The sequence below is a fragment of the Microbispora hainanensis genome, from assembly GCF_006874475.1.
Taxonomy (GTDB): Bacteria; Actinomycetota; Actinomycetes; order Streptosporangiales; family Streptosporangiaceae; genus Microbispora; species Microbispora hainanensis.
The window spans coordinates 1-51,298 of sequence record NZ_VIRM01000063.1 but is presented as its reverse complement, the minus strand read 5'-3'; the positions used below and the strand labels follow the sequence as shown (position 1 = coordinate 51,298).

At 71.4% G+C, this 51,298-nt stretch carries 45 protein-coding genes and 1 pseudogene; 31 read left to right on the top strand and 15 right to left on the bottom strand.

Translation table 11 applies throughout. The features are described from left to right. Both FLX08_RS34995 and FLX08_RS34990 read left to right on the top strand, forming a co-directional pair. On the top strand, positions 1 to 608 hold a 608-nt coding region (locus tag FLX08_RS34995), incomplete at its 5' end, for an AfsR/SARP family transcriptional regulator (RefSeq protein ID WP_142624548.1). A 740-nt stretch (positions 609 to 1,348) separates the two neighbouring features. Then, positions 1,349 to 3,610 carry a catalase gene (locus FLX08_RS34990; RefSeq protein ID WP_142624547.1) on the top strand — a complete coding sequence of 754 codons (2,262 nt, stop codon included), beginning with the start codon at positions 1,349 to 1,351 and terminating at the stop codon, positions 3,608 to 3,610. 11 nt (positions 3,611 to 3,621) lie between these two features. On the opposite strand, the gene FLX08_RS34985 is transcribed toward FLX08_RS34990, so the two are convergent. Beyond that, positions 3,622 to 4,272: a helix-turn-helix transcriptional regulator gene (locus FLX08_RS34985; RefSeq protein WP_142624546.1), complete on the bottom strand. Its 651-nt coding sequence runs from the start codon at positions 4,270 to 4,272 to the stop codon at positions 3,622 to 3,624. Between the two features lie 74 nt (positions 4,273 to 4,346). Here FLX08_RS34985 and FLX08_RS34980 point away from each other — a divergent pair, with 74 nt between their 5' ends. Both FLX08_RS34980 and FLX08_RS34975 read left to right on the top strand, forming a co-directional pair. Beyond that, a complete protein-coding gene (locus tag FLX08_RS34980; RefSeq protein WP_208761862.1) occupies positions 4,347 to 4,958 on the top strand; it encodes a dienelactone hydrolase family protein in 612 nt (203 codons plus the stop codon). 127 nt (positions 4,959 to 5,085) lie between these two features. Beyond that, complete coding sequence (locus tag FLX08_RS34975; RefSeq protein ID WP_142624545.1) at positions 5,086 to 6,390, top strand: ammonium transporter; 1,305 nt, start codon at positions 5,086 to 5,088, stop codon at positions 6,388 to 6,390. A gap of 109 nt (positions 6,391 to 6,499) precedes the next feature. Here the strand turns inward: FLX08_RS34975 and FLX08_RS34970 are convergent, their stop codons facing one another. The 3 genes from FLX08_RS34970 to FLX08_RS34960 all read right to left on the bottom strand — a co-directional run bounded on the left by FLX08_RS34970 (position 6,500) and on the right by FLX08_RS34960 (position 10,000). Then, the gene (locus tag FLX08_RS34970; RefSeq protein ID WP_142624554.1) at positions 6,500 to 7,681 is read right to left on the bottom strand and encodes a cytochrome P450; all 1,182 of its coding nucleotides are present in this window, start codon (positions 7,679 to 7,681) and stop codon (positions 6,500 to 6,502) included. A gap of 183 nt (positions 7,682 to 7,864) precedes the next feature. Further along, complete coding sequence (locus FLX08_RS34965; RefSeq protein WP_142624544.1) at positions 7,865 to 8,953, bottom strand: M20 family metallopeptidase; 1,089 nt, start codon at positions 8,951 to 8,953, stop codon at positions 7,865 to 7,867. Between the two features lie 30 nt (positions 8,954 to 8,983). Beyond that, positions 8,984 to 10,000, bottom strand: a complete 1,017-nt coding sequence (locus tag FLX08_RS34960; protein ID WP_142624543.1) for a LacI family DNA-binding transcriptional regulator — start codon at positions 9,998 to 10,000, stop codon at positions 8,984 to 8,986. 206 nt (positions 10,001 to 10,206) lie between these two features. Here FLX08_RS34960 and FLX08_RS34955 point away from each other — a divergent pair, with 206 nt between their 5' ends. The 10 genes from FLX08_RS34955 (at position 10,207) to FLX08_RS34910 (ending at position 18,686) form a co-directional block, all read left to right on the top strand. Further along, positions 10,207 to 11,187 (top strand): substrate-binding domain-containing protein, encoded by a 981-nt coding sequence (locus tag FLX08_RS34955; protein ID WP_142624542.1) that lies wholly within the window; start codon positions 10,207 to 10,209, stop codon positions 11,185 to 11,187. 17 nt (positions 11,188 to 11,204) lie between these two features. Then, on the top strand, positions 11,205 to 11,984 hold the full coding sequence (locus tag FLX08_RS34950; RefSeq protein ID WP_167530693.1) for an ATP-binding cassette domain-containing protein: 780 nt from the start codon (positions 11,205 to 11,207) through the stop codon (positions 11,982 to 11,984). Then, positions 11,981 to 13,006: an ABC transporter permease gene (locus FLX08_RS34945; protein WP_142624541.1), complete on the top strand. Its 1,026-nt coding sequence runs from the start codon at positions 11,981 to 11,983 to the stop codon at positions 13,004 to 13,006. Before FLX08_RS34950 ends, FLX08_RS34945 begins: the two co-directional genes overlap by 4 nt. Beyond that, entirely contained in the window at positions 13,003 to 14,070 is a 1,068-nt protein-coding gene (locus tag FLX08_RS34940) for a phosphotriesterase family protein (RefSeq protein ID WP_142624540.1), read from the top strand. Before FLX08_RS34945 ends, FLX08_RS34940 begins: the two co-directional genes overlap by 4 nt. A gap of 31 nt (positions 14,071 to 14,101) precedes the next feature. Next, positions 14,102 to 14,851, top strand: a complete 750-nt coding sequence (locus FLX08_RS34935) for a glutamine amidotransferase (protein ID WP_142624539.1) — start codon at positions 14,102 to 14,104, stop codon at positions 14,849 to 14,851. A gap of 1 nt (position 14,852) precedes the next feature. Further along, positions 14,853 to 15,794, top strand: a complete 942-nt coding sequence (locus FLX08_RS34930; protein ID WP_142624538.1) for a nucleoside hydrolase — start codon at positions 14,853 to 14,855, stop codon at positions 15,792 to 15,794. Between the two features lie 161 nt (positions 15,795 to 15,955). Next, a complete protein-coding gene (locus tag FLX08_RS34925) occupies positions 15,956 to 16,897 on the top strand; it encodes a ribokinase (protein ID WP_142624537.1) in 942 nt (313 codons plus the stop codon). An 18-nt stretch (positions 16,898 to 16,915) separates the two neighbouring features. Next, entirely contained in the window at positions 16,916 to 17,353 is a 438-nt protein-coding gene (locus tag FLX08_RS34920; protein ID WP_208761861.1) for a lamin tail domain-containing protein, read from the top strand. 276 nt (positions 17,354 to 17,629) lie between these two features. Next, positions 17,630 to 18,112 carry a hypothetical protein gene (locus FLX08_RS34915; protein ID WP_142624536.1) on the top strand — a complete coding sequence of 161 codons (483 nt, stop codon included), beginning with the start codon at positions 17,630 to 17,632 and terminating at the stop codon, positions 18,110 to 18,112. A 163-nt stretch (positions 18,113 to 18,275) separates the two neighbouring features. After that, positions 18,276 to 18,686 (top strand): hypothetical protein, encoded by a 411-nt coding sequence (locus tag FLX08_RS34910; protein ID WP_142624535.1) that lies wholly within the window; start codon positions 18,276 to 18,278, stop codon positions 18,684 to 18,686. Between the two features lie 69 nt (positions 18,687 to 18,755). Here FLX08_RS34910 and FLX08_RS40985 read toward each other — a convergent pair whose 3' ends face one another. Next, positions 18,756 to 18,899: a hypothetical protein gene (locus tag FLX08_RS40985; protein ID WP_167530692.1), complete on the bottom strand. Its 144-nt coding sequence runs from the start codon at positions 18,897 to 18,899 to the stop codon at positions 18,756 to 18,758. A 336-nt stretch (positions 18,900 to 19,235) separates the two neighbouring features. On the opposite strand from FLX08_RS40985, the gene FLX08_RS34905 reads away from it, so the two are divergent. From FLX08_RS34905 to FLX08_RS34895, 3 genes are all read left to right on the top strand, one after another. Next, positions 19,236 to 19,646, top strand: coding sequence for a YchJ family protein (locus tag FLX08_RS34905; RefSeq protein WP_142624534.1), 411 nt, complete (start codon positions 19,236 to 19,238; stop codon positions 19,644 to 19,646). Positions 19,647 to 19,920: 274 nt separating this feature from the next. Further along, positions 19,921 to 20,310: a hypothetical protein gene (locus FLX08_RS34900; protein WP_142624533.1), complete on the top strand. Its 390-nt coding sequence runs from the start codon at positions 19,921 to 19,923 to the stop codon at positions 20,308 to 20,310. Positions 20,311 to 21,334: 1,024 nt separating this feature from the next. Beyond that, a complete protein-coding gene (locus FLX08_RS34895; RefSeq protein ID WP_208761860.1) occupies positions 21,335 to 22,585 on the top strand; it encodes an ROK family transcriptional regulator in 1,251 nt (416 codons plus the stop codon). Positions 22,586 to 22,729: 144 nt separating this feature from the next. On the opposite strand, the gene FLX08_RS34890 is transcribed toward FLX08_RS34895, so the two are convergent. Continuing rightward, positions 22,730 to 23,548, bottom strand: coding sequence for an SAM-dependent methyltransferase (locus FLX08_RS34890; RefSeq protein ID WP_244313117.1), 819 nt, complete (start codon positions 23,546 to 23,548; stop codon positions 22,730 to 22,732). A gap of 163 nt (positions 23,549 to 23,711) precedes the next feature. Here FLX08_RS34890 and FLX08_RS40980 point away from each other — a divergent pair, with 163 nt between their 5' ends. Further along, positions 23,712 to 23,897 carry a hypothetical protein gene (locus FLX08_RS40980; protein WP_167530689.1) on the top strand — a complete coding sequence of 62 codons (186 nt, stop codon included), beginning with the start codon at positions 23,712 to 23,714 and terminating at the stop codon, positions 23,895 to 23,897. A 61-nt stretch (positions 23,898 to 23,958) separates the two neighbouring features. Here the strand turns inward: FLX08_RS40980 and FLX08_RS34885 are convergent, their stop codons facing one another. Then, positions 23,959 to 25,455, bottom strand: a complete 1,497-nt coding sequence (locus FLX08_RS34885) for a sugar ABC transporter ATP-binding protein (RefSeq protein ID WP_244313116.1) — start codon at positions 25,453 to 25,455, stop codon at positions 23,959 to 23,961. Positions 25,456 to 25,521: 66 nt separating this feature from the next. Further along, positions 25,522 to 26,322, bottom strand: a complete 801-nt coding sequence (locus tag FLX08_RS34880; protein ID WP_208761859.1) for a DeoR/GlpR family DNA-binding transcription regulator — start codon at positions 26,320 to 26,322, stop codon at positions 25,522 to 25,524. A 341-nt stretch (positions 26,323 to 26,663) separates the two neighbouring features. Here FLX08_RS34880 and FLX08_RS34875 point away from each other — a divergent pair, with 341 nt between their 5' ends. From FLX08_RS34875 to FLX08_RS34855, 5 genes are all read left to right on the top strand, one after another. After that, the gene (locus FLX08_RS34875; protein WP_208761858.1) at positions 26,664 to 29,213 is read left to right on the top strand and encodes a PA14 domain-containing protein; all 2,550 of its coding nucleotides are present in this window, start codon (positions 26,664 to 26,666) and stop codon (positions 29,211 to 29,213) included. Positions 29,214 to 29,394: 181 nt separating this feature from the next. Further along, positions 29,395 to 30,465 (top strand): ABC transporter substrate-binding protein, encoded by a 1,071-nt coding sequence (locus FLX08_RS34870; RefSeq protein WP_142624529.1) that lies wholly within the window; start codon positions 29,395 to 29,397, stop codon positions 30,463 to 30,465. Positions 30,466 to 30,580: 115 nt separating this feature from the next. Then, positions 30,581 to 32,110 carry a sugar ABC transporter ATP-binding protein gene (locus FLX08_RS34865; RefSeq protein ID WP_244313115.1) on the top strand — a complete coding sequence of 510 codons (1,530 nt, stop codon included), beginning with the start codon at positions 30,581 to 30,583 and terminating at the stop codon, positions 32,108 to 32,110. Beyond that, a complete protein-coding gene (locus FLX08_RS34860; protein WP_142624527.1) occupies positions 32,103 to 33,053 on the top strand; it encodes an ABC transporter permease in 951 nt (316 codons plus the stop codon). The genes FLX08_RS34865 and FLX08_RS34860 overlap by 8 nt, the downstream gene beginning before the upstream one ends. Beyond that, positions 33,050 to 34,015, top strand: a complete 966-nt coding sequence (locus FLX08_RS34855; RefSeq protein WP_142624526.1) for an ABC transporter permease — start codon at positions 33,050 to 33,052, stop codon at positions 34,013 to 34,015. The genes FLX08_RS34860 and FLX08_RS34855 overlap by 4 nt, the downstream gene beginning before the upstream one ends. Before the next feature lie 110 nt (positions 34,016 to 34,125). On the opposite strand, the gene FLX08_RS34850 is transcribed toward FLX08_RS34855, so the two are convergent. From FLX08_RS34850 to FLX08_RS34840, 3 genes are all read right to left on the bottom strand, one after another. Further along, positions 34,126 to 36,342 (bottom strand): glycoside hydrolase domain-containing protein, encoded by a 2,217-nt coding sequence (locus FLX08_RS34850; protein WP_244313114.1) that lies wholly within the window; start codon positions 36,340 to 36,342, stop codon positions 34,126 to 34,128. A gap of 220 nt (positions 36,343 to 36,562) precedes the next feature. Next, positions 36,563 to 38,809 (bottom strand): glycoside hydrolase family 3 C-terminal domain-containing protein, encoded by a 2,247-nt coding sequence (locus FLX08_RS34845; RefSeq protein ID WP_142624525.1) that lies wholly within the window; start codon positions 38,807 to 38,809, stop codon positions 36,563 to 36,565. Between the two features lie 158 nt (positions 38,810 to 38,967). Further along, positions 38,968 to 41,325 (bottom strand): beta-xylosidase/alpha-l-arabinosidase, encoded by a 2,358-nt coding sequence (locus tag FLX08_RS34840; RefSeq protein WP_142624524.1) that lies wholly within the window; start codon positions 41,323 to 41,325, stop codon positions 38,968 to 38,970. Between the two features lie 323 nt (positions 41,326 to 41,648). Between FLX08_RS34840 and FLX08_RS34835 the strand changes: the two genes are divergently transcribed. Then, on the top strand, positions 41,649 to 42,692 hold the full coding sequence (locus FLX08_RS34835; RefSeq protein WP_142624523.1) for a LacI family DNA-binding transcriptional regulator: 1,044 nt from the start codon (positions 41,649 to 41,651) through the stop codon (positions 42,690 to 42,692). Between the two features lie 375 nt (positions 42,693 to 43,067). Next, on the top strand, positions 43,068 to 44,327 hold the full coding sequence (locus tag FLX08_RS34830) for an MFS transporter (protein WP_142624522.1): 1,260 nt from the start codon (positions 43,068 to 43,070) through the stop codon (positions 44,325 to 44,327). A 36-nt stretch (positions 44,328 to 44,363) separates the two neighbouring features. Here FLX08_RS34830 and FLX08_RS41690 read toward each other — a convergent pair whose 3' ends face one another. Together FLX08_RS41690 and FLX08_RS34825 are read right to left on the bottom strand one after the other, a co-directional pair. Continuing rightward, positions 44,364 to 44,522 carry a hypothetical protein gene (locus FLX08_RS41690; protein WP_208761857.1) on the bottom strand — a complete coding sequence of 53 codons (159 nt, stop codon included), beginning with the start codon at positions 44,520 to 44,522 and terminating at the stop codon, positions 44,364 to 44,366. Next, the gene (locus FLX08_RS34825; protein ID WP_208761856.1) at positions 44,507 to 44,998 is read right to left on the bottom strand and encodes a class I SAM-dependent methyltransferase; all 492 of its coding nucleotides are present in this window, start codon (positions 44,996 to 44,998) and stop codon (positions 44,507 to 44,509) included. Before FLX08_RS34825 ends, FLX08_RS41690 begins: the two co-directional genes overlap by 16 nt. Before the next feature lie 114 nt (positions 44,999 to 45,112). Between FLX08_RS34825 and FLX08_RS40975 the strand changes: the two genes are divergently transcribed. From FLX08_RS40975 to FLX08_RS34800, 6 genes and pseudogenes are all read left to right on the top strand, one after another. After that, the gene (locus tag FLX08_RS40975; protein WP_167530690.1) at positions 45,113 to 45,265 is read left to right on the top strand and encodes a hypothetical protein; all 153 of its coding nucleotides are present in this window, start codon (positions 45,113 to 45,115) and stop codon (positions 45,263 to 45,265) included. 18 nt (positions 45,266 to 45,283) lie between these two features. After that, the gene (locus FLX08_RS34820; RefSeq protein ID WP_142624521.1) at positions 45,284 to 46,024 is read left to right on the top strand and encodes a peroxiredoxin; all 741 of its coding nucleotides are present in this window, start codon (positions 45,284 to 45,286) and stop codon (positions 46,022 to 46,024) included. Positions 46,025 to 46,142: 118 nt separating this feature from the next. Next, positions 46,143 to 47,489 carry a D-arabinono-1,4-lactone oxidase gene (locus tag FLX08_RS34815; protein ID WP_244313113.1) on the top strand — a complete coding sequence of 449 codons (1,347 nt, stop codon included), beginning with the start codon at positions 46,143 to 46,145 and terminating at the stop codon, positions 47,487 to 47,489. A 57-nt stretch (positions 47,490 to 47,546) separates the two neighbouring features. Then, a pseudogene (locus FLX08_RS42620) lies at positions 47,547 to 47,844 on the top strand (trehalase-like domain-containing protein); the annotation flags it as partial. 220 nt (positions 47,845 to 48,064) lie between these two features. After that, on the top strand, positions 48,065 to 48,535 hold the full coding sequence (locus tag FLX08_RS34805; RefSeq protein WP_142624518.1) for an SPW repeat protein: 471 nt from the start codon (positions 48,065 to 48,067) through the stop codon (positions 48,533 to 48,535). Positions 48,536 to 49,192: 657 nt separating this feature from the next. Beyond that, a complete protein-coding gene (locus FLX08_RS34800) occupies positions 49,193 to 49,942 on the top strand; it encodes a GNAT family N-acetyltransferase (RefSeq protein ID WP_142624517.1) in 750 nt (249 codons plus the stop codon). 76 nt (positions 49,943 to 50,018) lie between these two features. On the opposite strand, the gene FLX08_RS34795 is transcribed toward FLX08_RS34800, so the two are convergent. Beyond that, positions 50,019 to 50,324 (bottom strand): DUF6295 family protein, encoded by a 306-nt coding sequence (locus FLX08_RS34795; protein ID WP_142624516.1) that lies wholly within the window; start codon positions 50,322 to 50,324, stop codon positions 50,019 to 50,021. Between the two features lie 11 nt (positions 50,325 to 50,335). Next, on the bottom strand, positions 50,336 to 51,079 hold the full coding sequence (locus FLX08_RS34790) for a dienelactone hydrolase family protein (protein WP_142624515.1): 744 nt from the start codon (positions 51,077 to 51,079) through the stop codon (positions 50,336 to 50,338). Positions 51,080 to 51,298: the final 219 nt, after the last annotated feature.

Sequence of the window (51,298 nt, the reverse complement as noted above, 5' to 3'; positions counted from 1 at the left end):
AACTCATCGGCATGCGCTGCAGCGGCTCCGCGGAGGAGATCCTCCTCACCAAATGGCCGGGTTACCTGCTCCGGGTCCCCGAGGGCGCTCTCGATGTGGAGAACTTCGATCAACTCGTCGCGCGGGGGCGCACGGAGCTGAACGAGGGCCGGCCTGGCGATGCCGCCGAGACCTTGCGCCACGCGCTCGGTTTGTGGACCGACTCGCCCCTGGCCAACGTGCCGCAGGGCCGGATCCTCGCGTCGTACGCCGCGAGCCTGGAGGAACAGCGGATGCGCGCCCTGGAGCTGCGTATCCAGGCCGACAGCCAGCTGGGGCGTCACTCCGAGCTCATCGCCGAGCTGCGCGCGCTGGTCGCGGAGCATCCGTTCAATGAATGGCTCCACGGCCAGCTGATCAAGGCCCTGCACCAGGTCGGCAGGCGTAGCGAGGCGTTGCGCGCCTATCAGTCCGTCCGCTCGACCTTGCACAGGGAACTGGGATTGGAGCCTTCCGCGCAGTTACAGCGACTGCAGCACGAGGTGCTCGTCAATGGTCACCGCGAGACCGCGTCCGTCCCCCCTCGGCAACCCGCCGGGCGGGGAGGACGCGGGCGCACCATCAATTGAAGTTCAAAACGGGGATTGAACGGGGTGGATAAATCGGTCCATAAGCGCGGGAGCGCGGACCGCATTCTCAGGGGACGTCACTCATCATCACCGTAGTGGATTGCCGGTTTTGAACTCCGTGCTATCCACCGATTAGTCGTGGCCCTTTTCGCTCCGGCCGACGGTGAAACTTCTACCGCGCTCCGCAGGCGCGGGCACACCTGCGTCATTGGCGCTCGCTGCGGTTGAAGCGCCGTCGGCGGACGGGCCGTGCTGACGGAGGCTTGGAACCGCAGTGAGATTCTTGTAAACCGCAGTGTGGCGGGATGGATGCCGCCTCGTCTCCGCCGGGTGCATCTCGCGATCGGGCGCCGTGGCCGCCCGCCCGGTCGGCGCACCCCGGAGAGCGCGCGTCCGACGAATCCACAACGATCGCCGGCTCGCGTGCCGATGTGGGAACGCTCCAGTCCGGCCGCGGTGAGACGTCCTCACGGTCCTGCCGGGTGCACCAGACATACTGCCCTCTCCCTGGTCTTCCTGGTCGTGGAGCGCCGGGCGCTGAGCCGACTGCCGCGTCCGTGAGGCGGGACTGATGGTCTGGCGCGGTCCACCGCGGGGGCTCGCCGCGAACGCCCTGAAGTAACGCGGCACAGATCCCCAGAGCGGCGGCCGGTCTCTGGGCGGACCGGCGTGTTTGGCTCCCCTACCTGCGGGTAAGGCGGCGCGGACGTGCCCGGATCGCTCCATGGAGGACTTCGCCAATGGATGCCAGCAAGCCCGTCAAGGCCGTCAAGGACGTCGTGGAGAACGCGGCCGAGAAGGTGACCGATTTCCTGGAGCCGGACGTTCCCGGCGCGCCGGCCAGCGCCCCGGCGACCGTCGAGGAGCCGTCGACGCCGCGCGACCCGCTGCCGCCGAAGAAGGAGCAGGGCGCTCCCGCGACCGTCACGCCGACCGGAGCGGAGACCGGCGCGCCCGCCACGTCGAGGGGCCAGCAGGGCGCCTACCTCACCACGGCGCAGGGGGCGCGGCTGCGCGACACCGACCACTCGCTGAAGGCAGGCGAGCGCGGCCCGACCCTGCTGCAGGACCACCACCTGCGCGAGAAGATCACGCACTTCGACCACGAGCGCATCCCCGAGCGCGTCGTCCACGCCCGGGGCGCGGGCGCGCACGGCGTGTTCGAGGCGTACGGCACCGCCTCGGCGGTGACCAGGGCCGGCTTCCTCAAGAAGGGGAAGAAGACCGACGTCTTCGTGCGGTTCTCCACCGTCCTCGGCTCGCGCGGATCGGCCGACACGGTCCGCGACACCCGCGGCTTCGCGACGAAGTTCTACACGGACGAGGGCACCTTCGATCTCGTCGCGAACAACATCCCGGTGTTCTTCATCCAGGACGGCATCAAGTTCCCCGACGTCATCCACGCGGCCAAGCCGCACCCGGACAGGGAGATCCCCCAGGCGCAGAGCGCGCACGACACGTTCTGGGATTTCGTCTCCCTGCACACCGAGGCGCAGCACCACACCATGTGGAACATGTCCGACCGGGGAATTCCGCGCTCCTTCCGGATGATGGAGGGCTTCGGCGTCCACACCTTCCGGCTCGTCAACGAGGCGGGGGAGACGGTGCTGGTCAAGTTCCACTGGAAGCCCAAGCTCGGCGTGCACTCCCTGACCTGGGAAGAGGCGCAGATGCTCAGCGGTATGGACCCCGACTTCCACCGGCGCGACCTGTACGACGCGATCGAGGCCGGCGCCCATCCCGAGTGGGAGCTCGGCATCCAGGTGTTCCCCGACACGCCGGACCAGACCTTCGAGGGCATCGACCTGCTCGACCCGACCAAGATCGTGCCCGAGGAGCTCGCGCCGGTGCAGCCCGTCGGCCGGATGACGCTCGACCGGACGCCGACGAACTTCTTCGCCGAGGTCGAACAGGTCGCCTTCCACGTCGGCCACCTGCCGCCGGGGATCGACGTCACCGACGACCCACTGCTGCAGACGCGGCTGTTCTCCTATCTCGACACCCAGATCACGCGGCTGGGCGGCCCGAACTTCGCGCAGATCCCGATCAATCGTCCGCACTGCCCGGTCAACGACATGCTCCGGGACGGCTTCCACCAGCACGCCGTGCACACCGGGGTCGCGCCGTACCGGCCGAACTCCCTGGACGGCGGCAACCCGTTCGTCGCCGGGGACGCCGAGAACGCGTTCGTCGACATCCCGGTCGAGGTGGCCAGGGCGAGGAAGGTCCGGGCCAACCCCGTGTCCTTCGACGACCACTTCAGCCAGGCCCGCCTGTTCTGGCTGAGCATGTCGCCGGTGGAGAAGGAGCACATCATCCGCGCGTACACCTTCGAGCTGGGCAAGTGCTACGAGCAGGCGATCAAGGAGCGTCAGCTCCGATGCCTGGCGAACATCGACCCGGTCCTCTGCCGGGAGGTCGCCACCGGGCTGGGCCTGCCCGTGCCGGAGCCGGCCCTGCCGCTCGCCGACCCCGCGCCGAGCCCCGCGCTCTCGCAGGTGGGCAAGGAGTGGCCGGGTGACGGCCGCATGGTCGGCATCGTCGCGGACGACGGCGCCGACCTCGACGGCGTACGCGACCTGCGCAGGGACGTGTTCGCCGCCGGCATGGTGCCGCTGCTGATCGCCCCGCACGGCGGGATGCTGGGCGACATGCCCGTGCAGCGGACCTTCGCCACCGCCCGGTCGGTCGAGTTCGACGCCCTGCTGGTGGCGGCCGCCCCGGCGCCGGCCCCCGACGCCCTGCCGGCGCGCGACGCCAAGGCGGGCGCCGGCGACTCCCTCGCGGTCGATCCGCGGGTGACGCTCATGATCGAGGAGTGCTGGCGGCACGCCAAGGTCATCGGCGCCTGGGGCGAGGGCGCGAACCTGCTCGCCCGGTCGGGAGTCTCCGGCACACCGGGCGTGGTGTCCGGTGACTCGGCCACGGAGGTCTTCACCGCCGTGCGGCGGCTGATGGCCGCCCACCGGGTCTGGGAACGGTTCCCCGCCTCGGTGGCCTGACGCCGCGTGCGCTAACCAGTGGTGATCAGTTCGGCGATCCGCGCCTGGTCGGCGTCGGAGGCGAGGAACGCGACGAGCTTCTGCTCGACGTCGTCGGCGGTGAGGAGGACGACGTGCCGCAGTTCGAGCTCGCCGAGCACCGGATGCCGCAGCCGCTTGGTGCCCGAGCTCAGCGGCGGGATGTCGTGCCGCGGCCACCACGCGCGCACCTCCGGGCTGGCGGCCGTGAGCCGGGCGGCGAGCTCCTCGAACCCGGGGTCGCCCTGGTGGCGGGCGGCGGCGGAACGGAAGCGCGCGAGCGGCGCGGACGCCTCCTGCTCCCACTCGGCGAAGACGGTGCGCGCGGCCGGGTCGGTGAACATCCACCAGAGCATGTTGCGGGCCTCGGGCAGGTGCGCCCGCTCGGCGGCGCCGAGGCGCAGCGCGCCGGCCAGCGCGTCGAGGACCTGACGCGAGGGGCGCACGTCGCGGCCCTGCTCCAGGAAGGCGAGGTAGGTCGGGGAGATCGCCGCGAGCGTGGCGACCTCCTCCCGCCGGAGGCCGGGTGTGCGGCGCCGGGCGCCCGGGGGAAGCCCCACGTCGGCCGGGCGCAGGCGGTCTCTCCGGGAACGCAGGAAGTCGCCCAGCTCCCTCAGCCGCGCGGGATCGACGGCATCGGTCATGACGATCCTGATACTGCGGTTACGAGCATGAACGTCCTGTGGTTACGGGGATAAGACGACATTAGCGTCGTCGCGTGACCACACGACCTTCGCCTGCTTCCCACCGGATCCTCACCGAGTCGGTCGAGATGACCGTCGCCGACGGGTCGCGGATGGGCGGCTTCCTCGCCCGCCCCGCGGACCCGGGGCGCTTCCCCGGCGTGGTCGTGGCGATGGAGCTCTTCGGCGTCAGCGCCCACGTCCGCGACGTCTGCGAGCGGCTGGCCGTGGACGGACACGTCGCGCTGGCACCGGACCTCTATCACCGCGACGCCTCCATGGTCGAGCTCCCGCACGACGCGGCGGGCCGGGAGCGCGGCTTCGAACTCCTCCACCGGATGACGCGGGACCATGCGGTGGACGACGTGCGCGCCGCCGTCGGCCACCTGCGTACGCGGGGCTGCGCGCGCGTCGTCCCGCCCGGCCACCGCCGGGCGATCGCGGACGCGCTGGGGGCTGCCGCCGTACGCCACGAGATCGTCGAATATCCCGGCGCCGGTCACGGGTTCTTGTGCGACCGCCGCGACACGTTCGACGCCGCGGCGGCCGGCGACGCCTGGCGGCGCGTACGGGAGCTGCTGGCCGCGGAACTGGTCGAGCAAGGCCCGGCGCACAGCCCGGACGGGGGTCCGGAGAGGAGCCGGTAACGCCCTCGAAATAAGAAACATCGCGGTAACACTCCCGGAAACGCCGTGAAACGGTCGGCGGTGAGTCTCATGGTGCGCCCGTGGCGGATCCGCCGGACGACCACCCCGAGGAGTGTGAGGCGATGACATGCCGGTGAAGGTAGACGGCGGCGCCACGGCCTGGCTCCTGGCCTGCACCGCGCTCGTCCTGCTGATGACGCCCGGCCTGGCCTTCTTCTACGGCGGGATGGTCAGGGCCAAGAGCGTGCTCAACATGATCATGATGAGCTTCGTCTCGATCGCCCTGGTCACCCTCGTCTGGCTGGCCGCCGGCTACAGCCTGGCGTTCGGCCCCGACATCGGGGGCCTGATCGGCGGCCTCGCCCACGTGGGGCTGCACGACATCACCACGGAGTCGGTCACCGGGCAGGTGCCGACGCTGCTGTTCGCGACGTTCCAGCTCACCTTCGCCGTCATCACCGCGGCCCTGATCAGCGGTGCCATCGCCGACCGGGCCCGCTTCTCGGCCTGGATGGTCTTCGTCCCGGTGTGGGCGCTCGTGGTCTACGCGCCCATCGCGCACTGGGTGTGGGGACCCGGCGGCTGGATCCAGAGCATGGGCACGCTCGACTACGCGGGCGGCCTGGTCGTGGAGATCACCTCGGGGGCCTCCGGGCTCGCCATGGCGCTGGTGCTCGGGCCGCGGATCGGGTTCAAGGCCGAGGCCATGCGCCCGCACAACCTGCCCCTGGTGCTGCTCGGCGCCGGGCTGCTCTGGTTCGGCTGGTTCGGGTTCAACGCCGGTTCGGCGCTGGCCGCGAACGGCACCGCCGCCGCCGTCTTCCTCAACACCCTGGCCGCGGGGTGCACCGGCCTGCTGGGCTGGCTGCTGGTGGAGCAGCGCCGCGACGGCCACCCCACCACGTTCGGGGTCGCCTCGGGGGTCGTGGCCGGGCTGGTCGCGATCACCCCGTCGTGCGGCTCGGTCGACGTGCTGGGCGCCCTGGTGATCGGCCTGGCCGCGGGCATGATCTGCTCGCAGGCGGTCGGCTGGAAGTTCCGGCACGGCTACGACGACTCCCTCGACGTGGTCGGCGTGCACCTGGTCGGCGGCGTCGCCGGCACCCTGCTCATCGGGCTGCTGGCCACCCGCACCCTCACCGGCGTCGACGGCCCCCGGGGCCTGCTGTACGGCGGCGGGCTGGCCCAGCTCGGCAAGCAGGCGCTGGCGGTGCCGGTGGTCGCGCTGTACGCCTTCGCGGTCACCTACGGGATCGGCAAGCTGATCCATCGGCTCATGGGCTTCCGGGTGAGCGAGGAGGACGAGGTGTCCGGCGTCGACCTGGCACTGCACGCGGAGACCGCCTACGACCACGGCGTTCTCGACCACGCCGTCCGGCTGCGCACCCACCGCCCCGTGCCGGCGCAGCCGGATCCGCGCCCCACGACCTGATCAACCAGGTTCGTCCGCAATTTCGACGGGTGCGGGCGAGAGCCGGCCCTTGGCGTCGGACGCCGGAGGGCCGGCCGCTCGGCGGTGAGCGGAACGCCTGCCAGGACGCCTACCAGGCGATCGGCATCGTGGTCACGCCGTGTACGACGGTCATGGAGCGGAACTGGGGCTCGCCCGCCAGCCGCAGGCCGGGGAATCTGCTCAGCAGGGCGGGGAACGCGATGCGCATCTCCATGCGGGCCAGGGGAGCCCCGAGGCAGTGATGGATGCCGTGCCCGAACGCGACGTGCCCGATGGCGTCCCGGCGGATGTCCAGCTCATCCGGGTTCGAGAAGAGCCCCGGGTCGCGGTTCGCGGCGGGAAGGGAGCAGATGACGGTCTCGCCGGCGCCGATGGTCTGTCCGCCCAGCCGGACCTCGGTCGTGGTGAGCTTGATCGTGCCGGAATGCACGATGCTCAGCCACCGCAGCAGCTCCTCGACGGCGGCGTCCACCCGGTCGGGCTCGTCGCGCAGCAGCGCGAGCTGGTCGGGGTGCCGCAGCAGGGCGAACGTGCCCAACGACAGCATGTTGGCCGTGGTCTCGTGCCCGGCGAGCAGCAGCAGGCTGCCGATGCCCGAGAGCTCGGTGTCGCTCAGCTCGTCGCCGTGCTCGCGTACGAGCATCCCGAGCAGGTCCTCACCGGGATCCTTCCGGAACATCTTGATCAGGCTCGCGATGTACGCCCGGGACTCCGACGCCGCCGCCGCGCGTTCGTCCGGCGACAGGGACACGTCGAGGATCCGCGTGGACGTGTCCTGGAAACCGGCCCGGTCGGCGTACGGCACGCCCAGCAGCTCGCAGATCACCAGCGAGGGCACCGGGAGGGCGAAGTCGGTCACCAGATCGGCGGGCGGCCCGCCGCGCTCCATGGCGTCCAGATGGTCGTCGACGATCTGCTGGACCCGGGGCTCCAGCCGGCGCATCCGGCGAACCGTGAACTCGGCCGTGAGCATCCGGCGCAGCCGGGTGTGCTCGGGCGGGTCGGAGCCGAGCAGGTTGCCGGCGCGCATCTCGGCGACCTCCTCCGGGCTCGGCGGCGGCGCGCCCGGCGGCCGGAGCGGCGGCACGAGCGCGTTGCTGTACAGCTCGGGATGGCTCAGCACCGTACGGACGTCCTCGAACCTGGTGACCAGCCAGGCGTCGGAGCCGAAGACGGTGCGGATCCGGGCCACCCCTTCGTCGTTCCGCAGCGCGGAGAGCTCTGGGGCGGGATGGAATCCGTCCCGCCGCATGTGCAGAGGCGGGGACATGTCGCGCACGCGACCTCCTCGAGTGACCGGAAGCGTGGTGATCACCTTGCCATAGATCCGACCATAATCGTCCGGTGTCCGCCGTGGACGGCCGTGACACGACTGTGGCGGCCCACGCAGGTGACCCGGCCCGAGCGGCGGCGTCCGATGCCGGACGGCCGGTCGCCGGGCCGGCCGCGGCGGTCAGGCGAGGCGCGCGAGGGCGGTGGTGTAGATCTCGACGGCCTCCTCGATCCGGTGGACCAGGCAGTACTCGTCGGTGACGTGCGCCTGCTCGGGCTCACCCGGGCCGCAGACGACCGTGGGCGCCCCGCCGCAGGCGACGGCGAGGACCGAGGCGTCGGTGAAGTAGCTGGCGGCCGGGCGGTCGCCGGGCGCGCCCGCCCCCGCCTCGACCAGGGTCCGTACGACGGGGTCGTCCGGCTCCGTCCAGATCGCGGGCAGGTCCACGAGCACGTCGAGGGCCGCCTCGTCGCCGAGCGCGGCCTGCAGCCGCTCGCGGAGCCGTCCGTGGTCCTGACCGGCGACGGTGCGCAGGTCGATGGTCGCGGAGGCCAGGTCGGGCACCGAGTTCACGTTGATCCCGCCGCGCACCGTTCCCACGTTCACCGTGGAGGGGCCGAGCCAGGGGTGGTCCGGCACCCCGGGGTCGAACGTCTCGACGGCGCCGATGACGCGGGCGAGCTTGTAGATCGCGTTGTCGCCCAGGTGCGGCATCGAGCCGTGCGCCGTCGTGCCCCGCGTCGTGGCCTCCAGCCAGAGCGCGCCCTTGTGCCCGAGCAGCACCCGGTTGGCGGTCGGTTCGGCCACCAGCAGGGCGCGCGACCTGCTCACCAGGCCCGCGGTCACCATGTCCGCCGCGCCCTCGCAGCCGGTCTCCTCGCCCACGGTGAAGACCATCTCCAGCGCGGTCTTCGGCCCGGTGCGGCGCACGTGCCGCTCGGCGGCGACCACCAGTGCGGCGACGCCGGCCTTCATGTCGCTCGAACCGCGCCCGTACAGGCGGTCGCCGTCGATCTCCGCGCCGTGCGGCGCGTGCCGCCACGCCTGCCCGCCCAGCGGCACCGTGTCGAGGTGCCCGGTCAGCGTCACCGGCTCGCCCGTCCCCCAGCGGGCGACCAGCCCGGTGCGGCCGGGCGCGTGCGCGTGCGTGCGCACCGCGAAACCGGCGTCCGACAGCCGTCTCGCGAGGGGGCCGGCGACCGCGGCCTCGCCTCCGCCCACCGAGTCGATCCTGATCAGCTCGCGTGTCAGCTCGACCGCCTCGTCCACGCGGCCTCCTTCCCTCACTCAGTCCCTCACTCAGTCCGGGACGCCGGCCGCCACCGGCCGGCTGGTCTGCCGCACGACGAGCCTGGGAGCGATGGCGATGCGCTGCGCGGGCCGGGGATCGCCGGCCTTGACCTGGCCGAGCAGGCGCACGGCCTCGGCCGCCATCTCCTCCACCGGCTGGCGCACGGTGCTGAGCGGCGGATCGCACATGGTCGCGTGTCCCACGTCGTCGAATCCCACCACGGCCACGTCCTCGGGGACGCGCCTGCCGCCGAACCGCAGCGACCGCACCAGGCCCACGGCGATCTCGTCGTTCGCGCAGACGACGGCGTCCGGCAGCCGCCCGGCGTCGAGCAGCACGCGCCCGGCCTCGACGCCCCATTCGAGGGTGAACTCGCCCAGCAGCGGCGGCAGAACCTCGACGCCGGTCCGCGCGGCGGCGCGCTCGAAACCGCTGAGCCGCAACCGGGCGGAGGAGCTCACCAGCCGGCTCCCGGCGAAGACCACGGAGCGGGCCCCGCCCGCGATCACATGGTCGACCGCGAGGGCCAGCCCGGCCTCGTCGTCCACGCCCACCCAGTCGGCCCCGCCGCCCTCGATGTAACGGTCGAGCTGCACCAGCGGCACCCGGCGGGCCGCGTCGAGCACCGCCGGGACGCTGGCCTCGATGTCGCACGGGCTGATGATCAGCCCGTCCACGCGCCGGGCCAGCAGGGTCTCCAGCCTGCGCGCCTCGACCTGTGGGCTGTACTGGGACGAGCACAGCAGCAGGTCGGTGCCGGAGTTCTGCAGCTCGCGCTCCACCGCCTCGACGATCGTCGTGAAGAACGGGTTGCCGATGCCCGGCACGACCATCCCGATCGTGCCGGTGGTCTGGTCGCGCAGCGCCTTGGCGACCGCGTTCGGCTGGTAACCGAGCTCGGCCGCGGCGCGCGCCACCCGCTCGGCGACCTCGGGCGTGACCTTGCGCCGCCCCGAGAGGGCACGGGAGGCCGATGCCACGGAGACGCCGGCCGCTCGTGCCACGTCGTGAATCGTCACGCCCATCGTGTAATCGATTTCCCTTGATCTTTACCAACGATCGACCTTGCAGCGTCCTGGACTGCCGGGATCACAAGGAACGATAGAGGTTTGGTGAGGAAACTGCATCTTGACGCTGCTTTTTTGGCCCCACTAGCATGCCCGAAACTCGGGTAATCGATTACCCAACCGGTGACCCATCCCTGCCCGACCCCCCGAAAGGTTCCTCTCTCATGGCTCGATCCACGAGGCTCATCCGCCTGACAGCGGCGACGACGATCCTGGCCACCGGCCTGCTGGCGGCGGCGTGTGGCGGCTCGGACGACTCCGGCGCTTCCGGAGGCTCCGGCGGAGACCGGCCGCGGGTCGGACTGGTCCAGATCAACCAGCAGGCGATCTTCTTCAACGAGATGAACGCCGGCGCCCAGCAGGCGGCGAAGGAGGCGAACGTCGATCTCACGATCTTCAACGCCAACGACGACCCGGCCAAGCAGAACGAGGCCGTCGACAACTTCGTCCAGCAGCAGTTCGACGCGGTCATCGTGGTCGCCATCGACGTCGAGGGCATCAAGCCCGCCGTGAAGATCGCCAAGGACGCCGGACTGAAGGTCGTCGCCGTGGACGCGATCGTCGACTCGCCCGCCGTCGACACCCAGGTGGGCGTGGACAACGCGGCGGCGGCCCGGCAGGCGGGCGAGTTCGTCAACAAGTGGGCTCAGGCGCAGGGACTGAGCGCGCCGAAGATCGGCGTGGTGGGTGCGCTGAACTCCTTCATCCAGAACATCCGCAAGGACGACTTCAACAAGACCGTCGAGGGCGCCGGCGCCAAGATCGTGCAGACGGTCGACGGGCAGAACAAGCAGGAGGCCGCGATGACGGCCGCGGAGAACCTGCTCACCTCCCGGTCCGACATGAACATCGTGTACGCCACCGGCGAGCCGGCCCTGCTCGGCACGGTCGCCGCGGTGAAGTCGCAGAACGCGGCCGACCGGATCAAGGTCTTCGGCTGGGACCTGACCAAGGAGGCCATCGACGGCATCGACGAGGGGTTCGTCGCCGGGGTGGTCCAGCAGGACCCGAAGACCGAGGGCTACGAGGCCGTCAAGGAGGCCAAGGCCCTGATCGGCGGCGCCCAGGCGAAGAAGAAGATCGACGTGCCCGTGACGATCGTGACCAAGGACAACGTCGACCCGTACCGCGCCACCTTCAAGTGAGCGGCGAAGGGACTCGCATGACGGACCAAGAGGCGGGGCGCGCCGACCGGGTGGTCATGCGCGACATCCGCAAGCGCTACGGAATGGTCGACGCGCTGCGCGGCGTGACGCTGCGCGTCGGCCCGGGAGAGGTGGTGGGGCTCGTCGGCGACAACGCCGCCGGCAAGTCCACCCTCATGAAGGTGCTGGCCGGCGCAGTCGTGCCGGACTCCGGCGAGATCGTCTTCGACGGCCGGCCGGTCGCCTTCGCCAGCCCCAAGGACGCCCGCGAACTGGGCATCGAGATGGTCTACCAGGACCTCGCGCTCTGCGACGACATCGACGTGGCCGGGAACCTGTTCCTCGGCAGGGAGCCGCGCAGGGCCGGCGGGATGATGCTCGACGTGCGCAGGATGCACGCGGACGCCCGTCGTCACCTCGACGCCCTGAACATCCGGATCCCGCTGACGGACATCCCCGTCGGAGGGCTGTCCGGCGGACAGCGGCAGGCGGTCGCCATCGCCCGGGCGGTGACGTTCGGCCCCAAACTGCTCATTCTCGACGAGCCGACGGCGGCGCTCGCCGTCGCCGAGGTCGAGACCGTCCTCGAACTGATCAAGACGGTCTCGGCCCAGGACGTCTCGGTGATCCTCATCACGCACCGCCTGCAGGACCTCTTCCGGGTCTGCGACCGGCTGTGCGTCATGTACGAGGGCACGCTCAGGGCCGACCTGGACGCCCGGAGCACCAGCCTCGAACGGCTCGTGTCGGAGATCGTCGCCCACGACGAGGAGGACAAGGAGGGGAGGCGACGGTGACCCCCACCAAGACCGCCACCGGAGCCGGGACCAGCCGGCGGGTCGTCACCACCAGGTCGGCCAGGGCCAGTGCCCACATCGGCCGGCACGCGCAGACGATCGCCATCGCGGCCGTTCTGGTGGTCCTGCTGATTTTCTTCGCGTTCTCCGCCGACCGGTTCGCCACGACCGGCAACATTTTCAACCTGTTGCGGCAGATCGCCCCCACGCTGGTCGTGGCGACCGCGATGACCTTCGTGATCAGCACGTCCGGCATCGACCTGTCGGTCGGGTCCACCGTCGCGCTGTCCGGGTCGCTGCTCGCGATCGTGCTGCAGCACGGGTGGAACCCCACCCTCGCCCTGGTCGCGATCCTCGCGCTCGGCGCGCTGATCGGGTTCGTGAACGGGTGGTTCTCCTCCTACCAGAACATCCCGCCGTTCATCGTCACGCTCGCCATGCTGTCGATCATGCGGGGTACGGCGCTGCGCGCCACCGAGGGCTACTCGACCCCCATCGACGGGGACCTCTGGATCGTCCAGATCGGCCAGGGCCGCATCGCCGGGGTGCCGGTCCCGGCCATCCTCGCCGTGATCATCGCGCTCGTCGGCTGGCTCGTCCTCACCCGGACGCCGTTCGGCCGCTACGTCATCGGCCTCGGCTCCAACGGCGAGTCGCTGCGCCGCGCCGGCGTGAACACGCGGAAGGTCGGGCTGACCGTCTATGTGCTCACCGGCCTGGCGGCGGCGGTCGCAGGCGTGCTGATCGCCACCCGCCTCAGCTCCGGCTCGTCCAACGCCGGATCCGGCTTCGAGCTGGAGGTCATCACGGCCGTCGTGCTCGGCGGCACCAGCCTCTTCGGCGGCCGGGCGAGCATGCTCGGCACGATCCTCGGCGCGCTCACGCTCGGCGTGATCGCCAACGGCCTGGTGCTGCTGCACGTCTCGCCGTTCTACGTGCAGATCGTCCAGGGCGGCATCCTGCTGCTGGCCATCTTCGCCAACAGCAAGGTGTGGGCGAAGTTCGGGGCGATCCGGAAATGACGTCCGCGCCCCTGCCTCCGGCCGTGACGACCGTGACGACGGTGCTCGGCCCGGTGTCCCCCGACGACCTCGGGATCACGCTCTGCCACGAGCACCTGCGCAACGACGGCGCCCGCGCCTGGCATCCCGCCCCCGAGGGCGACGCCGAGGGCGAGCTGATCGCCCGCGACCCCGTACGGATCGAGTTCCTCGGCAGGCTCCGCAACGACCCGTACCTCTCTCGCGACAACGTGTCGCTGGACGACACGGGGACCGCCGTCGAGGAGGTGCGCAGGTTCGCCGGGCGGGGCGGGCGCACCGTGCTCGAAGTGACTCCCGAGGGGATCGGGCGGGCGCCCGCCGAGCTGGTCGCGATCGCCCGTGCCACCGGGCTGAACATCGTCATGGGCTGCGGTTTCTACCTCGAGAAGACCCACCCCGCCCGAGTCCGCTCGATGACCGCCGCGGACATCGCCGACGAGATCGAGCGCGACCTGACCGAAGGCGTCGACGGCGTTCGGGCCGGTGTGATCGGCGAGATCGGCGTCTCGCCGGACTTCACCGCCGAGGAGGAGAAGGTGCTGCGCGGCGCGGCCCGGGCGCAGGCCCGCACCGGCGTGCCGCTCTCGGTCCATCTCCCCGGCTGGGTGCGGCACGGTCACCGCGTGCTCGACGTCGTCGCCGAGGAGGGCGGCCTGCTCGCCGGCACGGTGCTCTCGCACCTGAACCCCAGCGGCGCGGACCGCGACTACCAGGTGTCCCTCGCCCTGCGCGGCGCCTACCTCGGCTACGACATGTGCGGCATGGACTACCTCTATCCGGGCGAGGGCCAGTCTCCCTGCGACGAGGAGAACGCCGCCGCCGTGGCCTGGCTGGTCCGCGCCGGGCTCGGGCACAAGGTCCTGCTCTCCCAGGACGTGTTCCTGAAGACCATGCTCGTGCGCTACGGCGGCACCGGCTACGCCCACATCCTCACCCACTTCGTGCCGCGCCTGCACCGGCACGGGCTGACCGCCGGTGACACCACCCGGCTGCTCGCGGACAACCCGCGCGAGCTCTTCCTCGCCGCCGCGCGCGGCCACTGATCACACACACGAACAGAAGGAGACGATTTCCATGACCCGCGTGCTGGTCGCCGGCGAATCGTGGGTGAGCGTGTCGACCCACTACAAGGGCTTCGACTCGTTCACCTCGACGACCTACCACACCGGAATCGATCCGCTGCGGGACGTCCTGGTCGCCGACGGCATCGAGGTCGACCACCTGCCCGCGCACGATGTGCCCGCGCTGTTCCCCGGCACGCCCGAGGCGCTGGCCGCGTACGACGTGATCGTGCTCTCCGACATCGGGGCCAACAGCATCCTGCTGCACCCCGCCACCTGGCTGGCCAGCGAGAAGACCGTCAACCGGCTCGATCTGCTGGCCGGCTGGGTGGAGCAGGGCGGCGGCCTCGCCATGGCGGGCGGCTACCTGAGCTTCCAGGGCTTCGAGGCGAAGGCCGCGTTCGCCGGCACGGCGGTCGAACGGGTGCTCCCCGCCCGGATCTCCCGCTACGACGACCGCGTCGAGGCCCCGCAGGGCGTGCCCGGCCTGCTCGCCGACGAGACGCACCCCATCGTCGCCGGACTCCCCGCCGAGTGGCCCGACCTGCTCGGTTACAACCGCTTCGCCCTGCCCGACGACGCGACGCTGCTCGCGACCGTCGCCGGCGACCCCCTGCTCGCCGTACGGCAGGCCGGGGCGGGCCGGGCGCTCGCCTGGGCCTCCGACATCGCGCCGCACTGGTGCCCCGACGAGTTCGTCTCCTGGGACGGCTACCGCACGCTGTTCACCCGGGCGGTCCGCTGGCTCGCGAAGGAGATCTGACATGCCGATCCCGGTGATCCTCGACTGCGACCCCGGGCACGACGACGCCATGGCCATCCTGCTCGCGGTGGCCGACCCGGCGATCGACCTGCGCGCGGTCGCGACGGTCGCGGGCAACCAGACGGTGGAGAAGACCGCGCTCAACGCGCGTCGGATGCTGAGCCTGGCAGGCGTCACCGATGTGCCGGTCGCCGCCGGCTGCGACCGCCCGCTCGCGGCGCCGCTGGAGATCGGCGACTACGTGCACGGGGAGAGCGGCCTGGACGGCCCGGCGTTCGGGGAGCCGAGCGTCCCGCTCGACCCCCGCCACGGCGTGGACCTCATCCACGACACGCTGGCGGCCGCCGGCGAGCCGGTGACCGTGGTGGCCATCGGCCCGCTGACGAACATCGCCACCCTGCTGCGCCGCCATCCCGAAGACCGCGAGCGGATCAGGGAAATCGTGATCATGGGGGGCTCCACGGATCGCGGCAACCACACGCCGTACGCGGAGTTCAACGTCTACGCCGATCCGGAGGCGGCGGCGGAGGTGCTGGACAGCGGCGTGCCGACGACATGGGTCGGGCTCAACGTCAGCCACCAGGCGCTGGTCACCGCCGACGTGCTCGCCAGGATCGAGGCGCTCGGCACCCCGCTCGCCCGCGTCTGCGTGGAGCTGCTCACGTTCTTCGGCTCCACCTATCACGAGACCTGGGGGTTCCCCGCGCCGCCGCTGCACGACCCGATCACCGTGGCGTACCTGATCGATCCCACGGTCATGACGTACGAGCGGGTGGGCCTGCGCATCGAGCTGGACGGCCGGCACACCCGGGGCGCGACCGTGGCCGACCTGCACTGCCGCATGGACTGGGAGCCCAACGCGAACGTCGGGATCGGGCTGGATCGCGACCGGTTCTGGGATCTCATGATCGGTGCGATCGAGACGCTCGGCCGGGTCTCCTGAGCGTCGCCGCCCGCGGCGTACGGCAGGCCGGCCACGCGCGCGGGGCGCGACCGGACGAGATGGCAGCACACCGGGCCCCGTACACCGGGCCCCGTACACCGGGCCCCGTACACCGGGCCCCGCGCGCCATGCACCTGACAGCTTGAGACAGGAGGAACGCCATGCGACCGAGAGGTGTCGTCGTCGTCGGGAGCATCTCCGCGGACGTCACCGCCTTCGCCCGCCGGCTTCCCCGCCGGGGGGAGACCGTTCTCGGCGACGACGTCACCGTGAACCTCGGGGGGAAGGGCGCCAACCAGGCGGTCGCCGCCGCTCGTGCGGGAGCGCCCACCTGGCTCGTCGGCTGCGTCGGCACGGACCCGTTCGGCGACATCGTGTCGTCGGCGCTGCGCGCCCACGGGGTGGCGCTGACGGAGGTCCGCTCCGTCGGCAGCCGTACGGGCGTCGCGCACATCAGGGTGGACGCGTCGGGCGAGAACGACATCGTCATGACTCCGCTCGCCAACGCCGAGCTCACCGCCGAGATGGTGGACGAGAGCATCCGGGCCGTGCGCGGCAGAGCGGGCGTGCTGCTCCTCCAGCTCGAGATCCCGGCCGGGGTCGCCTGTCACGCGGCGGAGGCGGCTGCACGGGCCGGGCTGACCGTGGTGCTCGATCCCGCGCCCGCCCAGCCGCTGCCCGACCGGGTGTGGCCGCACGTCGCCGTCGTGACCCCCAACGAGAGCGAGGCCGCCGCGCTGACCGGGGTGGAGGTCGTCGACGTCGAGTCCGCCGAGCGGGCCGCGGCCTGGTTCCTCGACCGCGGAGTGCGGCACGCGCTCATCACGCTCGGATCGGCCGGCGCGCTGTCGGTCACCCCCGAGCGCGCCCGGCACTTCCCGGCCTACCCCGTGACGCCCGTGGACACGACCGCCGCGGGTGACGCCTTCACCGGCTCCTTCGGCGCGGCTCTCGCGGCGGGCCTCGACATCTCCACGGCGATCCGCCGCGGGATGGCCGCCGGGGCCCTGGCGACCACGCTGCCCGGCGCCGGCCCCTCCCTGCCCGACCGGAAGGCGGTGGACGAACTGCTCGATGCCATGGCCGGAGAAACCGCTCACTGAGGCGCCCCGGTCGCAGCGGTGGCCGTCAGCGTGGCCGCCGTCTCCCAGCCCGCCCACGCGGCGGGCCCCGCCGTACAGATCACGAAGATCTACTTCGACTCGCCCGGCTCACCGGACAACGGGGCGAACAGCAGCCTGAACGGCGAGTACGTGCAGATCAAGAACACGACGAAGAAGGCCGTCGGCCTCAAGGACTGGACCGTCCGCGACGACACGAAGCGCTCCGACCATGTCTCCACGTTCGGCCGGTTCACTCTCGGAGCCGGGAAGACGGTCACCCTGCGGACCGGCCGGGGGAAGAACACCTCCACCACCGTCTACTGGGGCAGGAGCGGGGGCACGCTCGCGTACATCTGGAACCAGACCAAGGACAAGGCGTTCCTGCGGAACGCCTCCGGCAAGCTGGTCGACTCCTGCGCGTACAACTCCTCGCGGCAGGACTACAAGATCTGCTGACCGCGGTGCGGCCGTGACGCCCCCCGGCGGGATGCCGCCGGGGGGCGCTTTGTCCGCTCTCGTGCCGTGTGAAACATTCAGCGGTCCCAGCGGGATTTCGACCGGGTTCGCCGCCCTCTCTGTCCTGGTTGCGGCGGAACGGCGTTCCCAGGGTCCACCGGAGCGGGGTGTTAACGCCCGACCGGATCGAGCCCCCGGGGTCGCCGCTCTGGATAGGTCCGTGCATGTCGCATAGCCTCCGGGCACTCGGCACTCCTGCAACGGATGAGGTGTGAATTGATCGCACGCTCGCGAGGACGTCGGCTGACGACGTCGATCGCCATGGCCATCGCGGCGACGGCCGCCGCGCTCCTGCCGCTCAGCCCCGCGCACGCGGCGTACAGCGCCGACCAGCCGGTCTACCTGCAGTTGGTGAGCAACGACGGCAACGCGACGCAGCTGGCCCTCCTCCAGGGCACGGTGGCGTTCGACGACGGGAACACGAAGTATCGCTACTCGCTGACCCTGTGCTGGCAGCACGCCTACCCCGCGCCCTCGTTCCGGGTGGTCGTCAACGGCACGAGCACGTCCTGGCCGACCCAGACCGGCTCGACGAGCCTTCCCGGGTGCCAGCAGACCGCCGTCTACAACAGCGAGGTGAACTTCGGCAGCACCGTCGGCAACGTCCGCTTCGACGTGACCGGCGGATGGTTCGGCAGCAACGGCCAGTACCAGACGCGGACGAAGAGCAGCTACACCTACGACAACCCCTACAACTGAGCCGATTCCGCGACGGGCACGCGCCGGCAGCGGCGCGGGACGGCTGAACGGCGAGGTCCCCGGCGTACGGTTCCACCGTGAACCCCCGACGCCGGGGACCTCGTCGCAAGTCCCGGGCCGCGCCGGCCGTAAGCACTTCGGCACCTCTTGCGATGCTGGAGTCATGACCGATCTCGGGCCTGTGGATCTGGAGCTGCTCGCGGGGTTCGCCGCGAAGATCGATCCGCTCATGCGGGGCGTCCTCGTCAGCGGGGATGTGGAGCAGATGCGCGGCTTGGTCCTCGAAGCGGCGTGGCACTGTACGGAGCCGCCGTACTTCGAGCACCTGTGGGGGGTGGCCGGGCTCTACCGCGCCTGGATGGAAATCGACGACATCCTCGACGGCTGGCCCGTCGACTACGGGGCCGGCACCGACGCCCTGGCCATGCGCGAGTTCAGGCTCGCGGCTCAGGAGTGGCTGGACATGCCGCGGACGGAGACCGGGTTCCGGGACTACGTGCGTCGGTGGGAGACGCGGGTGGCGGAAGACGCGTGGCCCGCACCTGGAGTTTCTGGAAGCCGTGAGGCCAGGTGACCTGGGGCATGACCGGGAGCCTGGCCTGGCGCGTTTCAGGGCGCGTTTCAGGGCGCGAATCACGGCACCCTAACGGGGAAGTCGATTACTCTCGCCGAGAATCTCCCGGTAGCGAGGATCGCCCAGCTTCTCGGCGCGAACGGCGCCGGCGGCGGTCTCGGTGAGCGCGGGCCGCGTCACCACGGTGCCGATCACCACCGTGCCGATCACCACGGTGCCGATCGCCGCGGTGGCGGTCAGGACGCCTGCGACGACTCTTTGTACAGTCTCATTAAGCGGGTCTCCTGGACATGAGATCGGGGGTCCCGTGAAGGCGGGCCGGGTGGAGCCGACACTCGGCCCGCCGCCATGCGAAACGCCTGATGGAAGGCGTACGGATGCTGCCGGGTCCTTGGACGGTCGGAAAGGCGCACCGAGCGGTGTCCGCATGGTCCGGCGAAGAGGCGTAGGCGGCCGGGAAAGGGCTGCGGACCACGATGTCCGTATGGCCCAGGCGAAGAGGCTGGGACGGCGGGGCGAGCGCTCGGCCGGGGACGATAGCCTCGCGGGGTGAGCCGCACCTCTCGTTCCCGCCGGCCGCGCGCCGGCGAGCCCTGTCCCTGTGGCCTGCCTGCCGTCTACGGCGACTGCTGCGGCCGGTTTCACGCGGGACAGTCCGCGCCGACGGCCGAGGCGCTGATGCGTTCGCGCTTCTCCGCGTTCGCGGTCGAGGACGAGGCATACCTGCTGCGAACCTGGCATCCCTCCACCCGCCCCGGGCGGGTCGATTTCGACCCGGGCATGCGGTGGACCGGACTGGAGGTCGAGGCGGCCACGGGCGGGAGCCCGATCCACACCGACGGCACCGTCACCTTCCGCGCCCGCTACGACTACCGGGGACAGCCCGGCGAGATGCGGGAGCAGAGCCGCTTCGTCCGCCATGAAGGCGCCTGGGTCTATCTCGACGCCGTCGGCGAATAAGCCGCCCGAAGGAATGAGCCCTGGCGAAGGCCGGATCGCCAGAAACGGCACTTTCCGGATTTATGCGAATAGTGGCATTTGAGGGCCTGAACGCCTGATGTCCGGCCGGAAGGCATAGCGACAAAAAATGTGCCATGATCCATGCCGCGCTTGGCATGAGCGGGGCCGGGACCATGATGCGGGGTATGAGGTCAACGTTGCTTATGTCCGCGACGAAAGCCCATTGCCGCATGGCCTTGGTAGGTAGGTGCGTTCCACGATGTCTCGCCGCTGCATGTCCCGCTCCCGGCCGCTCGGGGCCCTGACGGCCCGCAGGCTGACGCTGGCTGCTCTGGTGGCCGCGATCGCGTGGAGCGCCGCTGCCCAGGATGCGAGCGCGTTCACGCAGTCCCGAAGCCGTGCTCCGATGAGGGCCAACGGCCACGGGGACGGCGGAGGCCAGGTGGCGTCCGGTGGTACCGCCACGGCGCGGCAGTTCAAGTCGGGCAACGGCAGGTTCAACCAGAATCTCAACGGCGTGTTCGCCCCGACCTTCATGATCGGCCAGCAGCAGACCGGCATCACGAACGGCGGGCGCATCAGCACCCAGGGCGCCTTCTGCGGCCCCGGCCCGAGGAAGTGCAACATCCGGCAGAACATGCCCATCACTTCCAATGGATGGTGATCGCCTTCGACTACGCGTGGGTCGTGTATTCCACGAATGAGGGAGCGTGCTGACTGATATGGCAATGATGCCGTAAGACGCCGCGCGGATCGGGCGCGGGTATCCGTCGCGTCACTAGCCTGAAAAACTCCTGGGCGAAAAGGGGCGGCCCGGAGCGTTGTGGCGGTGACGGGCGGGAGCGCGCGATGAAGTGTCAGCGGTACGGCGGGACGGCCATGAGGAAGATCGGTCTCGGTCTCCTCGCCTGCGCGTCGGTCGTGGCGGCGCTGGCCCCCGCGGGCCCTGCCGCCGAGGCCACACGCACCCCCGGGCGGGAGACGCCGCGCCACCAGGAGTCCGGGCCACACGAGTCCGGCCCACACGAGCCCGGGCCACACGAGCCCGGGCCACAGGAGCCCGGGCAACGGGCCGCGCGGGCCGTCAGGGACGCGGCCGAGTCCGGGCTCACCGCGTCGAGCACCACTACCATCCGCGGTACGCAGCAGGTCATGATCAACGTCGCGACCGGCGGGACCGGCATCCAGAACGCGATGTGCCGGGGCAATCGTGGATGCGACATCGCGCAGGCGCTCGGCATGCCCTCGGCGGCGCCCTCACCCACGCCGGCCCCGGTCGCGGCCCCGCAGGCGAGGCCCAAAGCGAGAGCGGCGACCCGTGGAGGCGCGGGGCCCAAAGTGGGAACGGCGAACCGTGGAGGCGCGGCGACGCGTTCGAAAACGGGATCCCCTGTGGGAACGGCGACGCGTGCCGGAACGGCGAGTCCTGGAGGTACGGCGACGCGTGCGGGAGCGGCGGCCCGGCAGGCGGCGGTCTCCGCGGCCAGGCGGGGGACCGGCCTTCAGGCGGCACGGAATCGGGGCCGCGCGGCCCCGGCGGATCACGGCGAGCGGGCAGGCCGGTAAACGCGGGCCTCCGCCGAGGGCGCCTCCGTTGGTAATCTCAAGACAGGAAAGGGTTTCGGCCCTGTCCTCCCGTCCACGGCCCGCCAACGAGGACCCCTCCGAGTCGTCAGGATCTGCGCACCATGTCGAAAGCCGGTCGGTCCCAAGAGGAGATGCGCCGGCGCAACCTCGGCGATCTGCTGCGGCACGTGCACCTGGCCGGGGCGCTCTCCCGTTCCGAGCTGGCCGACCGGATGGGCCTGAACCGCAGCACGATCATGGCGCTGACCGCCGAGCTGTCCGCGGCGGGCCTGGTCAGCGAGGAACTGCCCGGAGACACCGGCAGGGCGGGCCGGCCGTCGCTGGTGGTCCGCCCGGAGCGCGACCGGGCGCACGTGCTGGCCTTCGACGTCCGGGTCGACCGCCTGGTCGCGGCCCGCGTGGGACTGGGCGGGGAGATCCTCGACCGCAGGGAGGCCGCCCGGCAGCGTACGGGCGCCGACCTGGAGGACGTCGTCGGCGTGCTCGCGGGCTTCGGCCGCGAGCTGCGGCGCGGCGCCCGCGCGGGCTCGGTGTGCGTCGGGGTCGGCGCGGCCTACTGCGGCATGATCCGGCCCGACGACGGCACGGTGCGATACGGACCCTACGTCGGGTGGGTGGACCAGGCGTTCGGCGTCGAGCTCGGCTCCCGGCTGGGGCTGCCGGTGCTCGTCGGCAACGAGGCCCACCTGGGCGCGCTGGCCGAGCGCGACCGCGGCGTCGGCCGCGGCTTCGACAACCTGATCTACCTGCACGGCGACGTCGGCGTGGGCGGCGGAATCATCGTCGGCGGCAAGCTACTCGGCGGCGACGGCGGCTACGGGTGCGAGCTCGGGCACATGGTGGTGAACCCGTACGACGGGCGGCCCTGCATGTGCGGCTCGCGCGGCTGCCTGGAGGCGGAGGTCGGCGAGCACGCCCTGATCGAGGCGGCGGGCCGTTCGGGCGAGCTGAGCGGCCGCGAGGGCGTGCGCGCCGTGGTCGAGGCCGCCGGACGGGGGGACGCGGCGGCCGAGGAGGCGCTGCACCGGATCGGGGACTGGCTGGGCATCGGCGTGGCCAACCTGATCAACCTCTTCAACCCCGGCATGGTGATCTTCGGAGGGATGCTGCGGGACGTGTACCCGGGTTCGGCGGCGCAGGTCGGGCGCAGGGTGGAGACGAACGCGATGCTGATCTCCCGCGAGCAGGTGCGGCTGCGGGTGTCGGCGCTCGGCGACGACGTCACGCTGGTCGGCGCCGCGGAGCTGGCCTTCTCCAGGCTCCTGGCCAACCCTCTCGACGTGCTCGCGGAGATGCGGCGCCGTACGGCGCACCACCGCGCGGCGCCCCGGAAGCGGGCGGTGGCGCTCTAAGGGCGCGGCACCGCACGGGGGGCGGGCCGCCTAAGGGCGCGGCACCGCACGGGGGTCGTGCCCCCGGCCGGTCCGCTCGGGGGCAGGCGGCAGTTCCGCCCAGGGGACAGGACGGACGAACTCGGCGGCGTCGCCGGCGACCGGTCAGGGGCCGGGCACGAGGCCGACGCCGCCGATGATGCCGCCTCCCGGCTTGCCGTCCCATGCGGGCTCCACGGCCTCGGGCCGCCACAGGTGCAGCGGCACGACGCCGGGCTCCAGCATGTGGAGGCCGTCGAGGAAGCCGCGGACCTGGTCCCTGGTGCGCGGCACGATGCCGCCCGCGGTGGTCGCGGTGTAGACGTCGCGGCCCCGCCTGACCGCGTCCTCGTCCAGGTCGCCCTGGCTGATGTGGGAGACCACCAGGTGGCTGCCCGGGACGAGCGGCTCGCGGAACGCGCCGACGACGCGCGCCGCCTCCGCGTCGTCGGTCACGAAGTGGAGGACGGCCAGCATGATCAAGGCGATCGGCTTGGTGAAGTCGAGGTGGGTCAGGACGCCGGGGTGGCCGAGGATCGACTCCGGTTTGCGCAGGTCGCCGTTGATCACGATCGAGCGGGGGTTGTCGGCGAGCAGGGCGCGTGCGTGGGCGAGCACGATCGGGTCGTTGTCGACGTAGACGACCCGGGAGTCCGGCGCCTCGGCCTGCGCCACCTGGTGGACGTTCTCCTGCGTCGGCAGCCCCGTGCCGATGTCGAGGAACTGCCGGATGCCCGCCCGCGCCAGGTGCCGTACGGCCCGCATGAGGAAGGCGCGGTTGGTCCGGGCGACGTCGCGGGCGTTGGGCAGGATGGAGATGATCTTCTCGGCGGCCTCGCGGTCGGACGCGAAGTTGTCCTTGCCGCCCAGGTAGTAGTCGTACATCCGGGCCACGCTCGGCGTGCCGGGGTCCACCACCCACGCGGGCGCCTGCTCCTCGTGCACGCTCTGTCCTCCACTGGTGGGTCGGTACGCGGCATGGGACGAGGTCCATCCTAGAGAGGCGAGTGCCGTTTTTGACCATCTGATCCGACAATCGGCAATGTCGTATGTGCCTATGCAAATGCCCTTCGCCTGGGTAGGGATTGACGCGAGGGGAGGTGACGGGATGGAGCCGCGCGGCGCTCTCGGGCTGCGGATGGTGCTGGCCACCTTCGGGCTGGTCGTGTGTGTCTTCATCGCGATCACGGCGTACGCGGCGGGGCTGTTCGTGGCGGCCTTCGTCGCGACCGTGCTCGCGGTCGTCGCCGCGGCCGACTTCGTCTCGATGGTCCGCCGCCGCGCCGGCCGCTGAGGAGAGGTTCCCGGCGCGGGTTATGGCACGCCGGGCACGCCCCCGTGCCGACAGGGGAGACTCAGCCGGCGGCGAGGGCGCCCATGATGCGGTCTTCGCTGACCTCGGGGCCGGCCAGCTCGCCCACGACCGCGCCGTCGCGCAGGACCACCACGCTGTCGCAGTTCTCCACCAGCTCCGAGACGTCGGAGGAGATCAGCAGGATCGCCAGCCCGTCCACCGCCAGGTCGTCGAGGAGCGACCGCATGGCCATCTTGGTCGTGATGTCGACACCCCGGCTGGGCTCGTCGAGCAGCAGCACCTTCGGATGCATCGCCAGCCAGCGGGCCAGCAGCACCTTCTGCTGGTTGCCGCCGGACAGCTCCCCGGCCGCCTGCCGGGGCGAGACGGCCTGGATTCCCAGCCGCCGCATGAACGTGTCGACGATCCGGTCGAGGTGCGCGTCGGAGACGATCCCCGCGCGCGACAGGCGGGGGAGCGCGGCCAGCGCGATGTTGTCGCGCACCGACAGGGTCGGCACGATGCCCTCGACCCGGCGGTTCTCCGGCACGAGCCCGACACCGGCGCGGATCGCGTTCCTGATCGACCACTTGCCCGCGGGCGCGCCCGCGATCGTCACCTGGCCGGCGTCCACCCGCAGCGCGCCCGCGATCGCCTTCGCGGTCTCGCTGCGCCCCGCGCCGCGCAGCCCGCCGAGGCCGACGACCTCCCCCGTACGCAGGGCGAGGGACACGTCGCGGAGCACGTGGCGGCGGGTCAGCCCGCGGGCTTCGAGCAGGGGCTCGTCCGCGGGCGGGCCGGGCGACTCGCCGGTGACGGCGGCGTCGGCCCGCTCGGCGTGGAAGGGCCGGCCGAGCAGGAGCGAGACCAGCCTGCGGCGGTCGAGGCCGGCGAGCGGCCCGGTGTGCACGACCCGCCCCTCACGCAGCACGGTCACCCGGTCGCAGATCTCGTAGAGCTCGTCGAGCCGGTGGGTGACGTACAGCACCGCCCGGCCCTCGTCGCGGAGCCGGGAGATCGCGCCGAACAGGACGTCCAGCTCGTCGCGCTCCAGTGAGGAGGCGGGCTCGTCCATCACGACGAGCCGAGCGTCCGCGGACGCGGCCCGGGCCAGGGCGACGAGCTGACGCGCGCCGTCGCCGAGCGAGCCGAGCGGCCGGCGCGGGTCGGCGTGCAGGCCGTAGGAGGACAGCAGCTCGGCGGCCCGCGCATGCATGGCGGCGAAGTCGATCAGGCCGAAGCGCCCCCGCGGCTCCCGGCCGAGGAACAGGTTGGCGGCGATGCTCATCGTGGGGACGAGCCCGGCGTCCTGGTGGATCGTGGCGATCCCGAGCCGGGCCGCCTCAGTGGGGGAGGAGAGGGCGATCTCCTCACCGAGGAAGCGCAGCCGGCCGGAGTCCGGCCTGCACACTCCCGAGAGCACCTTGACCAGAGTGGACTTGCCCGCGCCGTTGCCGCCGACGAGCGCGTGGACCTCCCCGGCCCGCAGGGCCAGGGTGACGTGGTCGAGCGCGGGCGCGCCTTGAAAGCTCTTGCAAATACCTGCGGCCTGCAGCACGGTTGCCTCCGCCTCGAATGGTGAGCCCGATAGGAAACAAACCCGTAACGAGGCCGTCACATTCGATCAAATCTGAGCAACGTGCAGGCGGACGCCCTTGCCGCCCAGCTCGTCGAGCACGTCGCGCGGGGCGGCGTCGTCGGTGACCAGATGGTCGATCTGCTCGGCCGACACGGTCTGCACCATCGCGTCGACGCCGATCTTGGTGTGGTCGGCCAGCACGACCACCTCCTCCGCGGCGGCGGCAAGTGCCTGGTCGACGCAGGCGACCTGCATGTTCGGGGTCGACAGGCCGCGGTCGGCGGTGAGCCCGTTGCCGGAGATGAAGGCCCGGCGCACGCGCAGCCCGGCGAGGGACCGCTCGGCCGCGCTGCCGACGAGGGCGAGGATGGGCCCGCGCAGCGTGCCGCCGGTCAGCATCACCTCGATGCGCGGGGAGTTGGCGAGGGCCTGCGCGACCAGCAGCGAGTTGGTCACCACGGCCAGCTCGGTGTGCCTGCTCAGCCTGCGGGCGAACTCCTGGGTGGTGGTCCCCGGGCCGACGACGATCGCGTCCCCGTCCTCCACCAGCGACGCGGCCAGGTCGGCGATGGCCGACTTCTCCGCCGAGGAGAGCGTCACCTTCTGGACGTAGCTGGCCTCCCGGTTCAGGTCGCCGGGCAGGGTGGCGCCGCCGTGGTGGCGGTTGAGCAGGCCCTCCGACTCCAGCGCGCGCAGATCGCGGCGCACGGTGACCTCCGACGACTGCACCGCCTGGGCGAGCTCGCGCAGCGAGACGGCGCCGTTGGCCCGCACCAACTCCAGGATGCGCTGGCGGCGCTCGGCCGCGAACACGGGCCGGCGCCCGTCGCTGTCCGTGTCGACCACGCCCTCACCCTCCGCTGTGACCGGTTTCGATCATAGTCGACCAGCCAAAGCGCCGCACGGCTGACCGGAAATGAACGAATTTGATCTGATCCCTTGACCGATCGGGGCCTGCGGTGCTTATTTGAGGGCGATAACCGACTCGATCCTGTCCGAATCTGATCGGTCCCGGTCGGAAGGCACGTTCTCCGCGTGTCCCCTGTCCGCGGCTCCGATCTCGACCCTCCCCCCATGTCATGGCAGGTGGTCGCCGGCGCGCCGTGCGGAGCGCACGATGTCGCCGGCGGACGGGGCCCGCGCCGTACGGCGTGCCCGCCCGCGCCTGCCCGCAGGAAAGGATCCCTGTGAGAAAGCCCATCCTCTTATTGCTGGCCGTCGTTCTCGGCGCCGTCTGGCAGGTCGCGGGGCCGGGGCCCGCGACCGCCGCCGGCGCCGAGCGGCACGGCCTGCGCGGCGACTACTACCTGTCCTCGGCGGCTGGGAAGTTCGACTTCGCCCAGCTCAAGGCCACCGTGATCGATCCCGATCTGGAGCTGCCCGACCTCAACCCGGTCTTCACCTCGCTGACCGGGCGGGAGGACGACGTCACCGTGCGGTGGACGGGCCGCATCCAGCCCGCGTACTCCGAGGCGTACACCTTCTCGATCATCGGCGACAACGGCTTCCGGCTCTGGGTGGACGACAGCCTCGTCATCGACCACTGGGTGGACGACTGGGACAAGGAGCAGACCGGCACCCCGATCACTCTGGAGGCGGGCCGGAAGTACGACGTCAAGGTCGAGTATTTCGAGCACTACGGCGGCGCCAACCTCCACCTGCGCTGGCAGAGCGCCAGCCAGCCCAAGCAGGCCGTGCCGGCGGACGCGTTCTACCTGCCCGAGGGCTTCGACCCGCCGGGCCCCGACGGCGTCGCCGTCGACGCGGCGGGCGACACCGCCACCCTCGACTTCGGCGACACCGCGCTCGCGGCGCTGCCCGCCGGCGTCGCCGAGCACTTCGGCCTGACGGTCGCCGGCACGAAGTGGCAGGTCGCCTCGGCCGCCCTTGACGGGACCACGAAGGTCAAGCTGAAGCTCGCCTTCCCGATCCCCCGCCTCGCCACCGACATCCGGGCCTCCTATGACGGCGACGGCGGCCTCGCCACGGCGGACGGCGGCGCGATCGAGGCGTTCGCGTGGGTGCCGGTGTCCAACGCCTCCACCTATGTGCTGAAGACCCGCTGGTCCGGCAAGGTGGACGCGAACAGGCCGCTGCCCGACTATCCCCGCCCGCAGCTCGTCCGCGACCGCTGGCAGAACCTCAACGGCACCTGGCAGTTCGCCGCCGCCACGGAGGGTGAGGCGCCGCCCTTCGGCCGCGACCTCGCCGAGCGGATCGTCGTGCCCTACCCGGTGGAGTCGAGCCTGTCGGGCATCGGCCGCCACGAGGAGCGCATGTGGTATCGCCGCACCTTCGAGGTGCCGGCCTCCTGGAAGAAGGACCGCGTCCTGCTGCACCTCGACGCCGTGGACTACGAGTCGGTCGTCTACGTCAACGGCAAGCAGGCCGGCACGCACAAGGGCGGCTTCGACCGGTTCACCGTGGACGTGACCGACGCGCTCACCGGGAAGGGCCCGCAGGAGCTGGTCGTGGGCGTGAGCGACCCGACCGGCGCGGGCGGCCAGCCCAAGGGCAAGCAGACCCTGAATCCGGGCGGCATCTGGTACACCCCGGCGTCCGGCATCTGGCAGACGGTCTGGATGGAGCCCGTCGACAGGACCCACATCGAGGCCGTGGACACGATCCCCGAGGTGCTCGGGCAGTCGTTGCGGGTGAAGGTCAAGGCGAGCGGCGACGCCACCGCCGTCGTCACCGCCCGCGCCGGCAAGCGCGTCATCGGCAAGGTCAGCGGCCCGGTGGGCAAGGAACTGGCCGTGCCCATCCCGGATCCGCACCTCTGGACGCCCCGCGACCCCTACCTGTACGACCTCACGGTCGAGCTCAAGGGCGGCGACAAGGTGGAGAGCTACTTCGGCATGCGCTCCATCTCGGTCGGCCGGGTGAACGGCACGACCCGCGTGCTGCTCAACGGCAAGCCGGTCTTCCAGTTCGGCCCGCTCGACCAGGGCTACTGGCCGGACGGCATCTTCACCGCGCCGACCGACGAGGCCCTGCGCTACGACCTGGAGCAGACCAAGGCGCTCGGCTTCAACATGGTGCGCAAGCACATGAAGGTCGAGTCCGACCGCTGGTACGCGTACGCCGACAAGCTGGGCCTGCTCGTCTGGCAGGACATGCCGTCGACGAACGGCTCGCCGACCGCGGCGGACAAGCAGCAGTTCGAGAGCGAGCTGCGGGCGATGGTGGACCAGCACCGCAGCAGCCCGTCGATCGTGATGTGGGTGCCGTTCAACGAGAGCTGGGGCCAGTATGACGTCTCCAGGATCGCCGACTACGTCAAGGAGCTGGACCCCTCCCGGCTCGTGAACAACATGAGCGGCATCAACTGCTGCGGCTCTCAGGACGGCGGCAACGGCGACGTGATGGACTACCACATCTATCCCGGACCCGGCAGCCCCGGCCGGCCCGGCTTCTTCCGGGCCTCCGTGCTCGGCGAGTACGGCGGGCTCGCCCTGCCCGTGGTCGGCCACACCTGGACGGGCGGCGGCTGGGGCTATGCGGTGGAGGCCGACTCCGAGGCGCTGACCAAGCGCTTCCTGGAGATGGACGAGGCCCTGCGCACGCTGCACGCCTGCAACGGCCTGAGCGCGGCCGTCTACACCCAGACGACCGATGTGGAGACCGAGATCAACGGCCTGATGACCTACGACAGGGCCGTGACCAAGCCGGACGTCAAGCGCCTCCACGACGCCAACACGGCGCTCACCGGAGAGATCCTCCCGGCCTGCGCGTAATCACCGATCGCCGGGCCTGACTCCTCGGCCCGCCTGCCGACGGCCAGGCCAGGCCCGCGTCACCACGGCGGCCCGGACGACATGTCCGGGCCGCCACCCCCACCCCCCACCTCTCCGCGGCGTGTCGTCCGCCGGACGGCAGGACCGCCGTGGGACCCCCCCGACCGCAAGAAGGATCATCATGAAGCCATATCCCCGCACGGCCCTCGTCGCCCTCGCCGTGCTGCTCGGCGCGGCCGGCTGCGCCAAGTCGGAGACCCAGGCCGTGGCGGGCCCGAGTGAGGCGGCGTCCGCGCAGCAGCAGGTGGTGCAGACCCCGGCGGGCTCGTCCGGCCCGACCTGCACGCTCGACCAGTTCGGCGGCACCAGGTTCGACCTGAAGACCGCCACGGTCGGCTTCTCCCAGTCGGAGAAGGAGGCCAACCCGTTCCGCATCGCGGAGACCAAGTCCATCAAGGACGAGGCGGCCAAGCTCGGCATCGCCGACCTCAAGGTCACCAACGCGCAGTCGCAGTTCTCCAAGCAGATCACCGACGTGCAGCAGCTCATCGCCCAGGGCGTGAAACTGCTGGTCATCGCGCCGCTGAACTCCGACGGCTGGGAGCCGGTGCTCCAGCAGGCCGCCGCCAAGAAGATCCCCATCATCACGGTCGACCGCAAGATCAACGCCAAGCCGTGCAGCGACTACCTGACGTTCATCGGCTCCGACTTCTACGAGCAGGGCAAGCGGGCCGCCGACCAGATGATCAACGCGCTGGGCGGCAAGGGCAAGGTGGCGATCCTGCTCGGCGCCCCCGGCAACAACGTCACCACCGAGCGCACCAACGGCTTCAAGGACCGGATCAAGGAGAAGGCGCCCGACATCCAGATCTCCTTCGAGCAGACCGGCGAGTTCGCCCGGGAGAAGGGCCAGCAGGTCACCGAGCAGCTCATCCAGTCGAACCCGGACATCAACGGCATCTACGCCGAGAACGACGAGATGGCGCTGGGCGCGGTGACCGCGCTGAAGGGCGCAGGCAAGGACCCGGGCGCCATCAAGATCGTGTCAGTGGACGGCACCCGCAGCGCCGTCCAGGCCATCGCCGACGGCTGGCTGCACGCGGTCGTCGAGTCCAACCCCAGGTTCGGGCCGCTCGCCTTCGAGACCGCGCAGAAGTTCCTGGACGGCCGGCCGATCCCGGACAAGGTCATCATCTCCGACCGCGAATACGACGGCTCCAACGCCGAGGCGTCCCTCGGCGAGGCCTACTGACCTGCCACAGCCATGAACGCCCGCGACAGCCCGCGGGCGTCCCGGGCCTCCGCGCGCCGTCGCGTGCGGAGGCCCGCGCGAGGAAGGGAACTCATTGAGCCAGTCCGCTGCACCGGTGCTCGAGGCCAGGCAGATCAGCAAGCGCTTTCCCGGCGTGGTGGCCCTCGACGGCGTGTCCCTCGCCCTCCTCCCCGGCGAGGTGCACGCCCTCGTGGGCGAGAACGGCGCGGGCAAGTCCACGCTGATCAAGGTCTTCACCGGCGTCCACCGCCCGGACGGCGGTGAGCTGATCTACAACGGTTCGCCGACGGCCTTCGGGACGCCGCTCGACGCGCAGCGCGCCGGGATCTCGACCATCTACCAGGAGGTCAACCTCGTCCCGATGATGAGCGTGGCCCGCAACCTCATGCTGGGGCGCGAGCCGCGCGGACGCCTGGGCGTCATCGACACCGCCAGGATGTACGGCGAGGCGGAGCGGATCCTCGCCGGCTATGGCGTCGTCACCGACGTACGCCGCCCGCTGCGCACCCTCGGCATGGGCGTCCAGCAGATGGTCGCCCTGGCCAGGGCCGTGGCGATCGACGCCCGCGTGGTCATCATGGACGAGCCCACCTCGTCCCTGGAACCGCGCGAGGTCGAGACGCTGTTCTCGGTGATCAGGAAGCTGAAGGACGACGGTATCGCCGTCGTCTACGTCAGCCACCGGCTCGACGAGCTGTATGAGGTGTGCGACCGGGTGACGGTGCTGCGCGACGGGCGAGTCGCGCACACGGGCCCGCTCGCCGAGCTCGAACGGCTGAAGCTCATCGCCCTGATGCTGGGCCGCGACCTCGACGAGGTCAGGACCGGCGGCCTGACCCGGTTCTCCCGCGACCGCCGCCAGGCCCGCGACCGGGACGGCGCCCAGCCCGCCGTACGGGCCGAGGGGCTGACCCGGCGGCAGGTGCTGCGCGGGGTGGACGTCTCGGTGTGGCCGGGTGAGGTCGTCGGCCTCGGCGGGCTGCTGGGAGCGGGCCGCAGCGAGACGGCCAAGGGGATCGTGGGCGCGCTTCCGCTGGACGCCGGCCGGGTGGTCGTGGCCGGCCGGCCGCTGCGCACCGGCTCGACCACGGCGGCGATCAGGGCCGGGGTCAGCCTGCTGCCCGAGGACCGCAAGGCCGAGGGCATCATCCCGGCGCTGTCGGTGAGGGAGAACATCGCGCTCGCCGCCCTGCCGTCGCTGTCGCGGGCCGGCGTCGTCTCCGACGCCAAGATCGACAAGATCGTCGACGTGTTCATGCGCCGGCTCAGGATCAAGGCGGCCTCGCCGGACCAGCCGGTGCAGGAGCTGTCCGGCGGCAACCAGCAGAAGGTGCTGCTCGCGCGGTGGCTGGCCATCCGGCCGAAGATCCTCCTGCTGGACGAGCCCACCCGCGGCATCGACGTCGGCGCCAAGGCCGAGGTGCAGGCCCTCGTGGACGAGCTGGCCGAGGAGGGCCTGGGCGTGTTACTGATCTCGTCTGACCTGGAGGAGCTGGTGGAGGGCGCCGACCGGATCCTGGTGCTGCGCGAGGGCGAAGTCGTCGGCGAGCTGTCCGGCGACGACGTGACGGAAGACAAGATCATGGCGTCCATCGCCGAACGAGGAGCGGAGTCCGATGGCTGAAGCGGTCGCACCGCCCGGGCGACGGGTGCTCGCCTGGGCGCAGGAGTACGGCGTCTACGCCGCGGTCGGCGTCCTGCTGCTGTTCAACGTGCTGTTCACCCCCCACTTCCTCGACGTGGCGAACTTCCGCACGCAGCTCGTGCAGGTCGCCCCGATCGTGATCGTGTCGCTCGGCATGGCGCTGGTCATCGGCACGCAGGGCATCGACCTGTCGGTCGGCTCGGTCATGTCGCTCGCCGCCGCGCTCGTCGCGCTCTACCTCGGGTACGGCGCGTGGCCGGCGCTCCTGGTCGCCCTCGCCGGCGGCGCGGTGGCCGGGACGGCGGGCGGCGCGCTGGTCGCCTACGTGGGCGTGCAGCCGATCGTGGCCACGCTCGCGCTGCTGGTCGGCGTCCGGGGCCTGGCCAACGTGCTCGTGCCGCAGCTCGTCGAGTTTCGCAACCCCGACCTGATCGCGCTCGGCAGCGCCTCGCTGTCCGGCGTGCCGGTCATCGTCGTCATCGCGGCCGTGCTGACGCTGCTCATGGCGTTCCTGGTCCGCAGGACGACGTTCGGCAGGCAGGTGGTCGCGATCGGCGGCAACCGCGCGGCCAGCGAGCTGTCCGGGCTGCCCGTCCGCCGGGTGCTGCTGCTCGTCTACGTGATCTCGGGCGTGCTGGCCGCACTGGCCGGCGTGCTCGCGACCGCGCGGCTCCAGGCGAGCGATCCGACCTCACTAGGCCTGTTCATCGAGCTGTCGGCCATCACGGCCGTGGTGGTGGGCGGCACGCCGCTGAGCGGCGGACGGATCCGGGTGCTCAGCACGGTCATGGGCGCGCTGCTCATGCAGCTGCTGTCGGCCACCCTCATCAAGCACAACCTGCCGCAGTCGTGGACGCAGATCGTGCAGGCGGTCATCATCCTGGCCGCCGTTTACGCCACCAGGGAGCGAGGAACCCGATGACCCGATCGCCCGGACGCGAGCAGGTGAGCCGCGTCCTCCAGCAGCACGGGGCGCTGATGGTGCTGGCGGCGCTGGCGATCGTCGGCAGCATCGCCTTCGACTCCTTCGCCACGGCGGGCAACGCCGCGAGCATCGTGGTCTCCTCCTCGTTCACCGCGATCATCGCGATCGGCATGACCTTCGTGATCATCAGTGGCGGCATCGACCTGTCGGTGGGGTCGCTGTTCGTGTTCGGCGGGGTCCTCGCGGCGTACGGCTCGCAGTACGGGCTGTTCGTCGCGCTGGCGCTGCCGCTCGCCGCGTGCGGACTGGTCGGGCTCCTCCAGGGGCTGCTCATCGCCAGGACGGGCATGGCGCCGTTCATCGTCACCCTGGCCGGGATGCTGGGCGTGCGCGGGCTGATGCTGGCGATCTCCGACGAGGGCGCGACCACCTATCTCGTGAAGGACTCCGCGTTCGCGCGGCTCGGGCAGGGCGGCCTGCTCGGCCTGACCTGGCCGGTCTACATCACGGCGCTCCTGGCGGTGGCCGCCATGGTCCTGCTCCAGCGGACGGCCTTCGGCCAGAACGTCTACGCGGTCGGGGGCAACGAGCCGGGGGCCGCGCTGATGGGCGTGCCGGTGGCGCGGACGAAGGTCTACGTCTATCTGATGTCGGGCCTGCTCGCGGGCCTCGCCGGGGTGCTGAACGCGGCCCGGCTGTCCTCCGGCGTCACGATCCTCGGCATCGGCCTGGAGCTCGACGTGATCGCCGCCGTGGTGATCGGCGGCACGCTGCTGACCGGGGGAGCGGGCGGCATCACCGGCACCATCGCGGGCGTGCTCCTGCTCGGGGTGATCCAGAGCCTGATCAACCAGGTGGGCAACCTGACGTCGGCCTTCCAGCAGGTGGTCAGCGGGCTGTTCCTCGCCCTGGTCGTGGTGGCCCAGCGGCTGCTCGGCAGAGCCCAACGGCTCGGCTGACCCCGCGCCCGGCAGACACCACACGCTCGCTCGCTCGCCGCACGCGTGCGTGGAAGGCCGCGCGTCCAGTCGTACGGGTCCCTGTGCGACCGGACGCGCGGCCGGAGCGCTTAGCCGGCGCGGAGGGGCGCGTTGTACTTCTCGAACACCTTGTAGAGGCCGAGAAGCTCGCGGCCGTACTGCTCGGCGGCGGCGTTGACGCCGTTGTATCGCGCCAGAATCCGGCGGGTGTTGTTTTCGCCGGTGGCGAGGCCGGGGCGCGCGACGCCTATCTCGGCGGCTCCCCAGATGTGGACGTACGCCACGGTGGTGATGTTGTACGAAGGGTCCTGCAGCTTCTGCCAGACGGCCCAGAGGTCGGTCTCGTCGGCGGGGTCCAGGATGGCGCCGCTGATGATGCCCTTCTGGATCGCGTGATTGCGGGCTTTGATCGCCGTCGCGGCGAAGATCTGTGCCGGCCCGGTGCTGCAGTCGTTCGTGCCGATCGGGCCGCCGGTGTAGTGACTTCGCACGAGGTTGTCGGCCGCCAGGTCCGCGGGATTCCACTTGCGGATCTCCCACAGGATCGGGGCCTGGATCAGCGCCTTGCGCATCTTCAGCCGGCGCGCCAGACCGGTGATCAGCTTGTCGTGGGTCAGCGTGATGTCGAACGCCTCGGTCGTGGTGTTGCAGCCCAGGGTGGCGTTGTCCTTGTCGAACAGATCGCTGCCACCTTCCTCCGGAACGCCGATGCTTGCCAGGTAGTTCCGTGCGTCCTGGAGCAGTGCGCCTCTCTTGCTCATGTCGAAGCCGACGTCGAGGCCGGTCGCGACCGTGCCGGGGTTGAATCTGCTCTGGCCCTCGTCGAGTCCCGAGGCGATGTTGTCGTCGATCTGGATCTTCCCCGCAGCGGAGCCGACAGTGATCGTGGCGATCTGGTCGAACGCCCAGTCGGCGGGCATGGGGTAGCCGAGGTTGCCGGAATATCCCGAGGACATGTCGGAGACGAAGCTCGCCGACGTCAGGCCCATGGCACTCACCCGGCTGCAGACGTTGCGGGGTCCGTAGATGCCGACCTTGTAGCCTCTGGCGTGCTCGTTCATCATGTTCGCGATTCCGCGGAAGTGCGGAATGACATTCGACGTCACCTGATGGTCCAGCGCGTCGAAATCCACGGCGAAATAGATCCGCGTGCCGGATCTGAATCCGTGACGGCGGGCCCACTCGATCGCGGCGAATGCGTCGACGACGCCCTGGGCGTACCGGAAGTAGTCGACGGATTCACCCGAGGTCTGGTAGATGGGGAAGACGCGCAGGCCCTTCGCGGCCAGCACCGCGAGCTCGCCCGGCTGGATCATCTTGTTCAACGTGGTGTCCGGCACGTTGCACAGGTAGCGGCCCGCGATGCGGTAGCCGGCGGCTATGAGCGCGTCGGCGCGCGCCGGGGTGATCTCCGTCACGCAGTCGAAGGCGCTGCCCTTACGCGTCGCGTCTCCGGTGGAGACAAGCAGGGAGGCCCAGGTCTGGAAATCCCCCTTGCCGGTGACGGGTAACTTGACGAACGCCTGAAATTTCCTGACCTGTCTGGACAGGTGGGAATCGAAGGTGCCGGTGAAGGTGACGCCGTCACGCCTGTTGAACACCATCGCCGCGGAGAACAGCCGCACCCAAGGGCCGGAGGAGCCCACGGAGAGAGTGTTGGCCTTGAGGCCGGCCTGGGTGGCGGGCCCGAACACTCCGGTGGCGTCGGAATCGCTCATTCCCAGCTCGAACTGGACGGCCAGCATCAATGCTTTCTGGACGTCCCTGGAAAAATGTCCGTCGCAGGGGACGATGAAGAATCCGGCGCGATTCACATAGCGATCGTTCATCCACTGCTGGATGGACCGGACAACGGGGTTTCCACCGCTGACGACGACATAGGCGTCCATGTTCAGCAGCGCCTTGAACACCTTCGGCACCATATCGGCGCCCGGATATACGCCGCTCACGCCCGCATCGGACTTGAGCTTCTGGACGGCGGCGGCGACACGATCGTTGAAGATCCCGTCGATCTGCCCGCCGTCATAGCCCTTGCAGTACAACCCTGACTGGACGATCCGGACCAGGTTCGCCGGGGCCCCGGTGCCGGGACCGATGGACGGCCACGTGCTCTGGAGGGTGGACATGGTGGTCTGGCCGAACTTGTCGGACAGTGCGGTGATGCCCAGCTCGTGCTGCAGGCACCGGGTCAGCGCGCCCATCGTCGCCCAGCCGGTTATGCCGTCTTCCGCGACCTTGGTGATGCCGGGCACGTTGCCGTAGATCGTGTTGATGAACCGTTGTGCTCGGAGCACCATTTCGTCCATCGCACTCTCCCGTACCGATTCCCGGCCTGATGTGGCATTTGATGCTCTTGCCGAGGTGTGGTGCTACGAGCCCCTGCGCCTGAGATGCGGAGGATTATCTGGATCGTCCCTATGCGGTGCGATCCTGTCAACGGTTCATTATCGATATTCGGTTGTCATATCCGGAAAGGTGATTTGTCGGCGGCATAAATCCAAAAATGCGCCGGAAATGCCAGGCGGCTCAGGCCGCCGGGCCGTCCGAGCAGCCCAGGGCAACCAGTTCCCGCAGGGTCGCGTGGGGAATGTCGATGCCGGCGAAGGACAGGAACCGTCCCATCGGCATCGACGAGGCCATCCGCAGCCCGTTCTCGTCATCCTCCTCGGGCCGCGCGCTCTTCCCGCCGGTGAGGACCCGCATGAGGGCGGGCCCGGCGAGCGGGTGGGAGAGCCACTCGCCGAGCGTCGAGTCGAGCGACACCACGGGGACGAGGGTGTCGCCGCCGAGGCTGATCGTCGTCTCGGCCACGACGGACGAGGCGTTCTCACCGATCTGGATCGTGTAGTCGCCCGGCGCGACGACCCACCGGCCGAGCCGGACGTCGTAGTAGGCGAACGCCCGGCGGTCGAGGTGAAGGGTGACCAGGCGCGACTCGCCGGGGGCGAGGGAGACCTTCGTGAAGGCCCGCAGCTCCCGGGCGGGCCGCCGTACGGGGCCGGCGGTGGTGGACACGTAGACCTGCACCACGTGCTTGCCCGCCCGGTCGCCGGTGTTGGTCACCCGCACGGTGACGGCCGCCCTGTCGTCGCCCGTACGGGTGACGGTGAGGCCGTCGGTCGCGAACGTCGTGTAGCTCAGGCCGTGGCCGAAGGGGTAGCGCACGGGCAGCTCGACCGTCTCGTAGTAGCGGTAGCCGACCATGACGCCCTCGCCGTAGCGCACGTGCCCGGCCTCGCCCGGGAAGTTGAGGTAGCTCGGCGTGTCCTGCAGCCGCACCGGGATGCTCTCGGCGAGGCGCCCGGAGGGGTTCACGACACCGAAGAGGAGGTCGGCGACGGCGGAGCCGCCCGCCTGGCCGAGCAGCCAGCCCTCCAGCACGGCGTCGACGTCGTCGTGCCAGCCCTCCAGGGAGACGACGCCGCCGTTGGACAGGACGACCACCGTACGGCGGGCCGCCGCGGCGACCGCGCGGATCAGCTCGACCTGGACGGCGGGCAGGCCGATGGTCTCCCGGTCGAAGCCCTCCGACTCCTCCCGCTCGCCCAGACCGGCGAAGACGATCGCGACGTCGGCGGACGCCGCGGTCTCGGCCGCCGCCTCGCGAAGCTCCCGCGCGTCGCCCGATCCGTCCAGGGTGAACCCCGGGGCGTAGGCGGCGTCCGGGGCGTGGGCGCGGATCGCGTCGAGCGCCGCGTCGACCCGGGTGGCGTTGATGTGGGAGCTGCCGCCGCCCTGGAACCTCGGCGTGGCGGCGAACTCGCCGATCACGGCGATGCGGGCCTCCGCCGAGAGGGGGAGCGTGCCGTCCTCGTTCTTGAGCAGCACGGCGCATTCGGCGGCGAGCTCGCGGGCGAGCGCGTGATGGGCGTCGGCGTCGAACGCGCCGGTGACACCGCTGTAGCGCTGGGTGAGCGCGACGACGCGGCGCACGCTCGCGTTCACCGCGGCCTCGTCGAGCTCGCCCGCGCGGACGGCGTCCACGATGCGCCGGTCGCTCGCGCCGCCGGTGCCCGGCATTTCGAGGTCGAGGCCAGCGGCCAGCGCGGCGACCCGGTCCTGCACCGCGCCCCAGTCGGAGACGACCACGCCGGTGAAGCCCCACTCGCGGCGCAGGACGTCGGTGAGCAGCCACCGGTTCTGCGAGGCGTGGACGCCGTTGACGCGGTTGTAGGAGCACATCACGGTGGCGGGCCTGGCCTGCGTGACCACCCGCTCGAACGCGGGGAAGTAGATCTCGCGCAGCGTGCGCTCGTCCACGTCGGCGCTGACCCGCATGCGCTCGGTCTCCTGGTTGTTGGCGGCGAAGTGCTTGACCGACGCGCCGGGCCCCTCGGCCTGCAGCGCCGAGACGTGCGCCGCCGCCAGCACGCCGGAGAGCAGGGGATCTTCCGAGTAGTACTCGAAGTTGCGCCCGCACAGGGGCGAGCGCTTGATGTTCACGCCGGGGCCGAGCACGACCGCCACGCCGAGGGCACGGCCCTCCCGGCCGACCGCGGCGCCGATCCGGGCGGCCACCTCGGGGTCCCAGCTCGACCCGACCGCCACCGCGGGCGGGAAGCAGGTGGCGGGGATGCTCTCGTTCAGGCCGAGGTGGTCGGAGCCGCCGGCCTCACGGCGTACGCCGTGCGGCCCGTCGCACAGCGTGATGGACGGAATCCCGGCCTCCTCGAGCGCCTTGGTCGTCCAGAAGTCCCGGCCCGACAGCAGCGAGGCCCTCTGCTCCAGGGTGAGCGCGTTCAGGGTGAGCGCGTCGAGGTCGGTCCGGGCCATCGAGAGCTCCTTTCACGGGGAGAGTTCACAGTGTTTCCTGCCCCGGAAGGGAGCAGCGGCAGACAAGGAGCGGCGGTGCGATCCTCCCGGCAGTGGGACTGCCGGACGTGACGGCGCGGCGGCGGGCGGCCCTGCCGCCCGCCGCGCGCGTGTCACGGTCAGGAGGCCGGTTCCGGCATCCGCGCGTGCGTGGTGAGCCGCCGGGCCCCGCCGAGCACGACGGTGTCGCCGGTCAGCAGGATGTCGGTCCGCAGCGGACGGTCGGCGGCGGACGGGCCGGCGGTGAGCGCGATGACGCCCGGCTCGACGATCCTGCGCAGGCCGGGATCGGTGTAGGAGAAGGCGTCGGTGGGGATCTCGAAGACCACCTCACGGGTCTGCCCGGGCCCGAGCGGCACCCGGGCGAAGCCGACCAGCTGCGCGACGGGACGGGCCACCTGCGCCACCGGGTCGGAGGCGTACAGCTGCACGACCTCCTCCGCCGGCCTGGAGCCGGTGTTGGTGACGGTCACCCGCGCCTCGACCGTGCCGTCCGTGGGGCACCGCTCCGTCGAGGTCGTCAGCCCGTCGTAGGTGACCGTGGTGTACGACAGCCCGTGGCCGAAAGGGAAGGCCGGGGTGGGGTCGGACGCGGAGATTCCCTCGCTGTGCAGTCCCAGAGGCGGCTGCAGATAGGTGGAGGGGTTGACGAAGGGCGAGCCGGGGATCTGGACGGGCAGGCGGCCCGTGGGCTCGACCCGGCCGCTCAGCACCCCCGCGATCGCCGCGCCACCCTCCACGCCCGGCAGGAACGCCTGGACCGTGGCGGCGGCGCGGCCGGCGTAGGCGCCGATCGCGTACGGGCGGCCGGACACCACGACGAGCACGGTCGGCGTGCCGGTGGCCAGGACCGCCTCGACCAGCTCCGGCTGGACGCCGGGCAGGGCGAGGTGGGCGGCGTCGCAGCCCTCGCCCGAGGTGCCGTTGCCGAACAGCCCGGCCCGGTCGCCGACGAACAGCAGGGCGAGGTCGGACCGCCCGGCCAGGGCGGCGGCCTCGGCGATGCCCGAGGTGTCGTCGCCCGACACGTCGGCGCCCCGGGCGAAGTCCAGGCCGGCGTCGGGGAACTCGGCCCGCAGGAGGTCGAGGACGGGGGCGATGGGCAGGCCCATCCCGTGGTCCGGGAAGCGGCCGAGAACGTGGTTGGGGAAGGCGTAGCAGCCGAGCAGGGTCTGCGGGTCGTCGGCGCACGGGCCGATGACGGCGATGCGGGCGGTCGTCCCGGAGGCCAGCGGCAGCACGCCGGTGGGGTTGCTCAGCAGCACGACGGAGCGTTCGGCCACCGTGCGGGCCAGGTCGCGGTTGCGAGGGCTGTCCAGGTCGACCTCGCCGGCGTCCTCCGGCACGAGGGGGCCGTCGTCGAGCAGGCCGAGCTCGATCTTCTGCCGCAGCACCCGGCGTACGGCCTCGTCGACCAGGGCCTCCTCCACGTTGCCGGTCCGCACCTGCTCGACCAGGCGCGAGCCGTAGCCGACCGTGTCGGGCAGCTCGACGTCGATGCCCGCGCGCAGCGCGATCGCACCGGCGTGCGCCTCGTCGGTGGCGACGTGGTGGTTCATGGCGAGGAACGGCACCGCCCAGTAGTCGGCCACGACCGTGCCGTCGAAACCCCACTGGTCGCGCAGCACCCCGCGCAGCAGGGCGGTGTTGGCGGCGACCGGCACGCCGTCGATGTCGGTGTAGGAGTTCATGATCGAGCGGGCGCCGCCCTCGCGGATGGCCGTCTCGAACGGCGGGAGGATGACGTCGGCCATCTCGCGGGGGCCGATGCTGACCGGGGCGTGGTTGCGGCCGGCCCGGGAGGCGCCGTATCCGGCGAAGTGCTTGAGCGTCGCGACGATCCCGGCGTTCTCCAGGCCGCGCACGTAGGCCGCGCCGAGCTGTCCCACCAGGTAGGGGTCCTCGCCGAGCGTCTCCTCGACCCGCCCCCAGCGGTAGTCGCGCACCACGTCGACGACCGGCGACAGGCCCTGGTGGACGCCGACGGCGCGCAGGTCGTCGCCGATGGCCCGGGCCATGCGCTCCACCAGCCCGGGGTCGAAGGTCGCGGCCCAGGCCAGCGGGGTGGGATAGGCGGTCGCGCCGTAGGTGGCGAACCCGGTCAGGCACTCCTCGTGCGCGATGGCGGGGATGCCGAACCGGTTGGCCGCGATCACCTGCTCCTGCAGCTTGCGCAGCCCGGCCGCCCCCTCCGCCGGGCTCACCGGCGCGGTGCCGTACACGCGGGTCAGGTGGCCGACCCCGTCGCGCATCCGGTCGGCGAGGTCCGCGCCGTCCTTCATGAACAGGTCCTGCAGCGGTGCGACGTTGCCACCCGCCGCCTCCGAGTCGGCGGGTGAGATGTCGACCCACACCGATCCGAGCTGGGCGACCTTCTCCTCCAGCGTCATCTCGGCCAGCAGCGCCTCCACGCGCTCGTCGAGAGGCCGGTCGCCGTCCCGCCAGGGCGCGAGCCCCGGCGCGTCTACGAATGTCATGACATCCCTTGTTTGTCGATCCATCGCGTGGGCCTCGGCCCCGGAAGACGCCGTACGGGACCCAGGTGACGATCGGCCCGGCCGTCCCCGCGTCGCAGCGGCGGCAGACGGCGGTACGCGAGCAACCGCATCGAGCGCCCCCTGCTGATCCGAGCTGTCGGCTGATCCAAGCTGTCGTCTGAACTGCGGTCCGAAAGTTTCCGAATAAGGACCGATAGTTTATGTGGACTCTAGGCCGGTGCGCTGGAGGCCGTCAAGGATCAGGCAATGAGACATCCGAAACATTCGGCTGGATGTCCGAAAGTTCGGGCTACACTGCGGCCATGACGACGACCAGGGAGCCGACACCGCCCGACCGCACCCCCTCCCGGCCGCTGACCATCGCCCAGATCGCCGAGCTGGCGGGGGTGTCGCCCGCGACCGTCTCCAAAGTCGTCAACGGCAGGTCGGAGGTCGCCCCGGAGACCCGGGCCCTGGTCGAGGGCCTGATCCGCGAGCACGGGTATCGCCGGCAGAAGAAGCGCCCCACCACGGCTCCGCTCATCGAGCTGGTCTTCAACGAGCTGGAGGGCGCGTACGCGATGGAGGTCATCAAGGGCGTCGAGCACGTGGCGCGCGAGCACGGCCTCGCGGTCGTCGTCTCCGAGCTGCAGGACCACCAGCCTCCCGCCACGGGCTGGATCGAGGGGGTGATCGGCCGCCGTCCCCACGGCGTGATCGTGGTCTTCTCCGGCCTCACCCGGGCCGAGCACGAGCAGCTCAGGACCCGGGACATCCCCGTGGTGCTGGTCGATCCCACCGGTGACCCCGGGCACGAGGTGCCCTCGGTCGGCGCGGGCAACTGGAGCGGCGGCCTGTCGGCCGCGCGTCACCTGCTTGAGCTGGGACATCGGCGCATCGCGCTCATCACCGGCCCCGCCCACGCCCTCTCCAGCCGCGCGCGGCTCGACGGGTTCCGCGCCGCCATGGACGCCGCGGGCGTGCCGACGGACCCGGAGCTGGTCCGGCAGGGCGACTTCAGCGCGGAGGACGGCCTGGCGCACGCCCGCTCCCTGCTCGCGATGCCCCGGCCCCCGACCGCCGTCTTCGCCTTCAACGACGCGCAGGCCATGGGCGTCTACCAGGCGGCCCACGAGATGGGGCTGCGCATCCCCGACGAGCTGAGCGTGGTCGGCTTCGACGACCTGCCGATGGCGCAGTGGCTCATTCCCGCGCTGACCACGGTGCGCCAGCCGCTGACCGAGATGGCCGCCGCAGCCACGGCCATGGTCGTCGCCATCGCCCGGGGCGAGTCCCCGGCGCAGAACCGCATCGAACTCACCACGGGCCTCGTCGTGCGCGGCAGCACCGCTCCGCTCGTGGCGTGACATTAGTCACCTGAAGTTTCGGAACACAGACAGAAATTTCGGTGTTGGAGCCTCTTCGCCGGAGCGTGGCGCGCGGGGGCGGTCGCGCCGGCCGGGTTCGCCGTCCTGTACGGGCGTCGCGCGGAGTACGACACCGGGCGGGCGGCTCGCCGCGAGGGGCCCCTTCGGGGCAGAAACATTCGGAATTTTACCGAAAGCTTTTGGAGGGGCGCCCGCATGTTCCACGGACGCCGTGCCGCCGTTCCGCTGCCGACGGCGACCCGTGCGGGGGAGGTTTCCGGCCTGCTCCTTTCCTGGGCTCCGGTCACGGTCGCCGTACGTGATCGGGGTAAAGTACGCAAAATGTTTCATATGCCCAGATCGGCGAGGTAGAGGGTGGCGGGGGTACAGGCAGTTCTGAAGCGTGTCGCCCTCGACACGAGGCCCCTGAGCATCACCGCGTACCGGCGGTTGCTGGTGGGGCAGGGCGTCTCCTTCATCGGCTTCCAGCTCACCTCGGTGGCCGTGAGCGGGCAGGTGTACAGCATCACGGGGTCGTCCCTGTGGGTCGGCCTGCTCGGGCCGGTGAGCCTCGTCCCGCTGGTCGTCTTCGGCCTGTGGGGCGGCGCGGTCGCCGACGCGATGGACCGCCGGCGGCTCCTGCTGGCCGGCTCGGTGGTGGCATGGCTGTCCACCGTCGCCCTGCTGCTGCACGCCTGGTCGGGAATCGGCAGCGTCTATCTCATCCTCGCCGTCATCGCCCTGCAGTCGATCGGCTTCGCCGTCACCTCGGCCACGCGCGGGGCGATCATTCCCCGCATCGTGCCCACCGAGCGGGTCCCCGCGGCCAACACCCTCAACTTCCTGGTCAGCAGCATCGGCACGGTGGTCGGGCCGCTGCTGGCGGGGGTGGTGCTCGCCAAGGGCGGCTACGCCACCGCGTACCTCATCGACGCGATCCTGTTCGGCGCCGGCTTCTACGCCGCCGTACGGCTGCCGACGCTGACGCCCGTCGGCGAGATCTCCCGGCCGGGCCTGCGCTCGGTGGTCGACGGGCTCAAGTACGTGGTGAGCAAGCCCGTCGTGTTCATGTCGTTCGTGGTGGACATCATCGCGATGGCGTTCGCGATGCCGAGGGCGCTGTTCCCGGAGATGGCGGCCGAGCGCTTCGGCGGGTCCGCGGTGGCGTTCGGCTGGCTGTCGGCGAGCATCGCCATCGGCGCGGTCGTCGCCGGCGTCTTCTCCGGCTGGGTCGGCCGCGTACGCCGCCAGGGGGTGGCGCTCACGCTCGTGATCGCCCTGTGGGGCGTGACGGTGGCCGCCGCGGCGCTGGCCCAGCCGTTGTGGCTGGTCGTGGCGCTGCTGGCGATCGGCGGCGCGACCGACCTCGCCTCCGCCGTCTGGCGGCAGACGATCCTGCAGACCTACGCGCCCGACGAGATGCGCGGACGCCTGCAGGGGGTGTTCATGGTCGTCGTCGCGGGCGGGCCCCGGCTGGGCGACCTGCGGGCGGGCGCCACCGCCGACGCCTTCGGGCTGGTGCCCTCGTGGGCGGGCGGCGGTCTGATGTGCGCCCTGCTGGTCCTGGTGACCGGTTTCGGCGTGGCCGCCTTCCGCCGGTACGACGCCCTGGCGAGCCGCACGGACACCCGCTGAGCCCCGCTGAGCCCCGGTGAGTCCCGGTGATGCCGTTCAGGGCCGGGCCTCGCCGCGTACGCAGAAGGAGATGGGACTGCAGGCGCGGCCGGGGAAGACGAAGCGCTCCAGCGCCTCGACGGTGAAGCCCGCCGCCTCGACGGCCGTCACGCTGTCGCGGCCCGTGTGGCAGCCGCCGGTCAGTCGCGGCCACACGGTCGCGTCGAGCAGGTCCTGCGCCCTGGCCCAGCCCGTGGACCAGGCGCGGACGTGTTCGAGGAACCGCAGCCGCCCGCCGGGGCCAGCACGCGGCGGATCTCCCGCAGCCCGGCGACGGGATCGGGCAGCGAGCACAGCACGAACGACACCACCGCCGCGTCGAACTCCCCGTCGGCCGCCGGGAGCCGCTCGGCCAGGCCGCCGACGACCTCGATCCGCGCCCGCGCGCCACGGGCCGCCTGACGGGCGGTCGCCCGCAGCCGTGGTTCGGGCTCGACGGCCAGCACTCCGGCGACGGACGGCGGATAGTGGATGAAGTTGAGCCCGTTGCCCGCGCCGACCTCGATCACCCGGCCCGACAGCCCCGACACCAGCGCCGCGCGCTGCCCGATAATGCCGTGCCGGTCGAGCACATGACTGAACCACGTGTAGAAGCGGGCGAAGAGCGGATGGCTGACCTCGGTCGTCGGCATGGCGTCCCCCTGTTCGTGCCTCGTTCATTCCCGCCCGGCGCTCGTGGCCTGCGGCATTACCGAATCGGGGCGAAACGGTCGTGGTCGCGGCCGGTCTTCGCGGGTACGGGCCCCATGGACGACGCGGTTGACGACGCGGGTGACGACGCGGCCGGCGAGCTGGGGGACGCGCCGGGCCACGAGGCGGGCGACACGAGGAGAGCGCCGGCCGCCCCGCCGTGCGTCAAACGCGGCGGCATTCGCGGCGGCCCCGCTCTGGCGGCGTGACGCGGAAAGGAAGCGACCATGACCTCTGCCGTGACCTCTGGGGTGCCCGCGGCAACACCGCCGGCGGCACCCGCGGCGACACCTTCAGCCGCGCCCTCGGCGGGACCCGGGGCGGAGCCCGCGAGGCTGCCGCTCATCGGCGACAGGGCGCCGGACTTCGAGGCCGAGAGCACCCACGGGCCGGTCCGGCTCGCCGACTACGCCGGGCGGTGGCTGGTGCTGTTCAGCCATCCGGCCGACTTCACCCCGGTGTGCACCACGGAGTTCGTCGCGTTCGCCGAGCTGGCCGACGCGTTCGCCGCCCGCGACGTCGCCCTGCTCGCGAACTCCGTCGACTCCGTGTACAGCCACCTCGCCTGGACGCGGTCGATAGAGGAGAAGCTCGGCGTGAAGATCCCCTTCCCGGTCATCGCCGACCTCGACACGCGGGTGTCCCGGGCGTACGGCATGCTCCACCCGAACATGTCGACGACGGCGGCGGTCCGCGCGGTGTTCGTGATCGACCCGCAGTCGGTCGTCCGCGCGATCCTCTACTACCCGATGAACGCGGGGCGGATGATCCCCGAGATCCTCAGGCTCGTGGACGCGCTGCAGACGTCCGACCGCGACGGCGTCTCCTGCCCGGCCAACTGGCGTCCGGGCGACGACGTGCTGCTGGGCGCGCCGAAGACCCAGGCCGAGGTGGAGGCCAGACTGGCCGACGAGCGGCTCAAGCTCGTCGACTGGTATCTCGCCAGCCTCCCCGGCCGCGGCGCCTGACCGCAGGCGCGAGCGGAGGCGCGGAGCGGAGGCGCCGGCCCGCCGCCGGGAAGGTGAACCGCACGCGGGGGAGCACCTGAGCGTGATGTTCCGGTAGAACTCCCTTGTGACTCAATTGGTGACAAACTGGGCGGGCAACATCACCTTCCGGGCCGCGGAGGTCGAGCGGCCCTCCTCGGTCGAGGAGGTGCGCGCCCTGGTGGCGCGCAGCGAGAAGGCCCGCGTGCTGGGCAGCGGACACTCCTTCAACCACATCGCCGACTCCCCGGGCGCGCTGATCTCGCTCGACGCGCTGCCGCCGGAGATCGAGATCGACGGCGGGTCGTCCACGGTGCGGGTCGCCGCGAGCGTCCGGTATGGCGAGCTGGGCCGCCGTCTGCACGACAAGGGCTACGCCCTGCCCAACCTCGCGTCGCTGCCGCACATCTCGGTCGCGGGCTCCTGCGCGACCGGCACCCACGGCTCGGGCGACGCCAACGGCGGCCTGGCCACCTCCGTACGTGCGATCGAGATGGTGACCGCGGACGGCGACCTCGTCACGCTGAGCCGCGACGCGGACGGCGACCGGTTCGCCGGTGCCGTCGTCGCGCTGGGCGCCCTCGGCGTCGTCGTGGCCATGACGCTCGACGTCGTGCCGTCGTTCGACGTCCGCCAGCGGGTGTTCGAGGGCCTGCCGGCCGAGGTGCTGGACGAGCGGTTCGACGCCGTCATGTCCGCCGCGTACAGCGTCAGCCTGTTCACCGACTGGCGCACCTCGCGGATCAACCAGGTCTGGGTCAAGGAACGGGCCGGCGCGGCCGGCGCGGACCGCGCCGAGGCGGCGGCGGTGAGCGGGCTCGCGGGAGACGCGGCCGCGGGCGGCCTGGAAGGGGCAACGGCCGGTGAGGGCTTCCACGGGGGCGAGCCGGGCGGCGGCTTCTTCGGGGCGACGCCCGCCGACGGCCCGAGGCACCCCGTGCCCGGCATGTCGGCGGTGCACTGCACCGCCCAGATGGGCGTCCCCGGCCCCTGGTTCGAGCGCCTGCCGCACTTCCGGCCCGACTTCACGCCCAGCAGCGGCGAGGAGCTCCAGGCGGAGTACATGGTGCCCCGCCGGCACGCGGCCGCGGCGTTCCGCGCCCTCGACGCGATCCGCGACCGCATCGCCCCGGTCCTGCAGATCTCCGAGATCCGCACGATCGCCGGCGACGACCTGTGGCTGAGCCCGAGCCAGGGCCGTGACACCGTGGCCTTCCACTTCACGTGGATCAAGGACACCGCCGCCGTGACGCCCGTGCTCACCGCGATCGAGGAGTGCCTGGCGCCGTTCGGCGCGCGGCCCCACTGGGGGAAGGTGTTCACCCTCCCCGCCGACGTCCTGCGCACCCGCTACGAGCGCCTGGACGAGTTCGCGGCGCTGGCGCGGCACTACGACCCTCGCGGCGTCTTCGCCAACGAGTTCGTCGAGCGGTACGTCCTCGGCTGATCGCCCGGTTCGCCCCCTCGTGACCAGGTAGGTCCCCGGGAGTCGCGGGGGAAGACGATGCGCATCGAGGACTACGCGCTCATCGGTGACATGCACACGGCCGCCCTGGTCGGCCGCGACGGCTCCGTGGACTGGCTGTGCCTGCCACGCTTCGGCTCCGGAGCCTGCTTCGCGGCACTCCTGGGCGGCCGCCCGGCGGGCCGGTGGCTGCCGGCCCCGGCGGGCGGCGATGCGCACGGAACTGCTGCTGCGCTTCGACTACGGCGCCGTGATCCCCTGGGCGCGGTATCGCGAGGGGGAGATGGCCGTCGTCGCCGGCCCCGACGCCGCCTGGCTTCAGTCGCCCGTCGAGCTCATCCACGACTCCCGCCTCCGCGGGACGCCGCGTACGGCCACGTCTCCATCGTGAACACGGCCCGGGCACTCGCCGCGCCGGGGACATCGCAGTGACAGATGTCGTCCATCTGTTTCCCGCGCATCTCGCGACCTCCCCTTCACCACCTGCGGCGTTGCATGATGCAAGCGAGGGGTCCGGGTCTTCGGCCCGGCCCGTCTGGGAGAAGAGGTGACGTGACATGGTGCGACCAGGTCTGGCACACCGCCCGGACGCGACGGAACTGCGCCAGGCGTACGACCGCGCGGGATCGACCGTTCCGGCTCAGATCATGGATGGAGTGACGTTCCTCGCCGGGATTTACCTCGCCATCTCGCCGTGGATCGTGGGCTTCAGCGGTTTCGGCGGTCTGGCGATCAACAACCTGATCGTCGGGCTGACGGTCGCCGCACTCGCGATGTGCTGCGCGTCCGCCTTCGGCCGCACGTACGGCGTGAGCTGGGTGGTGCCGGTGCTCGGCGTCTGGACGATCATCGCTCCGTGGGTGATCAGCGGCCGGCCGGCGACCACGGCGACGATCTGGGACAACGTGGTCACCGGGGCGATCATCTTCCTGTTCGGCCTCGGCGCGCTGGCGTTCGCCGCCAACTACCGGCAGCACGAGCAGGGAGGCACGCCACGGGAGGCAGGCACACCGGGAGGCCAGTGGTAGCCGCCGCGGCCGCGAGGTCGTGCGGGCGGGAGCGTACGACAGGGCCCGGCGTTATCCGGACCGAGACGAACGCCGGCGGGCTGAGACCGGCCCGCCGGGCGGGGCCGCGCGGAGTTCACCGCCCGCCGCCGGATGCCGGCGGCGGGCGGTGGCGTTGCGCGTTCCTCGCCGCCCCAGCAGCACCTGCTGATCACGATCAGTTCCCCCGTGCCGACGGGCACCGGCAGTTGCCGTTCTGCCCGCCGTTCTGTCCGCCGTGCTGACCGGCGAGACGCTGCGCCGGGCCGCCCGCGCTGTCGCCCGTCGAGACCGCGCTGCTGGACGAGGAGCTGACCGACCTGCTCGCCCCCCGCGACGCGCTGAGCCGGCCGGCTGGCCGGAAACAAACGATTTGCGCGCCCGCGGACGTGCGTGGAAAGGTGAGCGCGCTTCACCATGCATTCACAGAAGGAACGAAGCCTATGTTCTCGGCGTCCCGCAGCGGCCGCCGGCGGCGCTGACCGATACGCCTCCCGCGTCACCGGTCCCCTGCCCTCCGTTTACGGCGGCCCCACGTGACGGTGCCCAGCGCACCTATCCCTGTTGTGCGCGTTCACCCCTGCGCTCCGCGCGGCGAGCGAACCGCTCCACTTTGTCATTCGTGAGGTCGATATCACCGTGGGCATCGATGTCCAGAATTTCGCCGTGGCCAACCTGCGCCGCCGTCCCGAAGCCGCCGAAATCGGGGGGTTCGTTCTCGGCGTGGATCCCGGCACCACCAGTCCGTACATCAACTACGCGACACCCCTGCCCGCCGCCCGGCCGGGTGCGCGCGACGTCGCGGCGCTGATCGGCGCGTTCCGCGAGCGCAGGCTCAAGCCCCGTCTCGAGTTCGCGCCGGACGCCGCGCCCGCCGTGCAGCAGGCTCTTGAGGAGGCCGGGTTCACCGTCGAGGCGATGCACGAATACCTCGTCTGCGTTCCGGAAACGCTGACGATGCCGCCGGCCGCCTTCCCGGTGGAGACGCCGTCAACGGACGAGGACTACGCGGCGATCGACGCCGCCCTGTCGGAGGCGTTCGGCGGCGAGTTCGCCGCGTCGCCGGAGGGCGCGGCCCGGCTGCGCCGTACGGAGGAGAGCGGGGGCGCGGTCCGGTTCGTCCGGGCGGCCGGCGGGGGCTGCGCCGGAGCGGCCATGTGTTCCGCCCCGGCCGTGGAGACGTCGGAGCTCGCCGGAGTCGGCACCCGTCCCGATTTCCGCGGGCGGGGCATCGCCGCCGCGGTCACCGCCACACTCGCCGAGACGACGCTCGCCAGGGGAGCACGGTCAGTGTGGCTGGAGTACGGCGGTGATGGTTCGCGCCGGGTCTACGAACGCGTGGGCTTCCGGCCGGCCGGCACCCGCCTCTACATGTCGCTCGAAGCCTGACGCACGCCGTCCGCCGGCCGTCTGCGGCTCCCGCTCTCTCGCAACGGGAGCCGCACGGCCGGCGGGCGGGGCAGGATCAGGCGGAAGCGGAAGCGGAGGCGGAAGCGGATCGGCGGGCGGCCGACGCGAGCCCGGGCGGCGCCGCGGCCAGGGCCTTGTGGATGGCCTCCACGAGGGCGAGCGCCCCCTCCTCGGTGAGCTCGATCGCGACCCGGGCCGACGGGCCCTCCGACGGGTTGGCGAGGTCGATGTTCACCGTGTGTTCCTGGGTCGCGTGGTAGGGGTGGTCGACGTAGACCATGCCGTCGGTGACCGTGAACCAGCCCGACGCGCCCTTGGCGGCGCCATCGATCCGGAACTTCTCGGTGAGATAGGTGCACATTTCTGTTCTCCTCAGGCGGTGAGGTGGCGGCCGAAGAAACCGAAGACCTTCTTCCAGCCCTCCACTGCCGCGGCGGGCCGGTACGAGGACCGATCGGTGGCGAAGAAACCGTGGCCGGCGTCGGGGAAGATCTGGAACTTGTGTTCCTTGCCGAGTTTGTCCAGCTCGGCGGAGAGCACCCCCACCTCCTCCGGCGAGGGGTGCGTGTCGTCCGCGCCGAAGAGCCCGAGCAGCGGGCAGGACAGCTTGCCGGCCAGGGAGATCAGCGGGGCGGCCTTCAGCGAGAATTCGGCGGGCGGCGGGGTGACCACGAAGGCTCCGTAGCAGTCGACGGCCGCGTCGATCTGGAGCGAGCAGGCGGCCAGGAACGTCTGCCGCCCGCCGGAGCAGTAGCCGATGACGCCGACCTTGCCGTTGGCGTGTTCCAGGCCCTTGAGGTAGGCCGCGGCGCCCGCGACGTCGCCGACGAGCTGCTCGTCCGGGACGCCGCCCTTGGCCCGGGCCGCGGCGGCCTGGTCGTCGGGGCTGACACCGGCGCCCTCCCGCGAGTACAGGTTGGGGCAGACCGCCGCGTAGCCGTGCGCGGCGAACTTCCGGACGATCTCCTTGGTGGCCTCGTCATAGCCGGGCATGTGGTGGATCACCACGACCCCGCCGTGGGGACCGGAGTCGAGTGGCCGGGCCGCGTACGCTTCGAGTTCGGCGCCTTCGTGCCCGGTCACGGCGACCGTGCCGGCCCACATCGCGTGCGTCATTGAGATTTCCTTCCCCCTCTGGTCGCACCGCTGCCGTGAGATGGCGGTGCAGGGACCCCACCTTAGTAGTTAGCTGAGCTAATTAAGTTCGCCGCCAGGAGTGGTCCGATGAATGCAATCTCGCCGGTCATCGTGGTTGCGGCGGAAGGGTTCGGTCTTTACGTCAAGATGGCGATTGTGGCACTCTCGACGGGCTGAGACATCGGGTGTATCGGAGGC

What these genes read in the sequence shown, in the direction of transcription:
- FLX08_RS34850 (WP_244313114.1), bottom strand. Translation starts at nt 36,342, where the DNA reads ATGGACGAAATGGTGCTCCGAGCACAACGGTTCATCAACACGATCTAC.
- FLX08_RS34790 (WP_142624515.1), bottom strand. Translation starts at nt 51,079, where the DNA reads ATGACGCACGCGATGTGGGCCGGCACGGTCGCCGTGACCGGGCACGAA.
- FLX08_RS34860 (WP_142624527.1), top strand. Translation starts at nt 32,103, where the DNA reads ATGGCTGAAGCGGTCGCACCGCCCGGGCGACGGGTGCTCGCCTGGGCG.
- FLX08_RS34910 (WP_142624535.1), top strand. Translation starts at nt 18,276, where the DNA reads ATGACCGATCTCGGGCCTGTGGATCTGGAGCTGCTCGCGGGGTTCGCC.
- FLX08_RS34940 (WP_142624540.1), top strand. Translation starts at nt 13,003, where the DNA reads ATGACGTCCGCGCCCCTGCCTCCGGCCGTGACGACCGTGACGACGGTG.
- FLX08_RS34825 (WP_208761856.1), bottom strand. Translation starts at nt 44,998, where the DNA reads ATGCCGACGACCGAGGTCAGCCATCCGCTCTTCGCCCGCTTCTACACG.
- FLX08_RS34950 (WP_167530693.1), top strand. Translation starts at nt 11,205, where the DNA reads ATGACGGACCAAGAGGCGGGGCGCGCCGACCGGGTGGTCATGCGCGAC.
- FLX08_RS34930 (WP_142624538.1), top strand. Translation starts at nt 14,853, where the DNA reads ATGCCGATCCCGGTGATCCTCGACTGCGACCCCGGGCACGACGACGCC.
- FLX08_RS34960 (WP_142624543.1), bottom strand. Translation starts at nt 10,000, where the DNA reads ATGGGCGTGACGATTCACGACGTGGCACGAGCGGCCGGCGTCTCCGTG.
- FLX08_RS34820 (WP_142624521.1), top strand. Translation starts at nt 45,284, where the DNA reads ATGACCTCTGCCGTGACCTCTGGGGTGCCCGCGGCAACACCGCCGGCG.
- FLX08_RS34925 (WP_142624537.1), top strand. Translation starts at nt 15,956, where the DNA reads ATGCGACCGAGAGGTGTCGTCGTCGTCGGGAGCATCTCCGCGGACGTC.
- FLX08_RS34795 (WP_142624516.1), bottom strand. Translation starts at nt 50,324, where the DNA reads ATGTGCACCTATCTCACCGAGAAGTTCCGGATCGATGGCGCCGCCAAG.
- FLX08_RS34975 (WP_142624545.1), top strand. Translation starts at nt 5,086, where the DNA reads ATGCCGGTGAAGGTAGACGGCGGCGCCACGGCCTGGCTCCTGGCCTGC.
- FLX08_RS34835 (WP_142624523.1), top strand. Translation starts at nt 41,649, where the DNA reads ATGACGACGACCAGGGAGCCGACACCGCCCGACCGCACCCCCTCCCGG.
- FLX08_RS34855 (WP_142624526.1), top strand. Translation starts at nt 33,050, where the DNA reads ATGACCCGATCGCCCGGACGCGAGCAGGTGAGCCGCGTCCTCCAGCAG.
- FLX08_RS40975 (WP_167530690.1), top strand. Translation starts at nt 45,113, where the DNA reads ATGGACGACGCGGTTGACGACGCGGGTGACGACGCGGCCGGCGAGCTG.
- FLX08_RS34845 (WP_142624525.1), bottom strand. Translation starts at nt 38,809, where the DNA reads ATGGCCCGGACCGACCTCGACGCGCTCACCCTGAACGCGCTCACCCTG.
- FLX08_RS34970 (WP_142624554.1), bottom strand. Translation starts at nt 7,681, where the DNA reads ATGTCCCCGCCTCTGCACATGCGGCGGGACGGATTCCATCCCGCCCCA.
- FLX08_RS34805 (WP_142624518.1), top strand. Translation starts at nt 48,065, where the DNA reads ATGGTGCGACCAGGTCTGGCACACCGCCCGGACGCGACGGAACTGCGC.
- FLX08_RS34870 (WP_142624529.1), top strand. Translation starts at nt 29,395, where the DNA reads ATGAAGCCATATCCCCGCACGGCCCTCGTCGCCCTCGCCGTGCTGCTC.
- FLX08_RS34900 (WP_142624533.1), top strand. Translation starts at nt 19,921, where the DNA reads ATGTCCCGCTCCCGGCCGCTCGGGGCCCTGACGGCCCGCAGGCTGACG.
- FLX08_RS40980 (WP_167530689.1), top strand. Translation starts at nt 23,712, where the DNA reads ATGGAGCCGCGCGGCGCTCTCGGGCTGCGGATGGTGCTGGCCACCTTC.
- FLX08_RS34985 (WP_142624546.1), bottom strand. Translation starts at nt 4,272, where the DNA reads ATGACCGATGCCGTCGATCCCGCGCGGCTGAGGGAGCTGGGCGACTTC.
- FLX08_RS34990 (WP_142624547.1), top strand. Translation starts at nt 1,349, where the DNA reads ATGGATGCCAGCAAGCCCGTCAAGGCCGTCAAGGACGTCGTGGAGAAC.
- FLX08_RS34895 (WP_208761860.1), top strand. Translation starts at nt 21,335, where the DNA reads ATGTCGAAAGCCGGTCGGTCCCAAGAGGAGATGCGCCGGCGCAACCTC.
- FLX08_RS34935 (WP_142624539.1), top strand. Translation starts at nt 14,102, where the DNA reads ATGACCCGCGTGCTGGTCGCCGGCGAATCGTGGGTGAGCGTGTCGACC.
- FLX08_RS34840 (WP_142624524.1), bottom strand. Translation starts at nt 41,325, where the DNA reads ATGACATTCGTAGACGCGCCGGGGCTCGCGCCCTGGCGGGACGGCGAC.
- FLX08_RS34955 (WP_142624542.1), top strand. Translation starts at nt 10,207, where the DNA reads ATGGCTCGATCCACGAGGCTCATCCGCCTGACAGCGGCGACGACGATC.